Raw genomic sequence first — 57671 nt, 5'->3', positions numbered from 1 at the left:
CCGTTCATGGGTTCGGTGATTTCCCTGGGCGCGGCGAAGGCGCTGATGGACGCGCAAAACCATTTGCTGGGCAAAGGCGCCGTGCCGCTGTTGGCCATGACCCAGCCGCAGCCCCAGGCGGCCTTGCTGACGCCGGGTATCCTGGATGTGACGGCCGTAGCCGAGCGTCCTGATGAAGAGCTGTTCGGGCCGTTGCTGCAAGTGATCCGCTACACGGACTTCGCCGCGGCCATCACCGAGGCCAACAATACGCAATATGGCCTGGCCGCCGGGTTGCTGTCCGATTCCCAGGCGCGTTACCAGCAATTCTGGCTGCAGAGCCGCGCCGGTATCGTCAACTGGAACAAACAGCTGACCGGTGCCGCCAGCAGCGCCCCGTTCGGCGGTGTCGGTGCCTCGGGCAACCATCGCGCCAGTGCTTATTACGCGGCCGATTATTGCGCGTACCCGGTGGCGTCCCTGGAAACGCCAAGCCTTGTCATGCCGGCTGCCCTGACCCCCGGCGTGAGAATGGTGTGAACCCCGATCGCGAGCAAGCTCGCTCCCACAAGGACAGTGCAAGACCCTGTGGGAGCGAGCTTGCTCGCGATAGCCGCGCCGCAGTTGTTATTTGATGCCTATAAAAAACAGATTCTCGTGGAGCCTCGCTGATGAAATCCTATGAAGTCAACTTTGACGGTCTAGTGGGGCCGACCCATAACTACGGCGGGCTCTCGTACGGCAACGTCGCGTCCCAGAGCAACAGCCAGCAGTCCTCCAACCCCAAGGAAGCGGCGTTGCAGGGCCTGGCGAAAATGAAAGCGTTGATGGACATGGGATTCCAGCAAGGTGTGCTGGCGCCGCAGGAGCGTCCGGACGTGGCGGCCTTGCGCCGGTTGGGCTTTGCCGGCAGCGATGCCCAGGTGATCCAGCAGGCCGCGAAAGAGGCGATGCCGTTGCTGGTCGCCAGTTGCTCGGCCTCCAGCATGTGGGTGGCCAACGCCGCCACGGTCAGCCCAAGCGCCGACACCGCCGATGGACGCGTGCATTTCACCGCCGCCAACCTGAATTGCAAATACCACCGCAGCATCGAACACCCGACCACCAGTCGTGTGTTGGGGGCGATGTTTGCCGACCAGCAGCACTTCGCCCACCACGCCGCGTTGCCGGCGGTGGCGCAGTTCGGCGATGAAGGCGCGGCCAACCACACCCGTTTCTGCCGTGCCTACGGCGAGGCCGGCGTCGAATTCTTCGTCTTCGGTCGCAGCGCCTTCGACACCCGTTATCCCGCACCGCAGAAATACCCGGCGCGCCAGACCCTGGAAGCCTCCCAGGCCGTTGCCCGCCTGCATGGGCTGCGGGAGGAGGGCGTGGTGTACGCCCAACAGAATCCGTCGGTGATCGACCAGGGTGTGTTCCACAACGACGTGATCGCGGTGGGCAATGGTGAAGTACTGTTCTATCACGAGGACGCGTTTCTCGAGACCGACAGGATGCTGGCCGAACTGAGCGGCAAACTCGCCAAGGTTGGTGGGAAATTTCAGTCGGTGTGCGTGCCGCGTTCGGCGGTTACTGTCGATGACGCGGTACGTTCCTACCTGTTCAATAGCCAGTTGCTGTCGCGTCCCGACGGCTCCATGCTCTTGATCGTGCCGGAAGAGTGCCGCGGCAACGAACGCGTCTGGCAATACCTGCAAGGCCTGACGGGCGCTGGCGGGGTCATTCGCGAAGTGAAGGTCTTCGACCTCAAGCAAAGCATGCAGAACGGTGGCGGCCCGGCTTGCCTGAGATTGCGCGTGGCCCTCAATGAAACCGAGCTGGCGGCCGTCAACCCAGGGGTTATCATGACCGCGCCGCTGTACGATTCGCTGACCCAATGGGTCGAGCGGCACTACCGCGACCGCATGACCGAAAATGACCTGGCAGACCCGCAGTTGCTGCTCGAATGCCGTGGGGCACTGGATGAACTGACACAAATCCTTAAACTTGGCGCGGTTTATCCTTTCCAGATCAATTGAAAGCGCGCGCGACCTGACTACAGTCAAAGCAGGGCGCGTTGCCTTATCCCCAGACGAGAACCTGAAGACATGAGCGATACCCTGCAGCTGATCCTTGAAGACACCGACGGCACCCAACTGGAAACCTCCTGCACCCGTGTCGCGGTGATGTGGCAAGGCAAGGAGTTGTGGATCCAGCAGGATGGCCGCGGTCAGTTGCTGATCGGCGTCGATGTCGAGGAAGGGGACGAGGAATACGCCAACCTGTTGTTGCGTCCATTGGCGACCAACCTGGTCAGCCTGCAACTGGAAATGGAACCGGCGGACGTCGGCGACGATGACCATGTCCATGGCCCGGATTGCGGCCACGACCACTAAGGAAACCGCGCTATGCTCGCCCTCGGCAAACTGCTTGAACTGACCCTCGCCGGCCGTGAACCGGCGGAGAAGACTCAACTGACTGTCGAAGGCGTACGGATGCGCTGGTTGAGCGAGGGCGCGCTGGAGGTCAAGCCGCCCGAAGCCCGGGATAACGGCCTGGACCTGCTGCTGTCGGCCGGTATCCACGGCAATGAAACCGCGCCGATCGAATTGCTCGACCGCCTGCTGCACGACATTGCCCGTGGCGACCTGAAACCGCGGGCACGCATTCTGTTCCTGTTCGGCAACCCCGAGGCCATCCGGCGCGGTGAGCGTTTCGTCGAACAGGACGTCAACCGGCTGTTCAATGGTCGCCATGAGCTCAGTGGCGGTGCTGAAGCGCTGCGGGCCTGCGAGCTGGAGCGGCTGGCCGCCAGTTTCTTCAGTCGGCCGGAGCGCAGTCGCTTGCATTACGACCTGCACACCGCTATCCGCGGCTCGAAAATCGAGCAGTTCGCCCTTTATCCATGGAAGGAAGGCCGCGCGCATTCACGCCGTGAGCTGGCGCGCCTGTGTGCCGCGGGCATGGAGGCGGTGTTGCTGCAGAACAAGCCGTCTATCGTCTTCAGTGCCTACACCTACGATCAGCTCGGCGCCGAGTCCTTCACCCTGGAACTGGGAAAGGCCCGGCCATTCGGGCAGAACGACGGGGTCAACGTCAGCCTGCTGGAAACCCGCCTGCAACAGATCATCGAAGGCAACGAGCCTGAGCTGGATGAAGGCCTCGACGGTCTCCAACTGTTCAGCGTGGCACGGGAAATCATCAAGCACAGCGACAGTTTCCGCCTGAACCTGCCGGCGGACATCGAGAACTTCTCCGAGCTTGAAAAAGGTTATGTGCTGGCCGAGGACATCGCCCAGACCCGCTGGGTGATCGAAGAGGAGGGCGCCCGGATCATTTTCCCGAACCCCAAGGTCAAGAATGGCTTGCGGGCCGGGATCCTGATCGTGCCGACGACTGACGAAAACCTGGCTTGAAGCCACATCTTTCAAATGTGGGAGCGGGCTTGCTCGCGAATGCGGTGTGTCAGTAAAAATATTGGTTAACTGACACACCGCATTCGCGAGCAAGCCCGCTCCCACAGTTTTTTGGGTGATGTTTAGCTCGCTACCGCCCGCTGTTCACTGCGACGCAACGCCCGGGTCTTGTGCAGGGTGTCGGCACAGGTCTTCGCTGCTTCCTGACCCTTGTGCACGAAATGCTCGAAGAAGAATTTCTGATGTTCTTCCCCCGCATGGAAATGATGCGGCGTGAGCACCACCGAGAACACCGGCACTTCGGTTTCCAACTGCACCTGCATCAGGCCGCTGATGACCGATTGGGCGACGAACTCGTGACGGTAGATGCCCCCGTCCACCACCAGGCCGGCGGCGACGATGCCGGCGTAGCGGCCTGACTTGGCCAGCAGCTTGGCGTGCAGCGGAATCTCGAAGGCGCCGCCGACTTCGAAGAAGTCGATATCGCTTTCCTGGTAACCCTGGGTGATCATTTCGGCGACGAAGCCTTTACGGCTCTGGTCGACGATTTCCTTGTGCCAGCAAGCCTGGATGAACGCGATGCGCTCGCCCGGATGACTTTTGCTTTTGCTGTCGATTGCAGTGGGTTGCATGTTCTGGTTCCTGTTTGTGTGAAAAACAGGGCGTCATGAATCGAAGGGGATTCGAGGGTACGCCGCGCACGGACAGTCGCAGTCGGCCCTTGGGTGCCAATCCCGTTCTCTCTTCATCCGGACTATGACCGTCGGCCCCGGGATCACACCGGGTCTGCTGACCTTGCCGCTACACCCCAAAAAGCGGTGTAGCACCAAGCGCTCGCGGGCTATGCACGTTGCGTGCAATTACCGCCGGTGGGGAATTACACCCCGCCCTGAGAACGTTTTGCCGCCATGATTTTTGGCGACGCAGGATTTTTAACACATAACCTACTGTGGGAGCGAGCTTGCTCGCGATAGCGGTGGTTCAGCTTGTGTTGATGCTGGATACACTGCCGCCATCGCGGGCAAGCTCGCTCCCACAGGTGTTCTGGATAATCTTCAGGCTTTCCGTCGATCAGTCTTGATTATTCTTCACCATGCCCGCAGTAATTGCCCTTCGAAAGGGAATTCCCCCACCAGAACCCGAGGCCAGATTCATGAGTGTTATCGATCTTCGCAGCGACACGGTCACCCAACCTACCGCCGGCATGTTGGATGCCATGGCCAGCGCGCCGACCGGCGATGATGTGTATGGCGAAGACCCGACCGTCAATCGCCTCGAAGCCGAACTGGCGGCGCGCCTGGGCTTTGCCGCGGCGATGTTCGTGCCCACGGGCACGATGAGCAACCTGTTGGGGTTGATGGCCCACTGCGAGCGCGGCGATGAGTACATCGTCGGTCAGCAGGCCCACACCTACAAATACGAGGGCGGCGGTGCGGCGGTGCTCGGTTCGATCCAGCCCCAGCCCCTCGAGGTGCAGGCGGACGGTTCCCTGGACCTGGCGCACGTCGCCGCGGCGATCAAGCCCGATGATTTTCACTTTGCCCGCACCCGCCTGCTGGCCCTGGAAAACACCATGCAGGGCAAGGTGCTGCCCTTGGAATACCTGGCCCGTGCCCGGCGTTTCACCCAGGAGCATGGCCTGGCCCTGCACCTGGACGGGGCGCGGCTGTACAACGCCGCGGTCAAGCTGAATGTCGACGCCCGGCAGATCACGCAACATTTCGATTCGGTGTCGGTGTGCCTGTCCAAGGGCCTTGGCGCTCCGGTGGGCTCGGTCCTGTGCGGCAGCGTCGAGTTGATCGGCAAGGCCCGCCGCCTGCGCAAGATGGTCGGTGGCGGCATGCGCCAGGCCGGGATCCTCGCGGCGGCCGGGTTGTATGCCCTGGAACATCAGGTCCAGCGCCTGGCCGATGACCACGCCAATGCCCAGCGGCTTGCCGAGGGCTTGCGTGGGGCGGGTTACGAGGTCGAGCCGGTGCAGACCAACATGGTCTACGTACAAATGGGCGAGCGGGCCGAGGCGATCAAGGCGTTTGCCGATGAACGGGGCGTCAAGCTCAGCGCGGCGCCACGCCTGCGACTGGTGACGCACATGGACGTGAGCGCGGCGCAAATCGATCAGGTGATCGCCACTTTCGTCGAATTTTCTCGCCAATGACCCGCTAACCGGGGCAATTGACAGTTTCTATCGTATAAACACGCTGTACCCCACGCGCAGGGCCGATATAATGCGGCCCTTTGCCGTTGCTTCGTCTGTTGACGTTTTGCACAGGCCTTTGGCCGCAGCCTCCGTGGAAGAACCTAATGAAAAGCGCAGAAATCCGTGAAGCCTTCCTTCGCTTCTTCGAAGAGCAAGGCCACACCCGAGTAGCCTCCAGCTCTTTGATTCCGGGCAACGACCCGACCCTGCTGTTCACCAACGCGGGGATGAACCAGTTCAAGGACTGCTTCCTGGGCCAGGAAAAACGTGCCTACACCCGTGCGGTAAGCAGCCAGAAGTGCGTGCGTGCCGGCGGCAAGCACAACGACCTGGAAAACGTCGGCTATACCGCACGTCACCATACGTTCTTCGAAATGCTGGGTAACTTCAGCTTCGGTGACTATTTCAAGCGTGACGCCATCACCTTCGCCTGGACCTTCCTGACGTCCGACAAGTGGCTGAACCTGCCCAAGGAAAAGCTTTGGGTAACGGTCTACGCCACTGACGACGAAGCCTATGACATCTGGACCAAAGAGGTCGGTGTCCCGGCAGAGCGCATGGTGCGCATTGGCGACAACAAAGGCGCGCCTTACGCCTCCGATAACTTCTGGACCATGGGCGACACCGGTCCATGCGGCCCTTGCACCGAGATCTTCTACGATCACGGCGCCGACATCTGGGGCGGCCCACCCGGCTCGCCGGAAGAAGACGGCGACCGCTACATCGAGATCTGGAACAACGTGTTCATGCAGTTCAACCGCACCGCCGATGGCGTGTTGCATCCGCTGCCGGCGCCGTCGGTGGACACCGGCATGGGCCTGGAGCGGATCAGTGCGGTGCTGCAGCACGTTCACTCCAACTACGAAATCGACCTGTTCCAGAGTCTGCTGAGCGCGTCGGCCAAGGCCATCGGTTGCACCAACGACAACCAGGCCTCGCTGAAAGTGGTCGCCGACCACATCCGTTCCTGCGGCTTCCTGATTGCCGACGGCGTGCTGCCTTCCAACGAAGGTCGTGGTTATGTACTGCGCCGGATCATCCGTCGCGCCTGCCGTCACGGCAACAAGCTGGGCGCCAAGGGCAGCTTCTTCTATCAGATCGTCGCGGCATTGGCGGCCGAGATGGGCGACGCCTTCCCGGAGCTCAGGTCCCAGCAGGCGCATATCGAACGCGTGCTCAAGGCTGAAGAAGAGCAATTCGCCAAGACCCTGGAGCAAGGCCTGAAGATCCTCGAGCAGGACCTGGCCGAACTCAAGGGCAACGTGGTCCCGGGCGATGTGGTGTTCAAGCTGTACGACACCTATGGCTTCCCGATGGACCTGACCGGCGACATCGCCCGCGAACGCGACCTGACCCTCGACGAGGAAGGGTTCGAGCGCGAGATGGAAGCCCAGCGGGTGCGTGCGCGTTCCGCCAGCTCCTTCGGCATGGACTACAACAGCCTGGTCAAGGTAGACGTGGCCACCGAGTTCACCGGTTATGCCGGCACCACCGGCTCGGCCAAGATCGTTGCCATCTATAAGGACGGGCAATCGGTCGACATCCTGAGCGAAGGCCAGGAAGGCGTGATCGTGCTGGACAAGACCCCGTTCTACGCCGAGTCCGGCGGCCAGATCGGCGACAGCGGTTACTTGCAGGCGGGCAGCTCGCGTTTCGATGTGCGTGACACCACCAAGACCGGCGGCGCGTTCCTGCACCACGGCGTGCTGGCGTCGGGCAGCCTGATGATCGCCGCCCCGGTGGCCGCCCATGTCGACGCCGAGGTGCGCCATGCCACGTCGCTGAACCACTCCGCCACCCACTTGCTGCACGCGGCGTTGCGCCAGGTGCTGGGCGAGCACGTCCAGCAGAAGGGCTCGTTGGTGGACAGTCAGCGCCTGCGCTTTGACTTCAGCCATTTCGAAGCCATCAAGCCTGAGCAACTCAAGGCGCTGGAAGAGATCGTCAACGCCGAGATTCGCAAGAACTCCCCGGTGGAAACCGAAGAGACCGACATCGAGACCGCCAAGCGCAAGGGCGCGATGGCGTTGTTCGGCGAGAAGTACGGCGACAGCGTGCGCGTGCTGAGCATGGGCGACTTCTCCGTTGAACTGTGCGGTGGCATCCACGCCAACCGGACCGGCGACATCGGCCTGATGAAGATCATCAGCGAAGGTGGCGTGGCATCCGGTGTGCGCCGGATCGAAGCGGTCACCGGCGCCGCGGCCCTGGCGTACCTCAACGCGGCCGAAGAACAACTCAAGGAAGCGGCAACCCTGATCAAGGGCAGTCGCGACAACCTGATCGACAAGCTGTCGGCTGTGCTGGAGCGCAACCGTCTGCTGGAGAAGCAACTCGAGCAGTTGCAGGCCAAGGCCGCCAGCGCCGCGGGCGACGATCTGTCGGCCCAGGCGGTGGACGTCAAGGGCGTGAAGGTGCTGGCCGTGCGTCTGGACGGCCAGGATGGCAAGGCGCTGCTGGCGCTGGTCGATCAACTGAAAAACAAACTCGGCCGCGCAGTGATCCTGCTCGGCAGTGTCCATGAGGAAAAGGTCGTTCTCGTCGCAGGCGTGACCAAAGACCTGACTGGCCAACTCAAGGCCGGTGATTTGATGAAGCAGGCCGCTGCGGCAGTGGGCGGCAAGGGCGGTGGTCGTCCGGACATGGCGCAAGGCGGTGGTACCGACGTCGGCGCCCTGGACGCGGCACTGGCCCAGACCGTTGCATTCGTAGAGCAGGGTATTTAAGGCAGCGTCGCCGGGCTCGTGGTCTAGTGACGAGCCCGGCCGCTGTTTGAGTGATTTATTGGGCGCCCTTCATGGGCAGAGGCGGCTTTGAAATGGCTTTGATCGTACAGAAATTTGGAGGCACCTCGGTCGGCACTGTCGAGAGAATCGAACAAGTCGCCGACAAGGTTAAGAAATTCCGTGAAGCGGGCGATGACCTGGTGGTTGTGCTGTCGGCAATGAGCGGCGAGACCAACCGTCTGATCGATCTGGCCAAGCAAATCAGCGGCGACCAGCAACCGGTTCCCCGTGAACTGGACGTGATCGTTTCCACTGGCGAGCAGGTGACCATTGCCTTGCTGGCCATGGCGCTGATCAAGCGTGGCGTGCCGGCGGTGTCCTACACCGGCAACCAGGTGCGTATCCTGACCGACAGCGCGCACAACAAAGCGCGTATCCTGCAGATCGACGACCAGAAGATTCGCGGCGACCTGAAGGCTGGCCGTGTCGTGGTTGTCGCCGGTTTCCAGGGCGTGGACGAGCAGGGCAATATCACCACCCTCGGCCGTGGCGGTTCCGACACCACGGGCGTAGCACTGGCGGCGGCTCTCAAGGCTGACGAATGCCAGATCTACACCGATGTGGACGGTGTCTACACCACCGACCCACGGGTGGTGCCTGTGGCCCAGCGCCTGGACAAGATCACGTTCGAAGAAATGCTGGAAATGGCCAGTCTCGGCTCGAAGGTGTTGCAGATCCGGGCGGTCGAATTCGCCGGCAAGTACAACGTTCCGCTGCGCGTCCTGCACAGCTTCAAAGAGGGTCCGGGCACCCTCATTACTATTGATGAAGAGGAATCCATGGAACAGCCGATCATTTCCGGCATCGCTTTCAACCGCGATGAGGCCAAGCTGACCATCCGTGGCGTGCCAGACACCCCCGGCGTGGCGTTCAAGATTCTCGGCCCGATCAGTGCCGCGAACATCGAAGTCGACATGATCGTGCAGAACGTCTCGCACGATAACACCACTGACTTCACCTTCACCGTGCACCGCAACGACTACCAGTCTGCCGAAGCGATCCTGAAAAAGACCGCTGGCGAGATCGGTGCCCGGGAAGTGGTGGGCGATACCAAGATCGCCAAGGTCTCGATCGTTGGTGTCGGCATGCGTTCCCACGCAGGCGTGGCCAGCCGCATGTTCGAATCCCTGGCCAAGGAAAGCATCAACATCCAGATGATCTCTACTTCGGAAATCAAGGTTTCCGTGGTGATCGAAGAGAAGTACCTGGAGCTGGCCGTGCGCGCCCTGCACACGGCTTTCGAACTCGACGCTGCTGCCCAGCAGGGCGAGTAAAGCGTTATCCAGAGGGCGCGGCTGGACCGCGTCCTTTGTTTTTCTGAATGGCGCGTCCCAAAACTGTTCTTTTGCCCGCGCTGGTCAATACTAGGCCTGTAGGCTTCGACCGTTTCGGTTGTAGGTCCAATGCCTTTTTTTTGCAGACTGTTGTCCCTTAAGTGAATTGCGTGAGGAGAAAGGTATGCTGATTCTGACCCGTCGGTGTGCAGAAAGCCTGATTATTGGCGATGGCGAAATCACCGTGACCGTGCTCGGCGTCAAAGGAAACCAAGTGCGTATCGGCGTCAACGCCCCGAAAGAGGTTGCTGTACACCGGGAGGAAATCTACCTGCGTATCAAGAAAGAGAAGGACGACGAACCAAGCCATTAATTTTTATCGATTTTTATGTTTGCAAACGGGGATGAAGGTGGTTAATATACGCCCCGTGTTGCGGAGAGCTGGCCGAGTGGCCGAAGGCGCTCCCCTGCTAAGGGAGTACACCTCAAAAGGGTGTCGGGGGTTCGAATCCCCCGTTCTCCGCCATTATTCGTTTAGTGCGTCAGAACCTGGCTTGATCAGTAAGTGTTTGAAATTACTGAAAAAAGCGCTTTACAAAAGGATTTGACGACCTATAATGCGCGGCAACAAATGCACTCGTAGCTCAGCTGGATAGAGTACTCGGCTACGAACCGAGCGGTCACAGGTTCGAATCCTGTCGAGTGCACCATTTAAGAGTTGTTTGCAGCAATGCAAATAACTTGGCTTCAACCAGTTGTGATCTGGTATAAAACCACAACTTGCACTCGTAGCTCAGCTGGATAGAGTACTCGGCTACGAACCGAGCGGTCACAGGTTCGAATCCTGTCGAGTGCACCAAACACCAAAAAGCCCGCGTTAAACGCGGGCTTTTTGCTGTCTACGATTTGCCTTTCACGCACCCCCTTTCATCGAACACGACCTCTGCGCTGCGACCTTTCTTCGCCTTGTAGGTATACCGTGTGCTCGAGTTTCGAATCTTGATTGAGTCTGGCTTGCCCAGGGCGCTCTCGACGTCCTGTTGGCTCATGCCGGCGACGATTCGTCGTTCCAGAATGGCATCGCGGCGTTGCCTGGCATCGATGAGGTTCCCGCAGCGGTCCTGGAACTGGCCGACCACGGTCGGCTCCTTGCGCGTGGTTGTGTTGCCGGATGTTTGCCAACGCTCCGCTTCGGGCAGCATCGCCTCGGTCGTCGGCTCGATCGAACCTGGGCTGTAGGGATGGATCTGCTGGAGTGACAGGGCTTCACCCGGGCCGCAACTCAAGGTGGTGAATGTCACGTGCCCCGCGATGCTTTCGCAGCGATGCACGGTTTGCCCGGCGGCCCACAAAGGCAGGCAGGGCAGGCTGGCGAGCAGGATCAGGTAGTGGTTGATGGGCATCCGGTCGTCCTCCTTGACGGTGCAGGAGAACAGGGTAGTCGCCGCATTTCTGTCGAGGCGTGTGTTTTCTTTTCCGGATAAGTCGTCGTAAAGGCAAAGGTTCAGCCTGCGTTCAGGTTTGTCTCGCAAGCGCTTGTTCTTGCCATGATTTTTTAGCGTTTTAAAGCGTCAAGCGGTGTATGATTGCGCCCGTCAGCCCCGCCGGGGCTTTGGAATATCTCCATGGACTTACCCAGTAGTTACTCAATATTTAGTTTTGCCAATCATGAATTAACTGATTGATCCTTCCGGCGTGCTCCACTGCTGGGAGTGGAGTTCGCCTATGACCCAAGTAGAAGTAAAAAAAACGCAGGAAAGCCTTCAGGATCGTCTCGCTCAGGTCGTTGAGCTGCTGCAGCGCCAGCGGGTCGTCGAAGACCTGACGCATCGCCAGGAAGGCCCGAATCATGACCGGGTCGAGAACCTGGTCCATCGGCAGAATCTCGTCGAGCTGCAACGCAAGCTCGATGACCTGCACTCCGCCGACGTCGCCTACATTCTTGAAGCCTTGCCCCTGGAAGAGCGTCTGACGGTCTGGCAGTTGGTCAAGGCTGATCGGGACGGTGACATCCTGCTCGAAGTGTCGGACTCGGTTCGCGAAACCCTGATCGCCGACATGGATGATCATGAGTTGCTGGCGGCGGCCAAGGAAATGGACGCCGACGAACTTGCCGACCTTGCGCCCGAACTGCCACGGGACGTTGTCCACGAACTGATGGAGGCCCTCGACGGCCAGCAACGTGAGCGTGTGCGCTCGGCGTTGTCCTATGACGAGGAGCAGGTCGGTGCGTTAATGGACTTCGAGATGGTGACGATCCGCGAGGATGTCAGCCTTGAAGTGGTCTTGCGCTACCTGCGTCGTCTCAAGGAACTGCCCGGTCATACCGACAAGCTTTTCGTGGTCGATTACGACGGCGTGCTCAAGGGCGTGCTGCCCATCAAGCGTTTGCTCGTCAACGACCCGGAAAAGCAGGTGGCCGAGGTCATGGCCAGCGATCCGGTGAGTTTCCACCCGGACGAAGATGCCTACGATGCGGCCCAGGCATTCGAACGTTATGACTTGATTTCCGCACCGGTGGTCGACAAGAACGGCAAGTTGATCGGCCGTCTGACCATCGATGAAATGGTCGACTTGATTCGTGAGGAAAGCGAAAGCGAAGTCCTCAACATGGCCGGTCTGCGCGAAGAAGAAGACATCTTCGCTTCGGTCTGGAAGTCCCTGCGTAACCGCTGGGCCTGGCTGGCGATCAATCTGATCACGGCGTTTGTCGCTTCCCGGGTCATCGGCCTGTTCGAAGGCTCCATCGAGAAGCTGGTGGCGCTTGCGGCGCTGATGCCTATCGTCGCCGGTATCGGTGGCAACTCCGGTAACCAGACCATCACCATGATCGTCCGTGCCATGGCACTGGACCAGGTCAGCACCGGCAATACATCGCGCTTGATGCGCAAGGAGCTGGCGGTCTCCTTGATCAACGGCGTGATTTGGGGAGGGGTGATTGGTGTGGTGGCTTATCTGCTTTATGGCAGCTGGTCGCTGGGGGTGGTCATGACGGCGGCAATGACGCTCAACCTGCTGCTGGCGGCCTTGATGGGGGTCTTGATCCCCATGACCCTGGCCCGCATGGGGCGCGATCCTGCCATGGGTGCCAGTGTCATGATTACCGCGGTGACCGACAGTGGCGGGTTCTTCATTTTCCTGGGGTTGGCGACGATTTTCCTGCTCTGAATCGCTCATCAAGAAACCCGCCTGCTTGGCATAAACTGTCCACTTGGAAAAAACGGCGCTTCTTTCAGAAATGGGAAGCGCCGTTTTTTTTGCGCTTCTTTCGATTGATGGGGCGTCGAGATCAAGCGTCCAAAGCAAGAGCAGCCGGCAGGTCCAGCCGCTATGCAACGGCACCACCGCTATCGCGAGCAAGCTCGCTCCCACATGGGGTCGTGGGTGTTCACGATATGTGTGCTGTCATGCATTTCAGCTGGGCCAAACGCCAGGCACAAAAAAGCCAGCACGAGGCTGGCTTGAGTGTTTTGGCTGTGATCAGGTCGCGTCTGCGGCCATCTCTACGTCATGTGCAATCAGCGAAACGAGGGCGTTCTGCTGGCGGTGGGAGAGTTGTCGGAAGCGTTGAAGCAGCTCGCGCTCATGCAAAGACAGCTCTGGGCTGTCCAGACGCATGCTCAGCTCTTCACCCAGTGCGCCTTCCTGAATCAGGCTTTGCTCCAGGCGCGCAATGATTTCAGAGTTCATGCTGCGGTGATGATTACGAGCCACCTCGGCAATGCGTTCCCGCATTCCGTCTGGCAGACGCACGACGAACTTGTCAGCCGTACGGCTGGAATAAATTGCCTTTGTCATTGGGCGCATATTTATTTAACCGGTTAGTTCAGGGGAGCGGTTCTCGGGATTGGCCGCAGGATGTCGATAGGACAAGCTCCACTGCCAAATGTTCAACCTGAATTGTTAAGAGGCCCGCATCATGCCTCAAAATTGCCAGATCATTGGCGCCAATTCTGTGACAAATTCTGATCCGGGTAAAGGCGTTATGCCAGCACCTTTCATCAAAAAATGCGGACTGGTTGGAAAAAAACAACAGGTTCGCATTTTGTGACCGTCGAATTGTGTCGTTGTGCCATACCGTCTGGCGGATAACGGAAATGGACAAAAGCACCTGCCGTCCCTGTCTTGTACAGGATAGTGGCAAATGGCCGATTTACTAGGATAAACGAGCCTGGGACAGATGAATGGTGGCCATCATCGGCCGCTAGGGCCTTGTCTGTCTTCCAGGCGGTACCATTTGCCTACACTTAAAAAACAGCGACGACATGACAAACGCAGGGCAGGTCGTTACCATGCACGCCGTCCCGCGCACCACGTTTCTCGTGGTCGGCTTGTGTCTCAGTAGCTCAATTGGATAGAGCATCCCCCTCCTAAGGGGAAGGTTGGCAGTTCGAACCTGCCCTGGGACACCATTATCAACAGTGGGTTAGCGCAATTGCCGCTCACTTTTCCTGCTTGAGTCCCATCCCCCCGTACGATTCAAACCAGGCTTGGGCGTGCCGTTCATGCCTCGCACAGCGCTTCACTCCCCCAAGCTGTGACCAACTGCCCATTTTTACCCATTTGTATCGAACATATTTCGGTCACGGGAAACTTTCTCCCCACTCTGCTATCAGACCGTCTCGGTACGTTGTAGGACTTTTCCTTCGTTTCCGATGGATTACGTACCTCGTTATTTATCTGTGTCAGTGTCAATGCCGCTTCCGGCGGGCCTGACTCACCGTGTCTTCGATTCAGGCCACAAGGATGTGACATGCAGCCAGCCGCACCCTGCCGAACGCTTAACCCGAACAGCCCTCGCCGTTGTGCTGGTGGAACCCGTTCATCCGCACAGAACGCCAAGCGTCTCGCCCTGCTGCTGATAGCGGCGTGGATGACGGGCGCGTGGAGCGCTGCGCAAGCGGCTGGACCTGAAGACGAACTATTGCGCCAGCAAGAGCGCGAGCGGGGGTTGAGGGAGCAACTGGAATCCCGGCCGGACGTGCGCCTGCAGGCGGCACCCGTGGATGAGGGTATCGAGCGCTTGCCTGCCAAGGAGACGCCTTGCTTCGCCATCAATGACATCCGCCTGATCGGCGAGGCGTCGGAAAAATTCCAGTGGGCGTTGCGCGCCGCCAATCCCGAGGATGATCCCGCCATCGGTCGTTGCCTGGGCGGCGGCGGGATCAACCTGACGATGAAGCGCATGCAGAATGCGATCATCGAGGCCGGCTACGTCACCACTCGCGTACTCGCCGAAGCCCAGGACTTGAACAGTGGGGTGCTGGTGTTGACCCTGGTGCCAGGGCGCATTCGCGAGATTCGTTTCGAGGAGGGTACCAGCGCCCGCGCCAATGCCTGGAACGCGATGCCGGCCAATCCAGGCGATCTGCTCAACTTGCGCGACATCGAACAGGCGCTGGAGAACTTCAAGCGCGTGCCGACCGCAGAGGCCGACATCAAGATCGCACCAGCCCGTGCCGCCGACGCCAGGCCCGGTGAGAGCGACGTGGTGATCGCCTGGAGCCAGCGGTTCCCCGCCCGGGTGAGTCTGTCGGTGGACAATTCCGGCAGCAAGAGCACGGGCAAATACCAGGGCAACGTATCGCTGTCCTTGGACAACCTGCTGTCGCTCAACGATTTGTTCTACGCCAGCGTCAACCATGACTTGGGCGGCGGCGAGTCCGGGCACCGCGGTTCCGATGGCAGCACGCTGCATTATTCGCTGCCGTTCGGCTACTGGCAGTTGGGGTTCACCAGCAGCGAATACAACTACGAACAGTCTGTTGCCGGTGCTAACCAAACCTATCAGTACCGAGGCGAGAGTCGTAACAACGAGTTGCGCCTGTCACGCCTGCTGTACCGCGACGCCGTTCGCAAGACCACCGCCTGGGGTAGCCTGTGGACGCGCTCGTCGGAGAATTTCATCGACGACACCGAGGTCGGCAACCAGAAACGCCGCATGGCCGGCTGGCAGTTGGGGTTGGACCATCGGGAGTTCATTGGCGCTTCGATTCTTGACTTGGGTGTCGCCTATCGTCGCGGCACCGGTGCCCACGACGCGCTCAGGGCTCCTGAGGAAGATTTCGACGCCGGTACGTCGCGCTCGCAGATCATCACCGCCGATGCCCAATTGCAGGTGCCGTTCCAGGTCGGCGATCAGCGCCTGCGCTACATCGGTGGCTGGCGCGCGCAATGGAACCGCACGCCGTTGGTGCCCCAGGATCGCTTCTCCATCGGCGGGCGCTACAGCGTGCGCGGCTTCGATGGTGAAAACATTCTTTCCGCCGACCGTGGCTGGACCCTGCGCAACGAAATCGGCCTGTCCCTGGGCCAGACCGGCCAGGAGCTCTACACCGGCATCGACTATGGCGAAGTCAGCGGCCAATCCAGTGAGTTCCTGATCGGCCAGCGCCTGGCGGGGGCCGTGGTGGGCATACGCGGCGGTTACAAGGGCCTGTCCTATGACTGGTCGGTGGGTACGCCGTTGAAGAAACCCGATGGTTTCGAGACGGCCAACGTGACCAGCGCGTTCACCGTCATCTGGTCATTCTGAGGTGATCCCATGCAGTTCGAGACGCTAGACATTATCGCTCCCGGCCTGATCGACGAACCCTGGAGCGAAGCCGCAGTGTTCGGCTCCGCCACCTGGTTGTGGATGCATTCCAAGGCCCATCGCGATGCGCCGTTGCACACCTTGCCGACGTTGCTGTTGCCGGCGCTCAAGCATCGCCAGTTCGTGCTCGGCTCCGAACACGGCAAGCCGGTGTTCTACCTGTCCTGGCTCAACCTCGACGAGGCAGCAGAGCAACGTTACCTGCGCCAGTCGCCGCTGGCGCTGAGCCAAGAGGACTGGAACAGCGGCGAGCGCCTCTGGCTCAACGACTGGGTCGCCCCCTTTGGCCACACGGCGGTATTGCGCCGCCTGTTGCAACGTCACCTTTTCATCGATCGCTGCGCCCGAGCCCTCTATCACCGAGGCGACGAGCGTGGCCTGCGGGTCAAGACATTCCAAGGGATCGGGGTCATCCCCGAACAGGCCCAGGCCTGGTTTGCCGCCCACCCGCTGGCAGTCGAAGCGTAACTCCAACCACTGGTCGTGCGGGCAGGCTCCGCAAATGGAATTGCTATGAACAAGCATCTTTACCGAATCGTTTTCAACAAGGCCCGCGGGCTGTTGATGGTCGTGGCCGAGAACGTCACCAGCCAGGTCAAGGCGCCGGGGACCCGCTCCGGACCGACGACGGGCGCAGCGGCTTGCACGGCGACACTGGGGGCGTTGCGCTTTGCCGTCATGACAGCGATCGGCCTGGTGTCCTTGAGCGTGGCACCGACCTGGGCCGGCACCATCGTCGCCGACCCAGGCGCTCCGGCGGGCCAACGACCGACGGTGATACAGAGCGCCAACGGCACGCCGCAGGTGAATATCCGCGCGCCCAGCGCCGGCGGTGTCTCGCGCAACACCTACAACCAGTTCGATGTCGATAGCCGGGGGGTGATCCTCAACAACGGCACGGGCAACAGCCAGACGAAACTGGGCGGTTGGATCGAAGGCAACCCGATGCTGGGCAATGGCAGCGCGCGGGTCATCCTCAACGAAGTCAACTCCAGCAACCCCAGCCAATTGCGCGGTTACGTCGAAGTCGCCGGCCAGCGTGCCGAAGTGGTCATCGCCAACCCATCCGGTATCACTTGCAACGGTTGCGGCTTCATCAATGCCGACCGGGCCACCCTCAGCACCGGCCGGGCGCAGTTGGAGAACGGTCGCATCACGGGCTACACCGTGCAGGGCGGCGCGATCAACATCGAAGGCAAAGGCCTGGATGCCCGCGAGGCCGATTACACGGACCTGATTGCCCGCTCGGTGCAGGTCAACGCCGGGGTATGGGCCAACGACTTGAAGGTCACCGCCGGACGTAATCAGGTCAATGCCGACAACACCCAGGCCACGCCGCTGCCAGGCGCCGAGGGAGAAAAACCCACTGTTGCCATCGACGTTGCCAAGCTCGGCGGCATGTATGCCGGGAAGATCATGCTGGTGGGCACGGAGTCCGGCGTGGGTGTGCGCAACGCCGGGCAGATCGGCGCCATGGCTGGCGAGGTGGTGATCAGCGCCGACGGCAAATTGCAAAACCAGGGTGCGATCAGCAGCGCAACGGCGACGCAAATCACTGCCGCCAGCGTTGAAAACAGCGGCACGCTCTACGCCAAGGGCGACCTGAGGCTCGACAGCGTCGGTGATATCGACAACAGCGGCACCGTTGCCAGCCAGAACCACACCACACTCACCGCCAAGACCATTCGCAGCACCAAGGCCTCGAGCCTGGCGGCGGGCGTTGGTGCGGACGGCAAGCTGGGCAAAAGTGGCAACCTCGCGCTGCGGGCCACCACGATCAAGGCGCAAGGCCAGAACCTTGCCGGCGGTGATCTCGGCGTCGGGGCCGCTGACCTGGACCTGAGCGGCAGCCAGACCCTGGGCCGCAACGTCACTCTGACGGCCAGTTCCGGCGATGCCAACCTCAGTGGCAGCCAAGTCGATGCGACCCAGGTGCTGACCGCCAAAGCGGCCAAGACCCTACGCACCGATGGGGCGAAAGTCAGCGCTGGCAACCTGCAATTGAGTGCGCGGGATGTGTCCAATACCGGTGGTGAACTGGTGCAGACGGGTATCGCCGATACTTCGATCACCGCCGCCGCCACGCTCGACAACAGCGGTGGCCGTATAGCCTCCAACGCCGGCAACCTGAAGCTTGGCGCCAATCGCCTCGACAACGGCAACGGCAAGGTCGAGCACGCCGGTAAAGGCACCCTGGACATCCAGGCCAACCAGTTGGCCGGCAGCAAAGGCACCCTGGCGAGCAATGGCAAGTTGAGCGTCAAGGCCAGTGAGGTGGTGGTCGATGACGGCCTGACCCAAGGCCAACAGATCACGCTCGACACCACGACCCTGTCCAACCAGCGTGGGCGCATTCTCCAGACCGGCGCGCAACCGTTGCAGGTCACCGCCCGTGAACGCTTCGACAACCAGGCCGGGCAAGTCAGCGGTCCCGCAGCGGTGGTCTTGACGGTCGGCACGTTGAACAACCAGGGCGGCAAAGTCCTCGCCACCGATAACGGTGCGTTGACCGTCACGGCCGACAAAGAGATCAATAACGGCAGCGGGACGCTGGCTGCCAGCGGTACGACAAAGATCAGCGGCGAGGCGCTGGATAACACCCAAGGCACGGTGAGTGCCGGCGGTGAGCTGGACGCAACGTTCGATCGCTTGAACAACATCGGTGGCACCCTGGCCGCGACCCAGCGCATGGAGATCATCGCCGGGCAGTTGAACAACACCAACGGCGTGCTGGGCTCGGTGAAGTCCGGGTTGCTGGTCAGTGTTTCGGCGGATGCGCTGAACAACAGCGGCGGGCGCCTTGAAGCGCTGGGCGATATCACGCTGTCGGCCCAAGGTTTGAATAACCAGGGCGGGGTGATCAGTGGCCAGGCCTTGGACCTGAACAGCCACGGCCTGCTGATGGACAACAGCCAGGGCACGTTGAATGCCGGCGCGACCCTCGACCTGCGCAGCGGTGAGTTGCGCAACGCGGCGGGCCTGATCCAGGCCAAGGGCAAGCTGTTCATCGACACCGGCAGCCAGGCGCTGAACAACCTTCAGTCCGGCACCACCCAAGGCATCAGCGGCCAGGACGCGGTGGAAATCCATAGTGCCCATTTCAACAACAGCGCCGGTTTCCTCGGGGCCAAGGGCGCGCTGGTGCTCAAGGCCACCGACCTGACCAACGGCAGCGGCGGCCAGATCATTGGCCAGAAGAGCGTTCAGGTCGAAGGCGCCCGGGTGGATAACCGTGGCGGTCAGTTGCAGGGCCTCGGCGATGTCCAGTTGGTGCTGGGTGAGACGCTCAACAACCAGGGCGGACTGGTGCGCAGCGCGGGCACCCTGGGCGTGACTGCCGACGTGCTCGACAACAGCGCCACCCAAGGTGCCAACCAGGGGCTCGAAGGTCGTGCCATGAGCCTGGCGCTCAACACCTTCGGTAACCAGGCCGGTGCCGTGCGCGCCGACCAAGGGTTGTCCATCGGCGTCAGCCAAGCGTTGGATAACCAGGGCGGCCTGATTTCCTCGGGGGCCGGCCTGACCATCACCGATCGCGATCCGGCGCAACGTCGCCAGTCGGTGCACAACCTCGACGGGACGTTGCTCGCCGGCAGCCTGTTGTCCCTCAACGCCGCCTATTACGCGGGCACCGGTCGGGCCCTGAGCCTGGGCGACCTGACGTTCAGCCTGCAAAGTGGTCTGGACCTGAGTGGACAGATCCAGGCCAATAACAAGGTTGACCTGAGCACCGACGGAGCTTTCAACAACAGCGGAAAACTGCTGGCGGGCAATCTCCTGCTGGTGCACTCGCAGACGCTGGACAACGCCGCCAGCGGTGAGATCAGCGCCGGCCAGGTTCGCCTGAACGTCAACGACAGCCTGACCAACCGTGGCCTGATCGACGGCCAGCAAGTGCGTGTGCAGGCGCTGTCGCTGAATAACCTGGGCACCGGGCGCCTGTACGGTGATCGATTGGCGATCGCCACCTCGGCACTGAGCAACCGCGATGAAAACGGTGTCGCCGCGACCATCGCCGCCCGCGAATCGCTGGACATTGGCACCAGTACCCTGGACAACCGCGAACAGGCGCTGATCTTCAGTGCCGGGGACCTCGCCATCGGCGGAGCGCTGAGCGCCACTGACAAGGCCCAGGAGCGGGCCCAACTGCTGACCAATGCCAGTGCGACCATCGAGGCCCTCGGCAACCTGTCGCTCGATGTGCAAAGCGTGCGCAACACCAATGAACACTTCAGCACTCAACAGGTGGAAATCAGCCGCACGGCCTTGCAGGAGTTCCAGCTCAGCGGTTCGCCGAACCGCTACCAGGGTGACCAGATTACCCTGAGTCACGATGAGGTCTATTACCTCAACACGCCTGAGGGGCGCAAAGACAACTGGAACCGCTACGACTACACCCGCGTGGTCCAGGAAACTCAGATCGCCACCTCGGCACCGGCGCAGATCCTCTCCGGCGGGACGATGCAGATCAACGCAGGCGATGTGCTCAACGACAAGAGCCGCATCATTGCCGGTGGGTTGTTGCAGGCCAACATTGCCAGCTTGACCAACACCGAATTGACCGGCCAGCGCACCACCTCCGACAGTGGCACCGCTACGAATTTCTATCGTATCCAGCGCAAGGGCCGGGACCGCCAAGGAACAGCCGTCACGGCCTACACGCCTGCCCCCTTGATCCAGGACATCACCCTGCAACCGACCGTGTTCGCCCAGAACGCCGCTGGCAACGGGACCGGCACCCAGATCGGCGCCCGCGCCACACAGGCCGTCAGCGAGCAGATAGCCGCCACAGGCACGGTCAGCGCCCCGGTCGACAGGACCTATCAAGTGGCGCCCATCGTTCAGGTTGCGGCCCAGACCACCCTGAACGGCAAGGGCGTGGCCGAGCAGATCCGCAGCGGCGGGCCATCCCTGGCATTACCGAACAACAGCCTGTTCAGTACCAACCCCCAGAGCACCAGCCGCTACCTGGTCGAAACCGACCCGCGTTTTGCCAGCTATCGCACCTGGCTGTCGTCGGACTACATGTTGCAGCGCCTGCAAGTCGACCCGGCACTGACGCAACAACGTCTGGGCGACGGTTTCTATGAGCAGAAGCTGATTCGCGAGCAAGTGGCGCAACTCACCGGCCGGCGTTTCCTCGACGGCTACGCCAATGACGAAGCGCAATACCGTGCCCTGATCGACAACGCCGTGACCGTCGCCAGCCAATGGCAACTGGTGCCTGGCGTGGCCCTGACCTCCGCGCAGATGGCCCAGTTGACCAGCGACATTGTCTGGCTGGTGCAGAAGCAGGTGACCCTGGCCAACGGTGACATCCGCAACGTGCTGGTGCCGCAAGTGTACGTACGGGTCCAGGAGGGCGACCTCAACGGTTCCGGCGCCCTGATTGCCGGGCAGCAGTTGAACCTGAACATCGCCGGCGACCTGGTCAACAGTGGCAGCCTCGCCGGGCGCAGCGTCATGGCGATCACCGCGCAGAACATCGAGAACCTCGGTGGGCGTATCCAGGCCGACAAGGCGTCGCTCACCGCGCGGGAAAACCTCAACAACCTCGGCGGCCTGATCGGTGCCGTGGACAGCCTGTCGGTCAAGGCCGGGCAGGACATCAATGTCATTTCCAGCAGCCGGGACAGCAGCAGTGCCCAAGGCACCCGCACCAACCTGTCGCGGGTCGCCGGGCTGTTCGTCAGCGGCGACCAGGGCACGATGGGTGTGAGTGCCGGCAACGACCTCAACCTCACCGGGGCCCAGGTGGTCAATGCCGGCAAGGGCGGCAGCACGTTGCTGGAGGCGGGCAAGAACATCAACCTGGCCACCGTGGGCGAAGCGCACGAGCAAGGGCTGACCTGGAACAGCAGCAATTGGCGCAAGGACGCCAGCCGGACCGAAGTCGGCTCCCTGGTCCAAGGGCAGGGCGACGTGCGCTTGAGCGCGGGCCAGGACCTCAACGCCCGCGCCGCCCGTGTCACCAGCGAGCAAGGCGCGGTATTCGCCGAGGCCAAGCGCGACGTCAACCTGACCGCCGGCCAGAACTACCAGTTCGCCGATGAAGCGCACAAGGTCAAAGGCAGCAACGGGATGTTCTCCAGCAAGACCACCACAACCCGTGACACGATCAGCCAGACCTCGGTCGAAGGCTCCACCCTGAGTGGCGAACAGACCTATGTGCAGGCCGGTCGCGACATCAACCTCAAGGGCAGTAACGTGGTGTCCACGACCCAGACGGTTCTGGTGGCGGACAACAACGTCAACATCGAAGCCGACACCGCCAGCAGCAGCGAGCGCCACGACAAGTCCGTGAAGAAAAGCGGCCTGTTCAGCGGCGGTGGCATCGCCGTCACCCTGGGGACCCAGCAACAGAGCGTCAAGGACCTCACCACCGAGCACACGGCTGCGGCCAGCACCGTCGGCTCGACCGCCGGCGATGTGTTGATCGAAGCGGGCAAGGGCTATCGCCAGGTGGGCAGCCAGGTGTCGGCGCCACAAGGCAACATCGACGTCACGGCGCAGACCATCGACGTCGTCGAGGCGCGCAACACCCGCGAACGTGAGCGTGAAACCCTGTTCAAGCAGACCGGGTTCACCCTCACCGTGACCAACCCGGTGATCAGCGCGATCCAGACCTCCCAGCAAATGAAACAGGCCTCGGAGAAAACCGACGACGGGCGCATGAAGGCCCTGGCCGCCGCCACCGCCGTGCTGGCCGCCAACAACGCGGCGACCGCCGTGGCGATGGACCCGGGTTCGGCCGGCGGGATCAACATCAGCCTGTCGCTGGGCACCAAGAAGAACGAAAGCACGACCACCTACACCAGCGACAGCGCGGCCGGTTCGACCATGACCGCCGGCAATGACATCCGCCTGCGCGCCACGGGCGCCGGGGCCGCCAGCAACATCACCGTGCAAGGCAGCGATATCAAGGCCGGACGCAACGCCAGCCTGCTGGCGGACGGTGACATCAACCTGCTCGCCGCCCGCAATACCGACAAGCAGGAAACCGACAGCAAAGGCAGCAGCGCGAGCATCGGCATCGGCTTTTCCCTGGGCGGTACCCGCAACGGTTTCACCCTGGACCTGGGGGTATCCGGCAGTCGCGGCCAAGCGGATGGCGATGGACTCACCCACACCAATACCCATGTCCAGGCCGGCAACCAGTTGCTGCTGGCCTCCGGCGGCGACACCAACCTCAAAGGCGCGGTGGCCAGCGGCAAACAGGTCCTGGCCGACATCGGCGGCGACCTGAACATCGAAAGCCTGCAAGACACCAACACCTATGTGGTCGATGAGAAGAGCCTGGGCGTTGGCATCAGCCTGTGCATTCCGCCGTTCTGCTACGGCATGAGTTCGGTCAGCGGTGCCAGTGGCAGCTTCGGCGCCACGGATATCGATTCCAACTACGCCAGCGTGACCGAGCAATCGGGCATCAAGGCCGGGGACGACGGCTTCGACATTCGCGTGGGCGGCAACACCGACCTGGTTGGCGGCGTCATCGCCAGCAGCGACAAGGCGGTGCAGGACGGCAAGAACCGCTTGGTCACCGCCAGCCTCACCAGCCGCGACATCAAGAACAAGGCCGAGTACGACGCCAGCACCGTCAGCGTCGGTGGCGGCTATCGCGAAGTCGGCAAGGACCAGCAGGGCAACGCCACCAGCGGCGGCACGCAAACCCCTGGCACCGACTTGCCGAAGAACGATAACGACCTCAGCGCCACCATGCCGATTGCCATCAGTGCCAGCGACGACGCCAGCAGCGTCACCCGCAGCGGCATCAGCGGCGGCACCATCGTCATCAGCAACGACGCCGAGCAACAGAAGCGCACCGGCAAGAATGGCGAGCAAACCGTCGCCAGCCTCAACCGCGATGTCTCCAGCGACCGCGACACCACCAACACGCTCAAGCCGATCTTCGACGAAGACGAAATCCGTGCCGGTTTCGAAATCGTCGGAGCGTTCGCCAACGAGGCCAGCACCTTGCTCGCCAACAAGGCCAAGGAAGTCGACCTCAAGCGCAAACAGGCCGAGGCGGCTCAGGCAGCGGCCCTGGACCCCAACGCCCAACTCACCGACACCGAACGCCTGGCGCTGCTCGGCAACGCTCAGCGCCTCAATGCCGAAGCCAGCGGCATCGCCGACAAGTGGGGCGCGGGCGGTACCTACCGGCAGATCACCACCGCCCTGGTGGGCGCGGCCAGCGGCAATATCAGTGGCGGCAACAGTGCGTTCGTCCAAGGGCTGGTGGTCAATTACGTGCAACAGCAGGGCGCCGGCTACATCGGCGACCTGGTGGCGGACGGCAAGCTCACCGAAGGCTCGCCGTTGCACGCCGCCCTGCACGGCATCGTCGCCTGCGCAGGTGCCGCCGCCAGCAGCCAGAGCTGTGGCAGCGGCGCCGCGGGCGCGGCGGCATCGAGCCTGCTCACCGGCCTGTTCTCCGAAGCCAGCCCCGATGAAAGCGAAGCCCAGCGCGAAGCCAAGCGCAACCTGATTGTCAGCATCGTCACTGGGCTGGCCGCTACCAGCTCCTCGCTGGACCCGGCCACCGCCACCAGCGCGGCCGGTGCCGCGGTGGACAACAACTGGCTGGCGACCCAGCAATTGGTCCAGGCCGAGAAGGAATATGCTGAGGCTGACCTGGTGGGTAAAGCTAAAGTGGTTGCCAAGTGGGGGTACATCTACCAAAAACAAGAAGTTCTGACCCGGTTCGGCATCGGCAAGGGCTTGGCGCAGGCGGGTTGGAGCGACGTCGAAGGGCTGGCGCAATTCCTCCTTAACCCGGTTGAAGGGATCAAAGGGATCAAAGCCTTGATCGACAATCCCGAGGCTCGCCAGAAACTCGGCGACTCCCTGGTCAATGACGCTAACGCCAAAATCGAGCGCATCCAAGACGCTCTGGAACACGGCGGCGACGAACGTGCCGTGCAATTGGGCCAGGATATTGGCGAACTGGTTTGGCAAGTCGGCACCATCGTCACGGGCGTGGGGACGGCGGCCAAGGGCGGCTTGACCTTGGCGAAAGCCGGGATCAAGGTGGGGGCGGAAGGGCTTGAAAAGATGGCCGATATGGCCAAAATTGCCAAAGCTGAAGCGTCGGCTGGTAAGCCGATGAACTGGACCAGTGTGGAGGGGGCGTATAGCGGGAAGCTTGATGGGGGATATGGCCCTGGCACGACGACCGTTAATGGGAAGGTTGTCGAGAATCCTGGGGATTACAGTGCTGGGATAAAAAAACCTAGTAAAGTGCTTCGCGAAGTAGAAATTAACTCTGGTGGTAAGGGCGCATGGTCCAAAGAGCTCAATAAGCCTGAACCTAATACAATTTATAAGGTTGATGGAAATAAAGTTTATCAAACAGATAGTTTGGGGCGCGTTGAAAAGGTTGAGTCTGAACTTTCGCTTATGAAAAATGATAGGAACACATACCAGCAGTGTGTCGCTGGTAAGTGCGGAGTTGCTGGTGATGAGGGAGGGCATCTGATTGCAAGTATTTTTAACGGTCCTGGTGAGAAGTTAAATTTACTTCCCATGAATGGGAATTTAAACAAAGGTGAGTGGAAGGTGATGGAGAATGCATGGGCTTCCGCACTCAAGGAGGGTAAGAGCGTTAGCGTAAAAATCGAGCCTGTGTATACAGATGCTGGCCTCAGGCCGGATAGATTCAATGTTAGGTACTCGATTGATGGTGGACGTCCTGTGATTGTTGATTTTAAAAATGCACCTAAAGGTGGAAACTGATGAGTGAACAGAGGCTGTATCAAAAAATTGGCCAGCTTTTATTGGACGCTGGTCCCTCGGAGGCTCAGAAAATAGTTGTTAGAGCTAGACTTTTTGCCGAGGGCGACGGAGGAAGTTATGAGTTTGATTATTTCGATAAGACAAACCGCTCAAGTTGGTTTGATCCAGACAGCAGGGCCGTGGGAGATTTGACGGAGTTGTTGGTTGAGCTTCGGCGCTATTATGTTGAAAATGGATTGTGCCAAAATGGAAAGGCTTGGTCTTCGTGTGCAGTTACGTTGGATGTAGAGCGGATGAAAATTAGTATTGACTATAATTATGATGATTAGGTTTTTTGTGAAGGTAGGGGGCCGAGGATATTGCATTGATAGGAAAGGGGGTAGGTATTATCTAATTGCTCTTAGATAGATCTGTCCCTTTCTTTTCAGAGCTACTCAGAGGAGCGCCGGCAAGTTGAGGGATGAAGATTTCCAGTATTTCATCAGCGTGATGGGAGAGGCCACATCTCATCGACAGGTGTCTGATTCCCAAATTGCGAAGTACCGTAAAGTTCTCCCTGACGCGCTGCTTGACTATTGGCAGGAGGAGGGTTGGTGTGGATATGCCAATGGTCTTTTTTGGACAGTGAACCCGGATGATTATAAAGATCTGCTCGATATGTGGCTCTCGGGTACTGAGTTTCCACAGATAGATAATTACCACGTTATTGCAAGGAGCGCGTTTGGGACTCTTTATGCTTGGGGGGAGAAATACAATCAGAAAATTTTAGTTTCATGTCCGACGGGCTCTATCGTCGCGTTGATGAGTAAACTGAAAATGCCTAATAAAGATCCGGATCTAGCCCTTCAGACATTTTTCGCTATGTCTGATAAGGAGCGTTATGATCTGGAGGATAATCAAGGTGAGTTTCTATTTGAACGGGCGCTGGAGAAGTTGGGTGCACTTGGCGAGCGTGAGGTCTATGGCTTTGAGCCTGCATTGTTTTTTGGAGGGACGGCTTCGCTGGATCAGTTGGTTAAGTGCAATTTAGAGGTTCACTTAACGATCCTTCGACAGATGCGGTCCTGAGTGAGCACGGTGAGCGGAAGGACGTCGTACTGGTGTAAAAGGAGTGTATCGAAATGGATGAAATCAACGTCCGGCTTGATCGGCACCGTCGTTGGCTTTCCCAGTCGGTAGGCCTGACGGCTCAAGAGCTTGGCTATATCGATGAGGATCTTGCCAGCGACTCATTAAGCGGATTGAACAATGTGGCTGACTCGTTGGGGATGCTGGCGACATATTACGGCATTCGGGGCGAAGTCGCGGTCAGTGATGGAGAGGCTTCTGGTTGGGAAGACGTCTCAAGCTCGATAATGTACCGTTATTGGGCGCTGATGCTCAAAGCCAAGACTTTCTCAAAAACGAGTTTTCTTCAAGGCATCAAAACCGTCCCCAATTTGACTAACCAATTGAGCATTGCTGGATGCTTGCTGGCCGGGTTGATAGTGGCTGATCGTCGAGATCTGGCCACGTCCGTAGCCGATGTGCTGGCCGGAATGCTGACTATCAATGGCGCCGTGGATTCCAGCTATCTTGAACAGCGTCGATTCGAGCCTTTCATGCTCTGGCTTTATTCAGTCTATTCGCAAGGAGAGACGCTTTCAGAAATCAAGTCGATGGATCTGGGGATTTATCAAAACGTGATAGACAAATGGACAGATGAACAAGGGCTGGCTCATGCTCTGGAAGAGCTATGTCAATATCACCTCACCCATGCGGAAGACCGCGGTGGGGCGTGGGACCCTGAATTCAAATATGCGCCTTTCGATTTGTTGCCTGTGGAGATCCACGCGATTTTCCAGGTCCGACAGCAGCTAGGTTTAACTGTTCCAGCGGTGTCGAGCCCTTTATTGTCCGCAGAGACGGCTGCGCTAGAACACCTGGTCATCATTTCTGATCAGCTTGCTGTCCGGGTGGAAACGGCCTACGAGCGTTTCTTCGGGCTTTAAACGTAGGCGCGACCCTTTTCAGTTAAGCAACGACATGCGGTGAGCTGAAATGAAGTATTACTTGTTGCGGGAAGATGTGCAGTTTCCTGAACGCTGGTATTTGGGCGATATAAAGCACTGCAACAATTGGCTCTTCATCGACCCCCCTTCTGAGTACATGGAGCCATGTACTTACGCCCTTGAGGTTTGTGAGGAAGGTGTGAGTCTGGATTTTTCCTTGGCTGGATATGCCTCTGTGCCGGTCTTGAGTGAAAAAGCCAGGGATGCATTGTTGGGCGTTCCCGACGTTGATGAACCGTATATGAATGTCGTGCTCGAGCCTGTGTCGGTTGCAGGCGAGCAAGCTCATGATCGTTACTATGTGATGATTGTCGAGACCCAATTGGATTGCGTAGACGAATCACGCTCCGCTTTCAAAAAATATGAGGTCCATGATCCCGTACGACCTGATCGAGCTGGCGAATACAGCGTTTTTCTGAATCTCGTCATTGATCCTGCCAAGGTCCAGGGAAAACATATTTTTCGTATCAAGAAACACTTGGGGGCATTGATCGTTAGCGAGGACGTGAAGCTTCGGCTGGAGCGTGCGGGTCTCAGAGGGATGCTACTGGAGGGTGTGAATGGTGAGGGTGAAGTTATTTGCTGATTGTTTGAGGGATGAAGCCTGACATCATCCTTTGTGGCGAGGGAGCTTGCTCCCGCTCGGTTGCGCAGCAGCCGCCAAAAAACAGGTCCGCTGCGCGGCCCAGCGGGAGCAAGCTCCCTCGCCACGGTCTGATTCTCTGCACTCGGTTTCTCCCACACCTTCCCCTTAACGGAACGCCATCTGCTGCCGATAACCCGATGAGCCCGGTTGTCTCCTTCGTTTTGGCTCGCAATGTGCGTCACGACACAGCCAGACCAAGCGATTACTGAAATCCCTTGAACGTTGCAGGCTGGTGGCTATCATCTGCGCGCCTCGGGGTTGTGACACGGCGTTTCGTTGTTATGCCATTGGGTTATTTTCTTACTTGCCTGGACATCCTCGATGCTGGCGTACCACCAAAAAAGTTTTCTGATCGTCGATGATTTCTCGGATTTCCGCAGTTCGATCCGGTCCATGCTGCGTGAGCTGGGCGTCAAGGACGTGGACACCGCCGACACCGGTGAAGTGGCGCTGCGCATGTGCTCGCAGAAGCGTTATGACTTCATCTTGCAGGACTATCACCTGGGCGATGGGCGCAAGAATGGCCAGCAGGTGCTGGAAGACCTGATGGTCGAGAAGCTGATCAGCCATGAAAGTGTGTTCCTCATGGTGACCGCCGAGACCAGCCAGGCGATGGTGCTCAGTGCCCTGGAGCATGAGCCGGATGCGTACCTGACCAAACCGTTCAACCGCTCCGGCCTGGCCCAGCGGCTGGAGCGGCTCGAGCAGCGCAAGACCCTGCTCAAGCCGATCCTGCAGGCCCTCGATCGTGGCAAGCCGATGGAAGTGCTCAATGCCTGCATCGCCTTGTGCAAGCAGGACCCGCGCTACGGGCCGTTGTGCCTGCGTTATCGGGCCGATGCGTTGCGCGACCTGAATCAGAACGAGGCCCTTGAGCGGCTGTACAACTCCATCCTCGCGGATCGCCCGTTGCCGTGGGCCTACGCGGGGCTGGGCAAGTTGATGTTCAAGCGCGGCCAGGTGGGGCAGGCCAAGGCCGTTTATGAAAAAGCCCTGAAAGTCTTTCCGATGATGCCGGCGTTGTACGACGGCATGGCCGAAGTGTTGATGGCCGAAGGTGACACCAAGCAGGCGCAGCACGTTCTGGAAGAGGCGGTGCGCCTGTCGCCGCTGGCCGTGCGTCGCCAGTCGTTGCTGGGCAAGTTGGCGATGACCAACGAAGACTACGACACGGCTTCCCGGGCTTATCGCCAGGCGGTCGGGCAGGGCGCGCAGTCGCGCTTCAAGGACCCGGAAAGCAACCTCGGCCTGGCCCACGCGCTGATCAGCAAGGGCAGCGAAAAAGGCCTCGATACCCGCACCCGGCTGGAGATCAACACGACCCTCAGCGCCGTGGCGAAGGAGAACCTCAATGACCCGGGGTTGCAGGTCCGGGCGCGGCTGATGAAGGCCACCAGCCTGTTGCTCAACGATGCCGAAACCGCCGAGAAGCTCACCGAACAGGCCTTGCAGCGCCTCGATGGCATGGAGCAGTTCATGAGCGCCGAGGCCGCGTTGCTGGTGGCCAAGCAGTTGCAAATGCTTGGCCAGACCAGCGCCGGGGAGTCGATGCTCAAGAACTGCGCGGAAATCTACGGTGATGACCCGGCGGTGATGCAAGGCATTGCCAAGCTCACCGACGACCCGAACATCCTCAATCAGGGCAATGCCGCCGCCGAGTTGAACCGCGAAGGTGTGCGGGTCTACAAGACCGGCGCATTGCCGGAGGCGCGGGAGCTGTTCCGCCGTGCGCTGAAGATGCAACCGAAGAACATCAGTATTGCCCTGAACATGGCGCAATCGCTGCTGCATGGTACCGACACCAGCGTGGAGTCGGAGCTGCTGCAGGAGTGCCGCGACTGCCTGAAACTGGTGGGCATGATGCCCGACTCCGATGCGCGTTTTGCGCGTTATCAAAAACTGCGAAGCAAGGCATTTGGCGATGAATGACAGCGAACAGGCCCTCGATTTTTCCACGGTGATCGCGTCGACCGTGCACGATATGAAAAACTCCCTGACCTTGCTCATGCAGGCACATGGGCAATGGCTCGAACGCCTGCCCGAATCCGAGCGGCAGACGTCGGAGCAGGGTGTCATCGAGTTCGAGTTCGCCCACCTCAATGGCCTCATGGTGCAGTTGCTGGGGCTGTACAAGCTCGGCGTCAACCAGTTGCCGTTGCACCCGGCCTACCACGAGCTGGACGATTTCATCGAGGCGCAACTGGCCGGCCATCAGGATGTGTTCCGCAGCCGCGGAATCATGGCCACCTACGATGTCGATCCCCTCAGCCCCTTGGGTTTTTTCGACCGCGAGCTGGTGGCTTCGGTGCTCGACAACTGCATCAACAACGCCATTCGCCATGCGCGCCAGGCGCTGCTGATCAGTGTGAGTGACGAAGCCGGGCAACTGGTGCTGACCATCAATGACGACGGCGACGGTTACCCGCCAGAGATGATCGAGCGTCAGGCCGAGTATGTGCAGGGCATCAACCACAGCAGCGGCAGCACCGGGCTGGGCCTGTACTTCGCCGCGCGAATCGCCGGGCTGCACCAGCGCGGCGGCGTGAGCGGACGGACCGAGATTGCCAATGGCGGTGTGTTGGGCGGCGGGGTGTTCCGGCTTTACTTGCCCTGAACAGGCCTTCCATGAGTATCCCTGGCAACACAAATCCCTTGTGGGAGCGAGCTTGCTCGCGATAGCGGTGTATCAGTCAACTCAATATTGGCTGGACCGGCGCTATCGCGAGCAAGCTCGCTCCCACAGTCGTATTGCATAAGATTTTAATTGCCTCCGGGCGCTTGATATTCCGAACAGCCGGAGCCTATTTTGTACGGGTTGCCGTTCGCGGCTCGCACATAACAAGGATTGCGTCATGACGACCGATGGCCAGCGTTCACTCGCGCAGCGACTGACGGGCATTGATGAGATTGAATGTGTCACGCCGGATTTGAATGGCGTGCCGCGGGGCAAGGTGATGACCGCCGAAGGTTTCCTCGAAGGGCGGCGGTTGCAGTTGGCGCGAGGCGTGCTGCTGCAATGCATCATGGGCGGCTATCCGCCGTCGCGTTTCTATGGCAGCGATGATGGCGACCTGGCGCTGGTGGCCGACCCGAAACAGATCCACCGCCTGCCCTGGAGCCAACAGCCCCGGGCCCTGGCGATCTGCGACGCCGACGAACTGACCGGTGAAAGCTCCCGGCTCTCGACGCGCGGGCAGCTCAAGGCCGTTGTCGCACGCTATGCCGCCCTTGGCCTGGCGCCGGTGGTGGCGACCGAGCTGGAATTCTTCGTGTTCGCCCCCAACCCGGACCCGACCCAGCCGTTCCAGCCGCCAATGGGCCTGGATGGACGTCGCGAAGACGGCCACTCGGCGTTCAGCGTCAGCTCCAATAACGGCCTGCGTCCGTTCTTCAGCGAAGTCTATGCCTGCATGGCGGCGCTGGGCTTGCCGCGCGACACCTTCATGCATGAAATGGGCGTGAGCCAGTTCGAGATCAATCTGCTGCACGGCGACCCGCTGCTGCTGGCCGACCAGACTTTCCTGTTCAAGCACCTGCTCAAGGAAGTGGCCCTCAAGCACGGCCTGACCGTGGTCTGCATGGCCAAGCCCCTGGCTCACACGCCGGGCAGTTCGATGCATATCCACCAGAGCGTCGTCGAGGCGGACAGCGGCCGCAACGTCTTCAGCGACGAAGCGGGCGAACCGACGGCCGCGTTCCGGCATTTCATCGGTGGGCAACAGGCTTGCCTGGCGGACTTCACCGCATTGTTCGCGCCGAACGTGAACTCCTACCAGCGCCTGTGTCATCCGTTCGCTTCACCGAACAATGCCTGTTGGTCCCATGACAACCGTTCGGCCGGGCTGCGGATTCCCGCCAGTTCGCCAGTGGCCCGCCGGGTCGAGAACCGCTTGCCCGGGGCCGATGCCAACCCCTACCTGGCGATTGCCGCCAGCCTGGCCGCCGGGTTGTACGGGATCGAACAGCGTCTGGAGCCGAGCGCGGCGATCCAGGGCGAATTCGAAGTGCCGGATAATCTGTCGCTACCTTGTACCTTACATGCCGCCCTGGAGCGTCTGAAGCGTAGTCATCTGGCGAAGGAACTGTTCGGCACGGAGTTCATCGAAGGCTACATCGCTTCCAAGACCCTGGAGCTGACCAGCTTCTTCGATGAAATCACCCCCTGGGAGCGACGTGTCCTGGCGGCCCAGGCATAAAGAACCGCTGCATTCGGGCTATCTTCAATAGATAGCCCTTACTCACCTCAAGGAGCCGCTCGGAACGCCGATGCGCCAAATCTGGAAACCTTTTCGAGCGCTTTATTTCGCCTCGCTGATGATGTTGATCGGCTCTGGCCTCTTGAGTACTTACCTGGCCTTGCGCCTGGCCGCCGACCATGTGGACAGCCTCTGGGTCGGTGCGCTGATGGCCGCCAACTATTTCGGCCTGGTGCTGGGTGGCAAGATCGGCCACCGGCTGATCGCCCGCGTCGGGCACATCCGTGCCTATTCGGCCTGCGCCGGGATCGTCGGGGCGGCGGTGCTGGGCCATGGCCTGGTGGACTGGCTGCCGGCGTGGGTCGTGCTGCGGATGATTGTGGGCCTGGGCATGATGTGCCAGTACATGGTCATCGAGAGCTGGCTCAATGAGCAGGCCGATGCCAAGCAGCGTGGGGTGGTGTTCAGTGGCTACATGATCGCCTCGTACCTGGGGCTGGTGCTGGGCCAGTTGATCCTGGTCATGCACCCGGCCCTGGGCTTGGAGCTGCTGATGCTGGTGGCGCTGTGCTTCGCCCTGTGCCTGGTGCCGGTAACGCTGACCCGGCGAATTCACCCGGCGGCGCTGCATCCGGCGCCCATGGAGCCGCGTTTCTTCATCAAGCGTGTGCCGCAGTCGTTGAGCACGGTGTTGGGTTCGGGGCTGATCGTCGGCTCGTTCTATGGTTTGGCACCGCTGTACGCTTCCCAGCAGGGCCTGTCGACCGAGCAGGTCGGTCTGTTCATGGGGAGCTGCATCTTTGCCGGATTGTTGGTGCAGTGGCCGCTGGGCTGGCTCTCTGACCGCTACGACCGGGCGCTGCTGATCCGCTGCTTTGCGTTGGTCCTGACGATTTGTGCGCTGCCGTTGGCGATCCTTCCGGCGGTGCCGCTGGAGGTGCTGTTCGTCGCCGGGTTCTTCTGTTCGCTGGTGCAGTTCTGCCTGTATCCGCTGGCGGTGGCGTTTTCCAACGACCATGTCGAAGCGGATCGAAGGGTGTCCTTGACCGCGATGCTATTGGTGACCTATGGCGTTGGCGCCAGTATCGGGCCGCTGGTGGCGGGGGTGCTGATGAAGATGTTCGGTAGCCAGATGCTCTACGGCTTTTTCGCCTTCTTCGCCTTGGTACTGGTGTGGCGGATCCGGCCGAAAGCGGTGACCAACCTGCATCAGGTCGATGACGCGCCGCTGCATCACGTGGCAATGCCGGACAGCATGTCGAGTTCGCCTTTGGTGGCGTGCCTCGATCCGCGGGTGGATGAACAAGTGGTGCAGGAGCAGATGCAGGCACCGGCCAGCCCGGAGGTGGAGCCTGAGCCCGCCCCTGAGACCGTGGTTGAAGCTGACGCCGAAGCGCCTGAGCCCCCCAGCTTTACCCAGGCCAGGCCTTGAAACGGGCATGAAAAAACGGGCAGTCACCGCAAGGGACTGCCCGTTTTTCATGGCTGGACGATCAAAGGTCGTCTTTATCGAAGCGTCGGGCTTCACGCTGGAGCTGGTAGACGAACCGCTCGACCTGCCGTTGCACCAGGCCGCTGATGTTGTGGAAGCGTACGCCAGCGAACGTGGTGTTGAATCTTTCTTCGAAATGCAGGTAACGCAGCTCGACCGGGGCGATCATGTTGCCAAACGGCAGGGCCGCGATGAAGCGCTCGTACACCTGACCCAATTGCAGGCGTTGGGTGATGTCGCCGTCGAAACGCAGCTTGCAACCGGTGGCGGAGATGTCCAGCAGCTTGCCGTCCACGGGGGACTTGAGCTTTTCGCCGCCCAGTTCAACGCTTACCAGTTGGGCCAGTTTCAGGGCGGCGCGGAAGGCGTTGCGACGCTGGTGGTAGACCACTTCGTCGGGCAGGGCGCCGCGATAGCAGCGACCGTCGCTGGATTCATCGATGGTCAGTGGGCCCTTGCCATCCCAGGCGATGCGTACGCCGTCATGGAAACCTTCGACGCGAAACGGCTCGCCGGCCAGCAGGAAACGCTCGCCGTCCCGGGGAATCATTTCATCCAGGGCGATGGAATTGGTCTCGCGATCGACATTGACCAGATAGCTCTGGAAGCGCTGGGTACGTTCATGGAAGGTAATGATCAGCGGGTCGTGGCTATCTTGCAGCATCCGCAGGTTGCCAGAAATTTCCAGGGGCGTGGTGAGGACCTTGGGGGGCTGCGGAGCGTCATCCGCGTTTGAGGCATTGAACACGGTGGGTCAATCTCCAGGCAAAATACGACTACGAATGGCCGGCATTTTGCCAGCATGTATCGCGCGTTGATAGAGCGAAGGCATTGTTCGTTTCATGCCTGGCTGAGCGGACGATGCTTGACCATTCTGGCCGTCGAGCCGCTAGCGTCATACAGCGTCGGGATCTCGCCACCGTTGAGAATGCGCAACTGGTTGGCGGTGGCGGCCTGCTGCATCAGGATCGACTGGCCGTTGCGGGCGTTGGTCGCCTGGCATTGGGCGAGCAGGTCGTTGAGCACTTTGCTCTGGGACCGTAGCTGATCGCCGATGGTCGACTGGGCGGCCAACTGCTCAAGGCCGTCATGACTGGCGGGCAGGTTGAGGCTGGCGAGGATCTCGCTGCGCTTGCGGCCATGCTGGTCGAGCAAGATGATCAGTGCCTGTTTCTGCGCCAGGATAGTTTCCAGCAAAGGCATGTCACGACCGTGCAGGGCCACGGATTCGGCCTGCAATAGCTCCAGCAGTTGTTGCGCTGGAACGAAGTCGTCGATGATCAGTTGCAATAAATGAGTGTCGTGCATGGCTGGCCTTGGGTCTTGGCGTCCAAAAGCCTGGCGCAGGCGGCGGCCTAGCGCTGGGCTTCGAAGTTGAGCAGTTTGCTGGCTACGCGGTTGCTGTCGACTTTGTAGCTGCCATCGGCGATGGCTGCTTTCAACTCGGCCACGCGGGCGTTGTCGACGACAGGTTGATCGCGCAGCTTGTCAGTGAGCTTCTGCAACTGCTGAGCCTCATTGCTGAGGTGTACCGACTCCCCGTTGCTGACCTGTTCGGCTGGCGTGGACACCGGTGCGGATTTGTCGGATTCGACGGTTTCCTTGGCGGCGCTGGTACGCGTAGTGCCTGTCAGCGGTGAAGAGCTGTTTAAACGATTGAAATCGATGACCATGGTAAAAAACCTCTGGGTATTTGGACGCTTGCCATGTTTTCGGCCATCCCCAAAAAAACTTTAGGCTCATTTATTCAATGAACGTGCGCACGTCTGCGCTTGCCTTGGCGTAAGGCACAGTCTAGGGAACACCGGGATCAAGCGCCAGCTTTCTACCTCCTCTACCGGGTCATTACATCGCCACTTCCACTTGGCCTGGAGCCATCACTTGCGCCTTGATGACGCGCTGGGAATTGAGGTTTTTTACCCGTATCTGTTCACGCATGCCGCCGTTGGACAGGGCCTCGCCGGGCATCCGCACGGCCAGTGAGCCGCTGCGGGCGGTGATGACCACCTGGTCGCCCTTGCGGACCACCTCGGCCTGTTCCAGGTGCACCAGCGTCACGACCTGGTCGGCGACCATTGGTCGGACAAGTTTCTGCCCGATGGCCTGATCGACAGAGGTCAGGAAGCCCTGGGTGATCTGGCTGATGTCCCGTTCGCGCAACATCACGTCTTGGGGCTCGACGATCCCGGCCCGCTTGAGCGGACGCGTGGTGGTGACGATTTCCCGGAACAGGCGCACTTGAGCGGGCACGAACACCGTCCAGGGCGCGGCGCTGTCGCAACGAACCTTCACCGTGACGCGGCCCAGTGGGCGGGCCGGGCTCTCCAGCGAAGCAGTCAATTCCTTGTCACACATGGGCATGCGCAGGCGCGGGTCGAGCTGGTTGACTTCGATTTCGTAACGACCTTCGGTTTGACTGGTTGCCAGGTAGTCTTCTACGGTGAATTCAAGAAAGCCCTGAGTGACGCCGATAAGGAGATCAGGCAAGGTAACCGGAGCCGCCGCAAGGGCAGGACCGCCCGAAGTGAACAGGCAGGCAGCCAGCAGTGCACCGAGCCAGTGGCGGCAGTGAGTGGTCAGGCGTCGAGAAAATGTCGTTTGTGCGTTCATGCCGGTTCAATAGCAAGCCCCGTGCCGTTTAGTGATGAATGCGCGTCGGACACTTTAGCGTTAGGTAGGAGTCAGGGCATGGCGGGAGTAATGGATTCGGTGAACCAGCGCACTCAGCTGGTCGGTCAGAATCGCCTGGAGCTGTTGTTGTTCCGTCTCGACGGCCAACAAATGTACGGGATCAACGTATTCAAGGTCCGCGAGGTGCTGCAATGCCCCAAGCTGACCCTGATGCCCAAGTCCAGCCCCGTCGTGTGCGGTGTGGCCAATATCCGGGGTGCGACCATCCCGATTCTCGATCTGGCGATGGCGACCGGTTCCGGTCGGTTACTGGACCAGAGCAATCCGTTCGTGATCATCACCGAGTACAACACCAAGACCCAGGGTTTCCTGGTGCGCTCGGTGGAGCGCATCGTGAACATGAACTGGGAAGAGATCCATCCACCGCCCAAGGGCACCGGCCGCGATCACTACCTGACGGCTGTGACCCGGGTCGACAACCAGTTGGTGGAAATCATCGACGTGGAGAAGATCCTCGCCGAAGTGGCGCCCACGCCGGAAGCGATTTCTGCGGGTGTGGTGGACGCCGAGACCCAGCACAAGGCGATTTCGCTGCGGGTGCTGACTGTCGATGATTCGTCGGTGGCACGTAAGCAGGTGACCCGTTGCCTGCAAACGGTCGGTGTGGAAGTGGTGGCGTTGAACGATGGGCGGCAGGCGCTGGATTACCTGCGTGCACTGGTCGACGAGGGCAAGAAGCCCGAAGAGGAGTTCCTGATGATGATTTCCGACATCGAGATGCCGGAGATGGACGGGTACACCCTGACCTCGGAAATCCGCAGCGATCCGCGCATGCAAAAGCTGCACATCATCTTGCATACTTCGTTGTCCGGGGTTTTCAACCAGGCGATGGTCAAGAAGGTCGGTGCCGACGATTTCCTGGCGAAATTCCGTCCCGATGACCTGGCGTCCCGGGTCGTCGATCGGATCAAGACAGCAGAATAAAGTAAAGGTCTGGCGCGTTGTGCGCCCGGCAAGTCAACACGATGAAAGAGGCGGTATCTTGTCTACGGGTAATTTGGATTTCGAACAGTTCCGGGTCTTCCTGGAAAAAGCCTGTGGCATCTTGCTTGGTGAAAACAAGCAATACCTGGTGTCGAGCCGTCTCAATAAATTGATGGAGCAACAGGGCCTCAAGTCATTGGGCGAGCTTGTGCAGCGTATCCAGACCCAACCGCGCAGCGGCTTGCGCGAGCTGGTGGTGGACGCCATGACCACCAACGAAACCCTGTGGTTTCGGGACACCTATCCGTTCGAGGTGCTGAAGAACAAAGTGCTGCCGGCCGCCATCAAGGCCAGTCCGGGCCAGCGCTTGCGGATCTGGTCGGCGGCCTGTTCGTCGGGGCAGGAACCCTATTCGCTGTCGATGTCCATCGATGAGTTCGAACGCTCCAACCTGGGCCAGTTGAAAGGCGGCGTGCAGATTGTCGCCACCGACCTGTCCGGGACCATGCTCAATAACTGCAAGACCGGTGAGTACGACAGCCTGGCCATCGGCCGTGGTTTGTCGCCGGACCGGCTGCAACGCTACTTCGACCCGAAAGGGCCGGGCAAGTGGGTGGTCAAGGCACCGATCAAGAGCCGGGTGGAGTTTCGCTCGTTCAACCTGCTGGACAGCTACGCCAGCCTGGGCAAGTTCGACATCGTGTTTTGCCGCAACGTGCTGATCTACTTCTCCGCCGAAGTGAAGAAAGACATCCTGCTGCGTATCCACAGCACCCTCAAGCCGGGTGGCTACCTGTTCCTTGGCGCCTCCGAGGCGTTGAACGGTTTGCCGGATCATTACCAGATGGTCCAGTGCAGCCCGGGGATCATCTACCAGGCGAAGTGATTGGCTTGGGTTGACAAAAAACGGGAGTCCCCACGGGCTCCCGTTTTTTTATGCCCGCTAATTCCTCCCTATCACCATTATCCCTGTGGGAGCGGGCTTGCTCGCGAATGCGGCGGTCAGTCGAGATAAATGTCGCTGTCACACCGCTTTCGCGAGCAAGCCCGCTCCCACAGTTTGAATGCCATTGCCCTTGAGAAGCGGCAGAAAAGCGGCAGCTTGCGGAAGCCAGTTGCCGCTTTTCTGGCATTGCCGCCTTGCCGATGCCCGCAAAGCCCCGGTTTACGGGGCTTTGGAAAGTGGCACGCCGCTTGCTATAGCCAACGTACGTACATTCTGGTCACCCAAAGGTTTCCGACATGAGCATCAGCTTCGATAAAGCGCTCGGTATCCACGAACAGGCCCTGAGCTTCCGCGCCCAGCGTGCCGAAGTCCTGGCCAACAACATCGCCAACGCCGACACCCCGAACTACAAGGCGCGGGACCTGGATTTTTCCAAGGTGCTCGCCGAGCAGAACGATAAGGCCAAGAACGGCCACTTCGCCTTGAACATGACCAACAACCGTCATATCGAAGCCGAAGGCCTGGGTAATGGCGACGAGTCGCTGATGTATCGCACGCCGATGCAACCGTCGATCGACCAGAACACCGTGGACGCTCAACTGGAACAATCCAACTACGCGGAAAACTCCGTGAACTTCCAGGCCAGCTTCACCCTGCTCAACAGTAAGTTCAAAGGGCTGATATCGGCCCTGCGCGGAGAGTAAGCCATGTCGATTGCTAGCGTATTCAACATTGCCGGCAGTGCCATGAGTGCCCAGACCACTCGCCTGAACACCGTCGCCAGTAACATCGCCAACGCCGAGACCGTTTCGTCGAGCATCGACCAGACCTACCGCGCCCGCCACCCGGTATTCGCCACCATGTTCCAGGGCGGCCAGTCCGGTGGCAGCGACTCGCTGTTCCAGGACCAGGAAGCGGCCGGGCAAGGCGTACAGGTGCTTGGCGTGGTCGAAGACCAGAGCAACCTCGAAGCACGTTATGAGCCAAACCATCCGGCCGCGGACGCCAAGGGTTATGTCTACTACCCGAACGTCAACGTCGTCGAAGAAATGGCCGACATGATTTCCGCCAGTCGTTCGTTCCAGACCAACGCCGAAATGATGAACACCGCCAAAGCCATGATGCAGAAGGTCCTGACCCTCGGTCAGTGATAAGGGGCGAGTCACATGAGCGTTACCAACACTACAAGCGGTTTGAGCCTCAACGAGATTCTGGCCAACTCTTCGGTCAAGACCAACAACACCTCCGATGGTCTCGGGGGCGCGGCCAAGGCGGCGACCGGCAACCAGGAACTGGGCAAGGATGCGTTCCTGCAACTGCTCGTTACCCAGCTGAAAAACCAGAACCCGCTGGAGCCTCAGGACAACGGCGAGTTCGTTGCCCAATTGGCGCAGTTCAGCAGCCTGGAAGGCATCACCACCCTCAACGAGACGGTGAGCGGCATCGCCGGCAACTACAACTCGTCCCAGGCCCTGCAGGCCTCGTCGCTGGTGGGCCGCTCGGTCATTGCCCCGGGTGACAAGGCGGTGGTCGATACCTCCAAGAGCCTCAACGGTACAGTGGTGGTGCCAACCTCGGTGTCCTCCGTCGCCGTCAAGATCGTGGACAAGGACGGCAAGACGGTTCGCACCATCGACCTGGGCAGCCAGAATGCCGGCAACTCGGCCTTCATCTGGGACGGCAAGAACGACGCGGGTACGGTCGTTGAATCGGGTACTTACACCTTCGCCGCTTCGACCACCATCGACGGCAAGGCCACGTCGCTGATCACCAACCTGCCGGCCACGGTCAGCAGCGTGACCATCAGCCAGACGGGCGGCGAGCTGATGCTCAACCTGGCCGGGCTGGGCAGCATTGCCCTGTCCAAAGTACAAACTATTGGTATGTAGAGCCGACTAACCGGCAAAAGGAGTCAACATGTCTTTTAACATCGGCCTTAGCGGTCTCTATGCAGCCAACAAACAGCTGGACGTGACCGGCAACAACATCGCCAACGTGGCGACCACCGGTTTCAAATCGTCCCGTGCGGAATTCGAAGACGTCTACTCGGCCACCAAGCTGGGTTCGGGCAGCAAGACCGTCGGCAACGGCGTGCGCCTGGCCAACGTTTCCCAGCAGTTCGGCCAGGGTGACGTGAACAACACCGGCAACGTGCTGGACATGGGCATCCAGGGCCAGGGCTTTTTTGTCCTGAGCAACGACGGCTCCCTGAGCTATACCCGTGCCGGTACGTTCAAGACCGACAAGGAAGGTTTCATCACCAACAGCGATGGTACTGCGCGCCTGCAGGGCTATGGCGTGGATGCCAACGGCAAGATCCAGAACGGTATCCTGACCGACCTGCGCATCGACACCTCGAACCTGCCGCCGAATGCCACCAGTTTGGTTTCGTCGACGATCAACCTGAACTCGACAGCGACGGCGATCACTGCGGCGTTCAATCCGAACGACACCGCTACGTTTACCAAGCAGTTCACCACCCCGGTCTACGACACCCAGGGCAACCAGCATTCCATGGACCAGTACATGGTCAAGACTGCCGGCAACACCTGGAACGTCTATACCTTGATCGATGGTCGTAACCTGAACGGCAGCTTGCCGACCACGACCGGTGCGACTGCGCCGATCCCTTCGACCATGAACTTCGATTCGAACGGCAAGTTGACCACGGTCACCACTCCGCCAGCGACGGTCAATAGTGATCTGGTACTGACCGGCTGGGTTCCCGGCACCGTGACCAACGGCGTATGGGCCGCCAACGGCGCCGCGAGTGCGCCAACCATCACGATTTCCATGGGCAATACCAGCCAATTCAACGCCGACACCGCCCGCTCGATTCCAGCCCAGAACGGCTACGCCACCGGCCAGATAACCAACCTGACCATCGACGGCAGCGGTGTGTTGCTGGCCAACTTCAGCAACAACCAGACCAAGCCGATCGGCCAGCTCGCGCTAGCCAGCTTTACCAACGAGCAAGGTCTGCAGCCGGTAGGCGGCACCAGCTGGAAAGAAACCTTCGCGTCGGGCATCCCGGGTTACGATGCCCCGGAAACCGGCACCCTGGGTTCGATCGTCTCCAACTCCCTGGAAGAGTCCAACGTCAACCTGACCAACGAACTGGTCGAGCTGATCAAGGCCCAGAGCAACTACCAGGCGAACGCCAAGACCATCTCCACCCAGAGCACCATCATGCAGACCATCATTCAGATGGCCTGATGTCGACGGTTGCTTGAAGGCTGTACAAGGAGCCCCTCGCAAGAGGGGCTTTTTCATACCCGCTAGAGCCCGTCCTCATGCCAGGTTTCCTTTTGTGGCGAGGGGATTTATCCCCGCTGGGCTGCGCAGCAGCCCTCCACAAGCAGTCAATACGACCTGCCTGACCTACCGGGTCGCTGGCATTCAGGGCCGCTCCGCGCCCCAGCGGGGATAAATCCCCTCGCCACAATGAATGTCACCCTGAATATGGATGAGGGCAGCCCAGGCGACGTCGTTTCCAAGGCAAAAGAAAACCCCCGATAAACCAGCGGTCTATCGGGGGCTTATTTCAGCAGGCGCCTTTACGCGCCCACCCGCTCAGCTTATTGGCAAGCTTCGCAATCCGGCTCGTCGATCGCGCAGGCCTTTGGCACTGGCGCAGGTCCTGCTGGAGCAGCCAGGACCGAATCGTCACCGTGGTTGCCGCCGCTGGAGACCGCGTTCAGCTTGCCGGTGTTGATGGTCGACTTCTCGGTGCTGGTGGCGGCCAGGGCACGGAGGTAGTAAGTGGTTTTCAGGCCACGGTACCAAGCCATGCGGTAGGTCACGTCCAGCTTCTTGCCCGAAGCGCCGGCGATGTACAGGTTCAGCGACTGAGCCTGGTCGATCCACTTCTGGCGACGGCTGGCGGCGTCGACGATCCACTTGGTGTCCACTTCGAACGCGGTGGCGTAGAGCGCTTTGAGCTCTTGCGGGATGCGTTCGATCTGCTGCACCGAGCCGTCGTAGTACTTCAGGTCGTTGATCATGACCGAGTCCCACAGGCCGCGAGCCTTGAGGTCGCGAACCAGGTACGGGTTGATCACGGTGAATTCGCCCGACAGGTTCGATTTCACATACAGGTTCTGGTAGGTCGGTTCGATCGACTGCGACACGCCGGTGATGTTGGCGATGGTGGCGGTCGGTGCGATGGCCATGATGTTGGAGTTACGGATGCCTTTCTGCACACGGGCGCGAACCGGTGCCCAGTCCAGGGATTCGTTCAGGTCGACGTCGATGTACTTCTGGCCGCGCTGGGCGATCAGGATCTGTTGCGAGTCCAGCGGTAGGATGCCCTGGGACCACAGCGAACCCTGGAACGTCTCGTAGGCGCCACGCTCGTCGGCCAGGTCGCAGGAAGCCTGGATCGCGTAGTAGCTGACCGCTTCCATGGACTTGTCGGCGAACTCGACCGCGGCATCGGAACCGTACGGGATGTGCTGCAGGTACAGCGCGTCCTGGAAGCCCATGATGCCCAGGCCGACCGGACGGTGCTTGAAGTTGGAGTTCTTCGCTTGCGGCACCGAGTAGTAGTTGATGTCGATCACGTTGTCGAGCATGCGCACGGCGGTGTTCACGGTGCGTTGCAGCTTGGCGGTGTCCAGCTTGCCGTCGACGATGTGGTTCGGCAGGTTGATCGAGCCCAGGTTGCAGACCGCGATCTCGTCCTTGTTGGTGTTCAGGGTGATCTCGGTGCACAGGTTCGAGCTGTGGACCACGCCCACGTGCTGCTGCGGGCTGCGCAGGTTGCACGGGTCCTTGAAGGTCAGCCATGGGTGACCGGTTTCGAACAGCATCGAAAGCATCTTGCGCCACAGGTCTTTGGCCTGGACGACTTTGAACAGCTTGATCTTGTTGTACTCGGTCAGGGCTTCGTAGTACTCGTAGCGCTCTTCGAAGGCCTTGCCGGTCAGGTCGTGCAGGTCCGGCACTTCGGATGGCGAGAACAGGGTCCACTTGCCGTCATCGAAGACACGCTTCATGAACAGGTCGGGGATCCAGTTGGCGGTGTTCATGTCGTGGGTACGACGACGGTCATCACCGGTGTTCTTGCGCAGCTCGATGAACTCTTCGATGTCCATGTGCCAGGTTTCCAGGTAGGCACAGACCGCGCCCTTGCGCTTGCCGCCCTGGTTGACCGCAACGGCGGTGTCGTTGACCACTTTGAGGAACGGCACGACGCCCTGGGATTTGCCGTTGGTGCCCTTGATGTACGAGCCCAATGCGCGAACCGGGGTCCAGTCGTTGCCCAGGCCACCGGCGAATTTCGACAGCATGGCGTTGTCGTGGATGGCGCCGTAGATGCCCGACAGGTCGTCCGGAACGGTGGTCAGGTAGCAGCTCGACAGCTGTGGACGCAGGGTGCCGGCGTTGAACAGGGTCGGGGTCGACGCCATGTAGTCGAAGGACGACAACAGGTTGTAGAACTCGATCGCACGGTCTTCGCGCTGCTTCTCTTCGATTGCCAGGCCCATGGCCACGCGCATGAAGAAGATCTGCGGCAGTTCGAAACGGATACCGTCCTTGTGGATGAAGTAACGGTCGTACAGGGTTTGCAGGCCCAGGTAGGTGAACTGCTGGTCACGTTCGTGGTTGATCGCCTTGCCGAGTTTTTCCAGGTCGAATTCGGCCAGGACCGGGTTCAGCAATTCGAACTCGATACCCTTGGCGACATAAGCGGGCAACGCCTTGGCGTACAGGTCGACCATTTCGTGGTGGGTCGCGCTCTCGGCGACTTCCAGGAAGCTCAGGCCTTCGGCACGCAGGGTGTCCATCAGCAGGCGGGCGGTCACGAAGGAGTAGTTCGGCTCGCGCTCCACCAGGGTCCGGGCGGTCATCACCAATGCGGTGTTGACGTCCTTGAGGGCGACGCCGTCATAGAGGTTCTTCAGGGTTTCGCGCTGGATCAGGTCGCCATCGACTTCTTCCAGGCCTTCGCAGGCCTCGGTGACGATAGTGTTCAGGCGGCCCATGTCCAGCGGCGCCAGGCTGCCGTCGGCGCGTGCGATGCGGATCGAAGGGTGGGCCTGGACCGGTGCGTCGGCCGGGGAGCGGGTGGCACGCTCCTTGGCGCGGGAGTCACGGTAGATCACGTAGTCGCGGGCCACTTTCTGCTCGCCGGCACGCATCAGGGCCAGTTCGACCTGGTCCTGGATTTCTTCGATGTGGATGGTGCCGCCCGAGGGCATGCGACGCTTGAAGGTCGCGGTGACCTGTTCGGTCAGGCGGGCCACGGTGTCGTGGATTCGCGACGAAGCGGCAGCGGTGCCGCCTTCAACTGCGAGAAACGCTTTGGTGATGGCGACGGTGATCTTGTCATCGGTGTAAGGAACGACAGTGCCGTTACGCTTGATCACACGCAGTTGGCCCGGCGCGGTGGCGGACAGATCCGGGCTCGAATCGGCGGCCAGCGGCGCGGTGCCCTGCGGGTTCTCGCGAGTTGTGTCGGTGTGCATGGGTGTCTCCACGTTCTTTATGTTTGTTTGGGCACCATCACGGTGCCCACCGTTCCGTCCTGAAGCACTACAACCGACTGGCGCCGGGCATAACAACTTCGGGACAGTAGGAAGCAGGCGTTTAATGCCGCTTCCATCCGAAGTTCTCAGGTTGCGAGCGAGGCTCGAAACCGGATTGCCGGGGTGGCAGCAATTGACTGCAACACCCGTACCGTTTCGGTCGTTTTCGACCTTGAAACAGCTGCCATCCGCAGGGGCGGTCTGGGCTTGGGGAAATGCGATGTTTCAGTTGAACAGAAGCAAGAAAAAGCGCTTGAACTCGCTGCCCGACTTGTGTTTGGTTTTTGGCCTGAAACCCTACATGTAGGGTTTTTTACGCGGCGGGCTACAAGATAATGCGTTTTTGGGGGGTATGCAACGTACTACCTGTGGATAAGCCTGTGCGTAATTTGTGTGCGAAACGTGGAACTGCTCTGTAGGCCGCGACCTAGCTGGAGTGGACCTTTTTTCATCGGTTTCAACGGTCTGAAAACTGCCCGATGGTTTTTTGCGGGCGCGGACGTTACCACATAAAACCTGCTTCGACCGAACGCATTTGTCCGCTTGTTTTCTAGGGGGGCGACGTTTATACAATCGGCCGGTGTGCTGGCATGTTTATCCTCCTTTGATATGACAAAAAGAGGGGGCTGTATTCGAATGCCCGGGGTGAGCGGCTACTTGTGGCGAGGGGATTTATCCCCGTTGGGTCGCGAAGCGGCCCCTGCATTCTGTCTGACTACAACAGTGAGCATTTTTGGGGGCTGCTACGCAGCCCAGCGGGGATAAATCCCCTCGCCACAGGATTGTGGCCATCCTTCCTTTTATATTCACAGCAAGACGAGGCCCCCATGGAACAAGAAGCCTGGCAGGTATTGATCGTCGAGGATGACCAGCGTCTGGCCGAGCTGACCCGGGAATACCTCGAAAGCAACGGGTTGCGTGTCGCCATCGAAGGTGACGGTGCGGTGGCGGCGGCGCGGATCATTGCCGAGCAGCCGGACCTGGTGGTCCTCGACCTGATGCTGCCCGGCGAAGACGGCTTTAGTATCTGCCGCAAGGTGCGCGAGCACTATGATGGGCCGATCCTGATGCTCACCGCCCGCACCGACGACACCGATCAGATCCAGGGCCTGGACCTGGGCGCCGATGATTACGTCTGCAAGCCGGTTCGCCCGCGCTTGCTATTGGCGCGGATCCAGGCCCTGCTGCGACGCAGCGAGCCGGAGCCGAGCGTGGCGCAGAAGCAGCGGCGCCTGCAATTCGGCCCGCTGGTGGTCGACGACGCCCTGCGTGAAGCCTGGTTGCAGGGCAACGGTATCGAGCTGACCAGCGCCGAATTCGACCTGCTGTGGCTGCTGGTGTCCAATGCCGGGCGCATCCTGTCCCGGGAAGAAATCTTCACCGCCCTGCGCGGCATCGGCTATGACGGCCAGGACCGCTCCATCGACGTGCGTATTTCGCGCATCCGGCCCAAGATCGGCGACGACCCGGACCATCCCCGGCTGATCAAGACCATCCGCAGCAAAGGCTACCTGTTCGTCCCTGAAGCTTGCGCAGACTTGGCGCCGTGAATTCGATCTTCCTGCGTATTTATGGCGGCATGTGCGCGGCGCTGGTGCTGGTGGCGGTCCTCGGTGTGCTGGCCCTGCACCTGCTCAATCAGACCCGCAGCGAGCAATACCGCGAGCGCCTGGCCCACGGCACGTTTTCGTTGATGGCCGACAACCTGCGGCCCATGAACGACACCGAGCGCCACCGGGCACTGCTGGTGTGGGAGCGCCTGCTGGGCATTCCTCTGGCGTTGCAGACCTTCTCCCAGACCGACCTCGATCTCGGTCAGCGTACCCGTGTACTGCGCGGCCAGGCGTTGGTCGAGCAGACCGGGCCCCATGCGGCAAAAGTCTATCGACTGGTCAATGAAACCGAGCAATTGATGTTGGTCGGGGAAGTCCAGCAGATCAGCGAGCAATTGGCCCGCGCGACCATTTACCTGTTGGCCGACGAACTGGTGCGTTACCCCGTGGCCGAGCAACCCAAGCGGCTGGCGCAACTGGAGCAGGAAAAAGGGTTTGGTTTCGACCTGCGACTCATGACCGCCGAGCAGGCCGACATGGACGAAGACCAGCGCCGTCGCGTGTCCGAGGGCGATACGGTGATGGCGCTGGGCAAGGGCGGCGATTCGATCCGGGTCTTCGCCGGCATGGTCGGCACCCCGTGGGTCCTGGAGATCGGCCCGCTGTACCAGATGAACCCTTATCCGCCGCAATGGCTGGTGCTGATCGCGGCGCTGGGGTTGAGCCTGATCGGGTTGATCGTCTACCTGTTGGTGCGTCAGTTGGAGCGGCGCTTGCGTGGCCTGGAGTCGGCCGCCACCCAGATCGCCCAGGGCAGCCTGGAAACCCGGGTGCCGGCCCGAGGCGCCGATTCGGTCGGGCGATTGGCGGCGGCGTTCAATGGCATGGCCGAGCACTTGCAGCAACTGTTGGCGATCCAGCGCGAGCTGGTGCGAGCGGTGTCCCACGAATTGCGCACCCCGGTGGCGCGCCTGCGGTTTGGCCTGGAAATGCTCGGCAGCGCCACCACGCCCCAGGCCCGGGACAAATACCTGGCGGGCATGGACCACGACATCGAAGACCTGGATCGGCTGGTGGACGAAATGCTCACCTACGCGCGGCTGGAACAGGGTTCACCGGCCTTGAATTTTCAGCGGGTGGATCTGGATGCGCTGGTTAACCAGGTGATCGATGAGCTGGGGCCGTTGCGGGCCGGGATCACGGTCGAGCGCGGTCTATGCCTGTCGGCCGCCGATTGCGATGGCGCCTGGGTCGAGGCTGAGCCACGCTTTCTGCATCGGGCCTTGCAGAATCTGGTGGGCAATGCCATGCGCCACGCCCATTCCAAGGTCACGGTCAGCTACCAGGTGGGCCAGTTGCGCTGTCGGGTGGACGTGGAAGATGACGGGCCCGGCGTGCCGGAAGCGGCGTGGGAGCGGATTTTCAAACCCTTCCTGCGCCTGGACGACAGCCGCGCCCGCGCTTCGGGCGGTCATGGGCTGGGGCTGTCGATCGTGCGGCGGATCATCCATTGGCACGATGGCCGGGCGTTGATCGGCAAGAGCAAGAGCCTGGGTGGCGCCTGTTTCAGCCTGAGTTGGCCAAGGCATCAGGATAGGTCTTGAGAGGTGCGGTGCCTCTGCCGGCCTCATCGCGAGCAAGCTCGCTCCCACATGGCCATGCGTCCAACCTGTGGGAGCGAGCTTGCTCGCGATGAGGCCCTCCCAGACACCAGAAACCTCAGGTCCTGATCCCCACCAGGCTCAACAATTGCCCATCCTTCACCCCAAACTGCGCCTGCAGCTCACTGCCATGGCGCCATTGGGTCGACAGGTCCGTCAGCAAGCGCAGCCGCACCTGTCCGTCGTGTGTCCAGTCCAGCACCTCGGCATGCTCGAAATAAAAACGCTGCCTGACGATGGGGTACAGCGCCTTGAACAAGCTTTCCTTCACTGAAAAGGTCAGGGTCACCAGCAAGGCCTGGTCATTGCGTGTGAGCCGGGTCATGCGCTGCAATTCTGGCGGGGTGAGGATTTCACCGGCCAGGCGCTCGGCGCGCTCGGGGTCGAGCAGGTTCTCCACGTCCATGCCCAAGCCTTGCCAGTGGTCTTTTTTCGCGACGATGGCCGCTGCCCGGCCCGTGCTGTGGGTGATCGAGCCGCTGATATGAGCCGGCCACACCGGGGCGCGGTCTTCGCCGATGGCCGGTACGCAGGCCAGGCCGTCGAGCCGCTGCAACGCCGCCCGGGCGCAGATCCGCCCGGCCAGGAATTCTGCCTGACGCTTGGCGACCGAGCGCTGGATGCTCGCCGGGGGTTCGATGGCGCTGTTGGGGAAGTCATTGCCGGTCAGCAGCAGTGGATCAAAGCAGGTGCTCAACAGCACTGTATCGGACAGGGCTTCGGGCAACAGCCATTGATCATCCAGAGGCGTACAGCAGGCGGGCAGGTCGGGGAGTGCGTTCATGCCCGGCATTTTGCCGGGTTGGTGGGAGGCTGGGTAGTGGGGCGCGCTTCATGGATGGAAGGGAGAGGGCTTTGGTGGCGAGGGAGCTTGCTCCCCTTGGTCTGATGCGGGTTAACGTTGCGAACACTGTTGTGGCGAGGGGATTTATCCCCGCTGGGCTGCGAAGCAGCCCCAACAGCAGCGATGCATCTGATACATGGAGTGTCAGATTCAGGGCCGCTTCGCGCCCCAACGGGGATAAATCCCCTCGCCACAGGGTTATGTGTCAGTCAAAGATTTTCTTGAAGAACTTCTGCATGTCCGCCCACGACTTCTCGTCGGCTTCCTTGTTATAGCCAATGTCCGGCCCGCCATGTTCGCCGTGGCTCAAGCGGTCGGCGTCAGGGTTGCTGAAGCCGTGTTTGGCGCCTTCGAGGCTGACGAATTTATAGTCGGCACCGGCCTTGTCCATCTCGCTCTTGAACGCGGTGACGTTGTCCTGGGTGACCATGCTGTCCAAGGCGCCATGCTCGACCAGTATCTTGGCCTTGACGCTGCCCGGGGTGGCCGGGGTGTTGGTCACCAGCGCACCGTGGAAGCTCACCACGCCGGCCAGCGGTACACCCTGGCGCGCCGCATCGAGCACCACCTTGCCGCCGAAGCAGTAGCCGATGGCGGCGAGTTTGTCCGGATCGGTCTGGGGCTGTTTCTTCAGCAGGTCGAGACCGGCCTGGAAGCGGGCGCTGGCGGCCTTGCCGTCCTTGAGCGCCGCCTGCATGAAGGCCAGGGCGTCCTTGGGGTGCTCGGTGTTCTTGCCGTCGCCGTACATGTCGATGGCCAGGGCGCTGTAGCCCAGGCCCGCGAGATCCCGGGCACGACGCTTGGCGTAATCGTTCAGCCCCCACCATTCGTGAACCACCACCACGCCCGGGCGCGGGCCTTTGACGGCGTCGTCATAAGCGTAGTAACCGATCAGCTTGGTGCCATCGGCACTGGTGTAGGGGATCTCCTGAGTCTGGATGGCGGCGTGGCTCACGCCGCTCATGACCAGAAGTACAACAGCAAGCAGCCTGCGCATGACGGATCTCCTTATGAAAATGGTCCGCACAGATTAGCCGATTCATTCAGCGCAGGTTCAGAGAACGTTCAAGGGGTGTTCAGGGAGCGCTGGTTAACGTGACAGCGACTTCACCCACCACCCATGCTTCAAAGGAGCTCGACCATGACTCAGATGAAAAAACTGTTGCTGGCTTTCACCGTGCTGGGCGCCAGCGCGTTGGCCCACGCCGATGACAACTTCGCCAGCCTGACCCTCGGCCAGACCAGCGACAAGGTCAAGAAATCCGACGCCCTGGATGCCAACCTGAACCACCCGAACGCCGACGGCATCATCGGCAAGGACACCACGTATGGCCTGCGCCTGGGCAAGCAGAATGACCAGGGCCGCTACTACGCCACCTACGACAACGTCTCGGGCACCCACAACGGCATCAAGCTGCGCCAGGAAAACCTGCTGGGCAGCTACGATGTGTTCCTTCCGGTCACCAGCACGACCAAACTGTTTGGTGGCGGCACGGCGGGCCTGACCAAGCTGACCCAGGATTCGCCCGGTTTCAGCCGCGACAGCGACATCGGCTACGCGGTAGGCCTGCAGGGCGGCGTGCTGCAACAAATTTCGCAGAACACCTCGGTTGAACTGGGTTACCGTTACCTGCGCAGCAACGCCAGTACCGAGATGAGCCCGCACGGTGGTGACAAGGTCGGTTCGCTGGACCTGACCAGCAGCGCCCAGACCTACCTGTCCGCCAACTACACGTTCTAAGCGGGCCAGGGTGGGTGTATCCAGCCGGATCGGTCGAAGACGATCCGGCGCCTTTCGTTGAGGTGCGCCGCGCGCGATTGTTTGATTTGCCTGGGGAGAGGCTCCATGAAATTACTGGTCGTCGAAGACGAAGCGCTGTTGCGTCATCACCTGCAAACCCGTCTCACTGACAGCGGTCATGTGGTGCAGGCCGTGGCCAATGCCGAAGAGGCCTTGTACCAGGTCCGGGAATTCAACCACGACCTGGCGGTGATCGACCTCGGCCTGCCGGGTATCAGCGGGCTGGAGCTGATCCGCCGGCTGCGCTCACAGGACAAGACGTTTCCGATCCTGATCCTGACCGCCCGCGGCAACTGGCAGGACAAGGTCGAAGGCCTGGCCGCCGGCGCGGACGACTACGTGGTCAAGCCGTTTCAGTTCGAAGAACTGGAGGCCCGGTTGAACGCCTTGTTGCGTCGCTCCAGCGGCTTCACCCAGTCGACCATCGTCGCCGGGCCGTTGTTGCTGGACCTCAACCGCAAGCAGGCGTCCCTCGACGAGGAGCCGCTGGCGTTGACGGCCTACGAATACCGTATCCTCGAATACCTCATGCGCCATCACCAGCAGGTGGTGGCCAAGGACCGCTTGATGGAGCAGCTCTACCCCGATGATGACGAGCGCGATCCCAATGTCATCGAAGTGCTGGTCGGACGCCTGCGCCGCAAACTGGAAGCCCCCGCCGGCTTCAAGCCCATCGACACCGTGCGCGGCCTGGGTTATCTGTTCAACGAGCGCTGCCAGTGATTCGTTCGCTTCGGCTGCGGCTGATGCTGGCCGCGATGACCCTGGCGGTGCTGTTCATGCTGGCCTTGTTGCCGGCCATGCAAGGCGCGTTCAGCCTGGCGTTGCAGGAGTCCATCGAGCAACGCCTGGCCTCGGACGTGACCACGCTGATTTCCGCCGCACGGGTGGAAAACAACCGCTTGAAGATGCCGGCGCAGTTGCCCGATGAGCGCTTCAACCTCGCCGATGCCCGCCTGCTGGGCTACATCTATGATCGTGAGGGGCGGTTGGTCTGGCGGTCGAAGGCCACCCAGGAAGAAAACATCAATTACACGCCGCGCTATGACGGCCAGGGCAACCAGTTCGCCCGCATTCGCGAGAACGACGGCCAGGAATTTTTCGTCTATGACGTCGAGATCAAGCTGCTTGGCGGCCAGAACGCGGCGTTCAGTATCGTTACCCTGCAACCGGTGCGCGACTACGAAGTGACCTTGCAGGGGCTGCGGGACAATCTCTACCTGGGCTTTGGCGCGGCCCTGGCGGTGTTGCTGGCGCTGTTGTGGATCGGCCTGACCTGGGGCCTGCGGGCGCTGCGGCGCCTGAGCCAGGAGCTGGACGAAATCGAAAGCGGTGCCCGGGAAAGCCTCAGTACCGAGCATCCCCGGGAACTGTTGCGCCTGACCGGTTCCCTCAATCGCTTGCTCCACAGCGAGCGGGAGCAGCGCAGCCGTTACCGTGATTCCCTCGATGACCTCGCCCACAGCCTGAAGACCCCGCTGGCGGTGTTGCAGGGCGTCAGCGAAGACATGGCCCGGCGTCCCGAAGACCGTGGCCAGGCCTGGGTGCTGCAAACCCAGATCGAGCGTATGAGCCAGCAAATCGGCTACCAGTTGCAGCGCGCCAGCCTGCGCAAAAGCGGGTTGGTGCGCCATCAGGTGCGCTTGCACCCGGTGCTGCAAAGCCTGTGCGACACCTTGGACAAGGTCTATCGCGACAAGCGGGTCAATGTGCGTTTCGATCTGCCGGAGCACTGCCAGGTGCCGATCGAGCAGGGCGCCTTGCTGGAGATGCTCGGCAACCTCCTGGAGAACGCCTATCGACTGTGCCTGGGCGAGGTGCGCGTCAGCGTGCACCAGACCCTTGGCGGTACGGAGTTGAGCGTCGAGGACGATGGGCCGGGTGTGCCGCCGGATCAACGTGCGCGGATCCTCCAACGGGGCGAACGGCTGGACCGTCAGCATCCGGGGCAGGGCATTGGCCTGGCGGTGGTCAAGGACATCATCGAAAGCTACGGCGCCCGCTTGACCCTGGGGGATTCGGAGCTGGGCGGGGCGGCGTTCCGGATTCATTTTCCGGTGGTTTGACTGGGATGTTTTCGGTGTGTTTGCGGGCCTCATCGCGAGCAAGCTCGCGATGAGGCCCGTCAGCACACCACAAAAAACCAATCAGGAAATCAGTTCTCCAACTCCCTGTAGGCCCCCGGCGTCAGCCCCGTCCACTTCTTGAACGCCCGGTGAAACGCCGACGGTTCGGAGAAACCCAACTGCTCGGCAATCTGCTGCAACGACAAATCCGCACGCCCCAAGTGATAGATGGCGATATCCCGCCGCAACTGATCCTTGAGCTCCTGGAAGCTGGTGCCTTCCTCCCGCAGATGCCGGCGCAAGGTCTGCGGGCTGATGTGCAAGTGGGCGGCGACGGTGTCCAGGTCGGGCCAGTGTGCCGTGTCGCGACTGAGCAGGCGGCGCAGTTGGCTGCTCAGGCTGTGGCCATCGTCCGGGCGCGACAGCAGGTCGGCAGGGGAGTGTTCGAGGAAATGCTTGAGGGTGCGTTCGTCCTGCAACAGTGGCATGTCCAGGTAGCGACTGTGGAACAACAGGCTGCTGCCGGGCGCGTCGAACACCAGCGGGTAGGGGAACAACAAGTCGTATTCGGCCCCGTGGGCGGGCTTGGCATAGCCGAAAGTCACCTGTTCCAGGCCTATCCGCTGGCCGATCAGCCAACTGGCGAGGCGATGCCAGACCACCAGCAGGCTTTCAGTCAGGAAGTGATCGGGGTCCCACAACGTCGAGTCGTCCAGCACCAGCCGCACCCGCTCGCCTTCGGTTTCCAGCGTCAGTCGCGGGGCGTCGGGGAACAGACTGTAGAACAGCAAGCCGCGCTGAAGGGCCTTGCCCAGGGTCCGACAGTGGATCAACGCATGACACATCATGGCGAACGTCCCGGGCTTGCTCGGCGCCCGGCCGAATCCCAGGTATTCGTCCTCCATTGCCAGCCACAACGCTTGCAACAGGCGGGCGAACTGCTCCGGCGCGATGCGCGCGCGCGGTTCATCCAGCAGTTCAGGGCTGATGCTCAATTGTTGCAGCAAGGGAAAATAGTCGAAACCTTGCCGACGTGCGCCGCCCAGGGCAGCGCGGGCGAAGTGGCTGGCGATCGTGCGTTGGCGCATGGCAGAAATCCGTTCGTTAAGCGGGCGAATGGTAGCAGGGGCTTGAGGCTGGACAAGGCGGATATCCGCCAAATCCCGGAGCGCGGGATGGTCTGTAGGCGGAAATCCGCCACTTGCACACTGCGTTTAGTCGCGTGTGGAAACCGCAAGCCCGTCTGCTATACCGGGTGTAGGGCATTTCGCAAAAATGGCACGCGCTTTGCGATGCGTTGGGTAGGTCTGCCCCGTGCAGCCGAAAAAAACAAATCCCTCCAGTGCAGGAGGGTTCGCAATTGAGGTGCCGTGGACGACAGGTGGAAGTCGTCATGCGGGACTCTTGAGGAAGGTTTGCCATGACGACTCGTCAGCCACTGTACAAATCCCTGTATTTCCAGGTGATCGTAGCCATTGCCATCGGTATTTTGCTCGGCCACTTCTACCCGCAGACCGGTGTTGCCCTCAAGCCATTCGGCGACGGGTTCATCAAACTGATCAAAATGGTCATCGCCCCCATCATCTTCTGTACCGTCGTCAGTGGTATCGGCGGCATGCAGAACATGAAATCGGTGGGCAAGACCGGCGGCTACGCGCTGCTGTACTTCGAAATCGTCTCCACCATCGCCTTGCTGATCGGCCTGGTCGTGGTCAATGTCGTGCAACCGGGCGCCGGCATGCACATCGACGTATCGACCCTGGACACCAGCAAGATCGCCGGTTTCATCTCGGCTGGTAAAGACCAGAGCATCATTGCCTTCATCCTCAACGTGATCCCGAACACCATCGTCGGCGCCTTCGCCAACGGCGACATCCTGCAAGTGCTGATGTTCTCGGTGCTCTTCGGCTTCGCCCTGCATCGCCTGGGTGCCTACGGCAAGCCGGTGCTGGACTTCATCGATCGCTTCGCCCACGTCATGTTCATCATCATCAACATGATCATGAAGCTGGCTCCACTGGGCGCGTTCGGTGCCATGGCCTTCACCATCGGTGCCTACGGTGTCGGTTCGCTGGTGCAACTGGGCCAGTTGATGATCTGCTTCTACATCACCTGCGTGGTGTTCGTGCTGGTGGTGCTGGGCGCCATCTGCCGCGCCCACGGCTTCAGCGTCATCAAGCTGATCCGCTACATCCGTGAAGAACTGTTGATCGTGCTGGGTACTTCCTCCTCGGAATCGGCCCTGCCACGCATGCTGATCAAGATGGAGCGCCTGGGTGCCAAGAAATCTGTCGTAGGCCTGGTGATCCCGACGGGCTACTCGTTCAACCTCGACGGTACTTCGATCTACCTGACCATGGCGGCGGTGTTCATCGCCCAGGCCACCGATACCCCGATGGACCTGACTCACCAGATCACCCTGCTGCTGGTGCTGTTGCTGTCGTCCAAAGGTGCGGCTGGCGTGACCGGCAGCGGCTTCATCGTACTGGCGGCGACCCTGTCGGCCGTAGGTCATCTGCCGGTGGCCGGCCTGGCGCTGATCCTGGGCATCGACCGCTTCATGTCCGAAGCCCGCGCCCTGACCAACCTGGTGGGCAACGCCGTCGCCACCATCGTGGTTGCCAAGTGGGTCAAGGAGCTGGACGAAGACCAACTGCAGACCGAGCTGGCTTCCGGTGGTCGCGGTATCTCCGACGTTCGCGAAGATGACGAGCAGATCGCGGCGGCGCAGATTGCAGCGGCTGAGACCTCTGCTCCAGGCACTGTGAAGTAATCTTCAGGTTGCAATAAAAAACCCGCCTCGGCGGGTTTTTTATTGAGCTGAATTATTCAGGTAGGAATTTGTTTTTGTGGCAAGGGATCCCTGTCGGCCGTGAGCACAATCGTCATTCAAAGTGACAAATCCAGTAATTGCCCCATCGCCAACCCCTGCCTAGTCTTCCAGTCATCAGTCACTGGAGACCACCCATGCAAGGCCCACTGGCATCGCTCAAGGTTCTGGACTTCTCGACACTGCTGCCTGGCCCGTTCGCCTCGCTGTTGCTGGCGGACATGGGGGCCGAGGTGTTGCGCATCGAGTCGCCGACCCGTCAGGACTTGCTGCGGGTACTGCCGCCCCATGACCAGGGCATATCGGCCAGCCACGCCTACCTCAACCGCAACAAGCGCAGCCTGGCCCTGGACCTCAAGCAGCCGGAAGCGTTGGAGGTGGTCACGCAGTTGCTGGGGGACTACGACATCCTGCTGGAACAGTTCCGCCCCGGCGTGATGGAGCGGCTGGGCCTGGGATACGAAGCCTTGAAAGCCATCAATCCGCGGCTGATCTACGTGTCGATCACCGGCTACGGCCAGACCGGCCCTTATAAGGACCGCGCCGGTCACGACATCAATTACCTGGCCCTGGCAGGGCTGGCCAGCCACACCGGCCGTGCCGACAGCGGGCCGTTGCCGCTGGGCCTTCAGGCGGCGGATATCGCCGGTGGTTCATTGCACGGGGTGATCGGACTGTTGGCGGCGGTCATCGCCCGCCAGCAGACCGGTCAGGGCCAGCACCTGGACGTGAGCATGACTGACTGCGCATTCAGCCTCAACGCCATGGCCGGTGCCGGTTACCTGGCTTGCGGTGTTGAGCCGGGTTGGGAGAACCAGATGCTCAACGGCGGCAGCTTCTACGACTATTACCGTACCCGCGATGGTCGCTGGATGTCGGTAGGCAGCCTGGAACCGGCCTTCATGCAGGCGCTGTGCGAGGCTTTGGGGCGCCCGGAACTGGCAACCCAGGGACTGTCGCCCAAGCCTGAACAACAACACGTCCTGAAGCAGGCGCTGCAAACCGAGTTTGAAAAGCATGATTTTGCCGAGCTTTGCCAACTGTTTGCCGGGATCGATGCCTGCGTCGAGCCAGTGCTGAGCCTGGAGGAAGCTGTCCGGCATCCGCAGTTACAGGCTCGGGAGCTGGTGAAACAGGTGCCCCGAGGGGATGGTTCGAGCCAGGCGCAGATGGCCTGTCCGTTGCGGTTCTCAGAGGGGCTGCCCGAACCTCGCCATATTGGCGTGGGCCTGGGGGCGCATACGGATCAGGTGTTGGAGGCGTTGGGGTTCAGTGCGCAGCGGATTGCCGAATTGCGCAGGAGCGGGGTGATTTTGTAGGGCGACAAGGCCGCCATCGCGAGCAAGCTCGCTTCCACACTGGATCTTTGGCGTTCACGGATCCTGTGGGAGATTCTATGGTGCAGGGCTACCCCCTAAATGCCTTTCGGTAAGTATTCGCTCTGGTTCTTCAGCAGGGCGAATACCACTCGGGCAA

Annotated in this window: 44 protein-coding genes, 4 tRNA genes and 1 riboswitch (1 of these 49 running past the window's edge); of the genes, 37 read left to right on the top strand and 11 right to left on the bottom strand. The window is 60.7% G+C overall.

What is annotated here, in order from left to right; genetic code table 11:
• The 4 genes from astD to astE form a co-directional block, all read left to right on the top strand.
• Positions 1-519, top strand: the final stretch of a protein-coding gene (astD, locus tag BM317_RS02415) for a succinylglutamate-semialdehyde dehydrogenase (RefSeq protein ID WP_170866242.1). It extends 951 nt beyond the left edge of the window; 519 of the gene's 1470 nt are visible here — the last part of the coding sequence; its start codon lies off the left edge, out of view; it ends in the stop codon at positions 517-519.
• 131 nt (positions 520-650) lie between these two features.
• A complete protein-coding gene (gene astB / locus BM317_RS02410; protein WP_092169850.1) occupies positions 651-1997 on the top strand; it encodes an N-succinylarginine dihydrolase in 1347 nt (448 codons plus the stop codon).
• Between the two features lie 69 nt (positions 1998-2066).
• Entirely contained in the window at positions 2067-2354 is a 288-nt protein-coding gene (locus tag BM317_RS02405; protein WP_003178862.1) for a hypothetical protein, read from the top strand.
• Between the two features lie 12 nt (positions 2355-2366).
• A complete protein-coding gene (gene astE, locus BM317_RS02400) occupies positions 2367-3374 on the top strand; it encodes a succinylglutamate desuccinylase (protein WP_092472959.1) in 1008 nt (335 codons plus the stop codon).
• 122 nt (positions 3375-3496) lie between these two features.
• Here astE and BM317_RS02395 read toward each other — a convergent pair whose 3' ends face one another.
• Positions 3497-4006, bottom strand: coding sequence for a 6,7-dimethyl-8-ribityllumazine synthase (locus BM317_RS02395; protein WP_092472957.1), 510 nt, complete (start codon positions 4004-4006; stop codon positions 3497-3499).
• 100 nt (positions 4007-4106) lie between these two features.
• Positions 4107-4275, bottom strand: a riboswitch (FMN riboswitch).
• Between the two features lie 252 nt (positions 4276-4527).
• On the opposite strand from BM317_RS02395, the gene ltaE reads away from it, so the two are divergent.
• The 7 genes from ltaE to BM317_RS02360 all read left to right on the top strand — a co-directional run bounded on the left by ltaE (position 4528) and on the right by BM317_RS02360 (position 10493).
• Positions 4528-5532 carry a low-specificity L-threonine aldolase gene (ltaE, locus tag BM317_RS02390; protein WP_092169860.1) on the top strand — a complete coding sequence of 335 codons (1005 nt, stop codon included), beginning with the start codon at positions 4528-4530 and terminating at the stop codon, positions 5530-5532.
• A gap of 146 nt (positions 5533-5678) precedes the next feature.
• Positions 5679-8300: an alanine--tRNA ligase gene (gene alaS / locus BM317_RS02385; RefSeq protein WP_092169864.1), complete on the top strand. Its 2622-nt coding sequence runs from the start codon at positions 5679-5681 to the stop codon at positions 8298-8300.
• A gap of 92 nt (positions 8301-8392) precedes the next feature.
• Complete coding sequence (locus BM317_RS02380; RefSeq protein ID WP_060741016.1) at positions 8393-9634, top strand: aspartate kinase; 1242 nt, start codon at positions 8393-8395, stop codon at positions 9632-9634.
• Between the two features lie 184 nt (positions 9635-9818).
• The gene (gene csrA / locus BM317_RS02375) at positions 9819-10007 is read left to right on the top strand and encodes a carbon storage regulator CsrA (protein ID WP_003178872.1); all 189 of its coding nucleotides are present in this window, start codon (positions 9819-9821) and stop codon (positions 10005-10007) included.
• Between the two features lie 62 nt (positions 10008-10069).
• Positions 10070-10160, top strand: a tRNA-Ser gene (locus BM317_RS02370).
• Between the two features lie 107 nt (positions 10161-10267).
• A tRNA-Arg gene (locus BM317_RS02365) sits at positions 10268-10344 on the top strand.
• 72 nt (positions 10345-10416) lie between these two features.
• Positions 10417-10493, top strand: a tRNA-Arg gene (locus tag BM317_RS02360).
• A 40-nt stretch (positions 10494-10533) separates the two neighbouring features.
• Here the strand turns inward: BM317_RS02360 and BM317_RS02355 are convergent.
• Positions 10534-11037, bottom strand: coding sequence for a cell envelope protein SmpA (locus BM317_RS02355; protein WP_092472955.1), 504 nt, complete (start codon positions 11035-11037; stop codon positions 10534-10536).
• Between the two features lie 322 nt (positions 11038-11359).
• Between BM317_RS02355 and mgtE the strand changes: the two genes are divergently transcribed.
• Positions 11360-12802 carry a magnesium transporter gene (mgtE, locus tag BM317_RS02350; RefSeq protein ID WP_060741018.1) on the top strand — a complete coding sequence of 481 codons (1443 nt, stop codon included), beginning with the start codon at positions 11360-11362 and terminating at the stop codon, positions 12800-12802.
• Between the two features lie 312 nt (positions 12803-13114).
• On the opposite strand, the gene BM317_RS02345 is transcribed toward mgtE, so the two are convergent.
• The gene (locus tag BM317_RS02345) at positions 13115-13441 is read right to left on the bottom strand and encodes an Arc family DNA-binding protein (protein ID WP_092169876.1); all 327 of its coding nucleotides are present in this window, start codon (positions 13439-13441) and stop codon (positions 13115-13117) included.
• 528 nt (positions 13442-13969) lie between these two features.
• On the opposite strand from BM317_RS02345, the gene BM317_RS02340 reads away from it, so the two are divergent.
• The 12 genes from BM317_RS02340 to BM317_RS02285 all read left to right on the top strand — a co-directional run bounded on the left by BM317_RS02340 (position 13970) and on the right by BM317_RS02285 (position 34289).
• Positions 13970-14046: transfer RNA gene (locus BM317_RS02340), tRNA-Arg, on the top strand.
• Positions 14047-14507: 461 nt separating this feature from the next.
• Positions 14508-16169 carry a ShlB/FhaC/HecB family hemolysin secretion/activation protein gene (locus tag BM317_RS02335; protein ID WP_092472953.1) on the top strand — a complete coding sequence of 554 codons (1662 nt, stop codon included), beginning with the start codon at positions 14508-14510 and terminating at the stop codon, positions 16167-16169.
• A 9-nt stretch (positions 16170-16178) separates the two neighbouring features.
• Positions 16179-16697, top strand: a complete 519-nt coding sequence (locus BM317_RS02330; protein WP_092169883.1) for a toxin-activating lysine-acyltransferase — start codon at positions 16179-16181, stop codon at positions 16695-16697.
• Between the two features lie 45 nt (positions 16698-16742).
• Positions 16743-25964 (top strand): two-partner secretion domain-containing protein, encoded by a 9222-nt coding sequence (locus BM317_RS02325; RefSeq protein ID WP_092472951.1) that lies wholly within the window; start codon positions 16743-16745, stop codon positions 25962-25964.
• A complete protein-coding gene (locus BM317_RS02320) occupies positions 25964-26293 on the top strand; it encodes an immunity protein YezG family protein (protein ID WP_072412253.1) in 330 nt (109 codons plus the stop codon). The genes BM317_RS02325 and BM317_RS02320 overlap by 1 nt, the downstream gene beginning before the upstream one ends.
• A gap of 124 nt (positions 26294-26417) precedes the next feature.
• On the top strand, positions 26418-27032 hold the full coding sequence (locus BM317_RS02315) for a GAD-like domain-containing protein (RefSeq protein ID WP_092472949.1): 615 nt from the start codon (positions 26418-26420) through the stop codon (positions 27030-27032).
• A 53-nt stretch (positions 27033-27085) separates the two neighbouring features.
• On the top strand, positions 27086-27955 hold the full coding sequence (locus BM317_RS02310; RefSeq protein WP_092169900.1) for a hypothetical protein: 870 nt from the start codon (positions 27086-27088) through the stop codon (positions 27953-27955).
• Positions 27956-28004: 49 nt separating this feature from the next.
• Positions 28005-28601, top strand: a complete 597-nt coding sequence (locus BM317_RS02305; protein ID WP_092472947.1) for an imm11 family protein — start codon at positions 28005-28007, stop codon at positions 28599-28601.
• Positions 28602-28982: 381 nt separating this feature from the next.
• Positions 28983-30590, top strand: coding sequence for a tetratricopeptide repeat-containing response regulator (locus tag BM317_RS02300; protein ID WP_072412240.1), 1608 nt, complete (start codon positions 28983-28985; stop codon positions 30588-30590).
• Positions 30583-31275: a sensor histidine kinase gene (locus BM317_RS02295; protein WP_092205395.1), complete on the top strand. Its 693-nt coding sequence runs from the start codon at positions 30583-30585 to the stop codon at positions 31273-31275. The genes BM317_RS02300 and BM317_RS02295 overlap by 8 nt, the downstream gene beginning before the upstream one ends.
• Positions 31276-31615: 340 nt before the next feature.
• Positions 31616-32857, top strand: a complete 1242-nt coding sequence (locus tag BM317_RS02290; RefSeq protein WP_170842326.1) for a glutamine synthetase family protein — start codon at positions 31616-31618, stop codon at positions 32855-32857.
• A gap of 70 nt (positions 32858-32927) precedes the next feature.
• Positions 32928-34289, top strand: a complete 1362-nt coding sequence (locus BM317_RS02285) for an MFS transporter (RefSeq protein ID WP_092472945.1) — start codon at positions 32928-32930, stop codon at positions 34287-34289.
• A 61-nt stretch (positions 34290-34350) separates the two neighbouring features.
• Here the strand turns inward: BM317_RS02285 and BM317_RS02280 are convergent, their stop codons facing one another.
• From BM317_RS02280 to flgA, 4 genes are all read right to left on the bottom strand, one after another.
• A complete protein-coding gene (locus BM317_RS02280; protein ID WP_092169915.1) occupies positions 34351-35097 on the bottom strand; it encodes a flagellar brake protein in 747 nt (248 codons plus the stop codon).
• 92 nt (positions 35098-35189) lie between these two features.
• A complete protein-coding gene (locus BM317_RS02275; RefSeq protein WP_060741033.1) occupies positions 35190-35657 on the bottom strand; it encodes a flagella synthesis protein FlgN in 468 nt (155 codons plus the stop codon).
• Positions 35658-35704: 47 nt separating this feature from the next.
• Complete coding sequence (gene flgM / locus BM317_RS02270; protein ID WP_060741034.1) at positions 35705-36022, bottom strand: flagellar biosynthesis anti-sigma factor FlgM; 318 nt, start codon at positions 36020-36022, stop codon at positions 35705-35707.
• 172 nt (positions 36023-36194) lie between these two features.
• Positions 36195-36959, bottom strand: coding sequence for a flagellar basal body P-ring formation chaperone FlgA (flgA, locus tag BM317_RS02265; RefSeq protein ID WP_072412228.1), 765 nt, complete (start codon positions 36957-36959; stop codon positions 36195-36197).
• A gap of 78 nt (positions 36960-37037) precedes the next feature.
• Between flgA and BM317_RS02260 the strand changes: the two genes are divergently transcribed.
• The 6 genes from BM317_RS02260 to flgE all read left to right on the top strand — a co-directional run bounded on the left by BM317_RS02260 (position 37038) and on the right by flgE (position 42126).
• Positions 37038-37964, top strand: a complete 927-nt coding sequence (locus tag BM317_RS02260; RefSeq protein ID WP_092169922.1) for a chemotaxis protein CheV — start codon at positions 37038-37040, stop codon at positions 37962-37964.
• Between the two features lie 58 nt (positions 37965-38022).
• Entirely contained in the window at positions 38023-38850 is an 828-nt protein-coding gene (gene cheR, locus BM317_RS02255; protein ID WP_092472943.1) for a protein-glutamate O-methyltransferase CheR, read from the top strand.
• Positions 38851-39206: 356 nt separating this feature from the next.
• Positions 39207-39614, top strand: coding sequence for a flagellar basal body rod protein FlgB (gene flgB, locus BM317_RS02250; protein ID WP_060741037.1), 408 nt, complete (start codon positions 39207-39209; stop codon positions 39612-39614).
• A gap of 3 nt (positions 39615-39617) precedes the next feature.
• A complete protein-coding gene (gene flgC, locus BM317_RS02245; RefSeq protein ID WP_060741038.1) occupies positions 39618-40061 on the top strand; it encodes a flagellar basal body rod protein FlgC in 444 nt (147 codons plus the stop codon).
• A gap of 15 nt (positions 40062-40076) precedes the next feature.
• Positions 40077-40799 (top strand): flagellar hook assembly protein FlgD, encoded by a 723-nt coding sequence (flgD, locus tag BM317_RS02240; protein ID WP_092169926.1) that lies wholly within the window; start codon positions 40077-40079, stop codon positions 40797-40799.
• A gap of 28 nt (positions 40800-40827) precedes the next feature.
• A complete protein-coding gene (gene flgE / locus BM317_RS02235) occupies positions 40828-42126 on the top strand; it encodes a flagellar hook protein FlgE (RefSeq protein WP_092169930.1) in 1299 nt (432 codons plus the stop codon).
• A 362-nt stretch (positions 42127-42488) separates the two neighbouring features.
• On the opposite strand, the gene BM317_RS02230 is transcribed toward flgE, so the two are convergent.
• A complete protein-coding gene (locus BM317_RS02230) occupies positions 42489-45380 on the bottom strand; it encodes a ribonucleoside-diphosphate reductase subunit alpha (RefSeq protein WP_060741041.1) in 2892 nt (963 codons plus the stop codon).
• A gap of 887 nt (positions 45381-46267) precedes the next feature.
• Between BM317_RS02230 and BM317_RS02225 the strand changes: the two genes are divergently transcribed.
• Both BM317_RS02225 and BM317_RS02220 read left to right on the top strand, forming a co-directional pair.
• Positions 46268-46990, top strand: a complete 723-nt coding sequence (locus tag BM317_RS02225) for a response regulator (protein WP_092169934.1) — start codon at positions 46268-46270, stop codon at positions 46988-46990.
• Positions 46987-48597 carry an ATP-binding protein gene (locus BM317_RS02220; RefSeq protein WP_092169937.1) on the top strand — a complete coding sequence of 537 codons (1611 nt, stop codon included), beginning with the start codon at positions 46987-46989 and terminating at the stop codon, positions 48595-48597. Before BM317_RS02225 ends, BM317_RS02220 begins: the two co-directional genes overlap by 4 nt.
• Before the next feature lie 115 nt (positions 48598-48712).
• On the opposite strand, the gene BM317_RS02215 is transcribed toward BM317_RS02220, so the two are convergent.
• Entirely contained in the window at positions 48713-49438 is a 726-nt protein-coding gene (locus BM317_RS02215; protein ID WP_092169941.1) for a 4'-phosphopantetheinyl transferase family protein, read from the bottom strand.
• A gap of 265 nt (positions 49439-49703) precedes the next feature.
• Complete coding sequence (locus tag BM317_RS02210) at positions 49704-50495, bottom strand: dienelactone hydrolase family protein (protein ID WP_092169945.1); 792 nt, start codon at positions 50493-50495, stop codon at positions 49704-49706.
• Positions 50496-50639: 144 nt separating this feature from the next.
• Here BM317_RS02210 and BM317_RS02205 point away from each other — a divergent pair, with 144 nt between their 5' ends.
• From BM317_RS02205 to BM317_RS02195, 3 genes are all read left to right on the top strand, one after another.
• Complete coding sequence (locus tag BM317_RS02205) at positions 50640-51239, top strand: hypothetical protein (RefSeq protein WP_092169949.1); 600 nt, start codon at positions 50640-50642, stop codon at positions 51237-51239.
• A 105-nt stretch (positions 51240-51344) separates the two neighbouring features.
• Positions 51345-52022 carry a response regulator gene (locus tag BM317_RS02200; protein WP_014339772.1) on the top strand — a complete coding sequence of 226 codons (678 nt, stop codon included), beginning with the start codon at positions 51345-51347 and terminating at the stop codon, positions 52020-52022.
• Positions 52019-53365, top strand: coding sequence for an ATP-binding protein (locus BM317_RS02195; RefSeq protein WP_092169953.1), 1347 nt, complete (start codon positions 52019-52021; stop codon positions 53363-53365). The genes BM317_RS02200 and BM317_RS02195 overlap by 4 nt, the downstream gene beginning before the upstream one ends.
• Before the next feature lie 89 nt (positions 53366-53454).
• Here BM317_RS02195 and BM317_RS02190 read toward each other — a convergent pair whose 3' ends face one another.
• Positions 53455-54453 (bottom strand): AraC family transcriptional regulator, encoded by a 999-nt coding sequence (locus BM317_RS02190; RefSeq protein WP_092169958.1) that lies wholly within the window; start codon positions 54451-54453, stop codon positions 53455-53457.
• A 332-nt stretch (positions 54454-54785) separates the two neighbouring features.
• On the opposite strand from BM317_RS02190, the gene BM317_RS02185 reads away from it, so the two are divergent.
• On the top strand, positions 54786-56138 hold the full coding sequence (locus BM317_RS02185) for a dicarboxylate/amino acid:cation symporter (protein WP_060741049.1): 1353 nt from the start codon (positions 54786-54788) through the stop codon (positions 56136-56138).
• 194 nt (positions 56139-56332) lie between these two features.
• Complete coding sequence (locus tag BM317_RS02180; RefSeq protein WP_092472941.1) at positions 56333-57514, top strand: CaiB/BaiF CoA transferase family protein; 1182 nt, start codon at positions 56333-56335, stop codon at positions 57512-57514.
• Positions 57515-57671: the final 157 nt, after the last annotated feature.

The organism is Pseudomonas sp. NFACC24-1 (assembly GCF_900115235.1).
Lineage (GTDB): Bacteria > Pseudomonadota > Gammaproteobacteria > Pseudomonadales > Pseudomonadaceae > Aquipseudomonas > Aquipseudomonas fluorescens_AA.
Note: the sequence above shows the minus strand (reverse complement) of the source record. Positions and strands in the feature narration are given on the sequence as shown.

What these genes read in the sequence shown, in the direction of transcription:
- astB (WP_092169850.1), top strand. Translation starts at nt 651, where the DNA reads ATGAAATCCTATGAAGTCAACTTTGACGGTCTAGTGGGGCCGACCCAT.
- BM317_RS02405 (WP_003178862.1), top strand. Translation starts at nt 2,067, where the DNA reads ATGAGCGATACCCTGCAGCTGATCCTTGAAGACACCGACGGCACCCAA.
- astE (WP_092472959.1), top strand. Translation starts at nt 2,367, where the DNA reads ATGCTCGCCCTCGGCAAACTGCTTGAACTGACCCTCGCCGGCCGTGAA.
- BM317_RS02395 (WP_092472957.1), bottom strand. Translation starts at nt 4,006, where the DNA reads ATGCAACCCACTGCAATCGACAGCAAAAGCAAAAGTCATCCGGGCGAG.
- ltaE (WP_092169860.1), top strand. Translation starts at nt 4,528, where the DNA reads ATGAGTGTTATCGATCTTCGCAGCGACACGGTCACCCAACCTACCGCC.
- alaS (WP_092169864.1), top strand. Translation starts at nt 5,679, where the DNA reads ATGAAAAGCGCAGAAATCCGTGAAGCCTTCCTTCGCTTCTTCGAAGAG.
- BM317_RS02380 (WP_060741016.1), top strand. Translation starts at nt 8,393, where the DNA reads ATGGCTTTGATCGTACAGAAATTTGGAGGCACCTCGGTCGGCACTGTC.
- csrA (WP_003178872.1), top strand. Translation starts at nt 9,819, where the DNA reads ATGCTGATTCTGACCCGTCGGTGTGCAGAAAGCCTGATTATTGGCGAT.
- BM317_RS02355 (WP_092472955.1), bottom strand. Translation starts at nt 11,037, where the DNA reads ATGCCCATCAACCACTACCTGATCCTGCTCGCCAGCCTGCCCTGCCTG.
- mgtE (WP_060741018.1), top strand. Translation starts at nt 11,360, where the DNA reads ATGACCCAAGTAGAAGTAAAAAAAACGCAGGAAAGCCTTCAGGATCGT.
- BM317_RS02345 (WP_092169876.1), bottom strand. Translation starts at nt 13,441, where the DNA reads ATGCGCCCAATGACAAAGGCAATTTATTCCAGCCGTACGGCTGACAAG.
- BM317_RS02335 (WP_092472953.1), top strand. Translation starts at nt 14,508, where the DNA reads ATGACGGGCGCGTGGAGCGCTGCGCAAGCGGCTGGACCTGAAGACGAA.
- BM317_RS02330 (WP_092169883.1), top strand. Translation starts at nt 16,179, where the DNA reads ATGCAGTTCGAGACGCTAGACATTATCGCTCCCGGCCTGATCGACGAA.
- BM317_RS02325 (WP_092472951.1), top strand. Translation starts at nt 16,743, where the DNA reads ATGAACAAGCATCTTTACCGAATCGTTTTCAACAAGGCCCGCGGGCTG.
- BM317_RS02320 (WP_072412253.1), top strand. Translation starts at nt 25,964, where the DNA reads ATGAGTGAACAGAGGCTGTATCAAAAAATTGGCCAGCTTTTATTGGAC.
- BM317_RS02310 (WP_092169900.1), top strand. Translation starts at nt 27,086, where the DNA reads ATGGATGAAATCAACGTCCGGCTTGATCGGCACCGTCGTTGGCTTTCC.
- BM317_RS02305 (WP_092472947.1), top strand. Translation starts at nt 28,005, where the DNA reads ATGAAGTATTACTTGTTGCGGGAAGATGTGCAGTTTCCTGAACGCTGG.
- BM317_RS02300 (WP_072412240.1), top strand. Translation starts at nt 28,983, where the DNA reads ATGCTGGCGTACCACCAAAAAAGTTTTCTGATCGTCGATGATTTCTCG.
- BM317_RS02295 (WP_092205395.1), top strand. Translation starts at nt 30,583, where the DNA reads ATGAATGACAGCGAACAGGCCCTCGATTTTTCCACGGTGATCGCGTCG.
- BM317_RS02290 (WP_170842326.1), top strand. Translation starts at nt 31,616, where the DNA reads ATGACCGCCGAAGGTTTCCTCGAAGGGCGGCGGTTGCAGTTGGCGCGA.
- BM317_RS02285 (WP_092472945.1), top strand. Translation starts at nt 32,928, where the DNA reads ATGCGCCAAATCTGGAAACCTTTTCGAGCGCTTTATTTCGCCTCGCTG.
- BM317_RS02275 (WP_060741033.1), bottom strand. Translation starts at nt 35,657, where the DNA reads ATGCACGACACTCATTTATTGCAACTGATCATCGACGACTTCGTTCCA.
- flgM (WP_060741034.1), bottom strand. Translation starts at nt 36,022, where the DNA reads ATGGTCATCGATTTCAATCGTTTAAACAGCTCTTCACCGCTGACAGGC.
- flgA (WP_072412228.1), bottom strand. Translation starts at nt 36,959, where the DNA reads ATGAACGCACAAACGACATTTTCTCGACGCCTGACCACTCACTGCCGC.
- BM317_RS02260 (WP_092169922.1), top strand. Translation starts at nt 37,038, where the DNA reads ATGGCGGGAGTAATGGATTCGGTGAACCAGCGCACTCAGCTGGTCGGT.
- flgB (WP_060741037.1), top strand. Translation starts at nt 39,207, where the DNA reads ATGAGCATCAGCTTCGATAAAGCGCTCGGTATCCACGAACAGGCCCTG.
- flgC (WP_060741038.1), top strand. Translation starts at nt 39,618, where the DNA reads ATGTCGATTGCTAGCGTATTCAACATTGCCGGCAGTGCCATGAGTGCC.
- flgD (WP_092169926.1), top strand. Translation starts at nt 40,077, where the DNA reads ATGAGCGTTACCAACACTACAAGCGGTTTGAGCCTCAACGAGATTCTG.
- flgE (WP_092169930.1), top strand. Translation starts at nt 40,828, where the DNA reads ATGTCTTTTAACATCGGCCTTAGCGGTCTCTATGCAGCCAACAAACAG.
- BM317_RS02230 (WP_060741041.1), bottom strand. Translation starts at nt 45,380, where the DNA reads ATGCACACCGACACAACTCGCGAGAACCCGCAGGGCACCGCGCCGCTG.
- BM317_RS02225 (WP_092169934.1), top strand. Translation starts at nt 46,268, where the DNA reads ATGGAACAAGAAGCCTGGCAGGTATTGATCGTCGAGGATGACCAGCGT.
- BM317_RS02215 (WP_092169941.1), bottom strand. Translation starts at nt 49,438, where the DNA reads ATGAACGCACTCCCCGACCTGCCCGCCTGCTGTACGCCTCTGGATGAT.
- BM317_RS02210 (WP_092169945.1), bottom strand. Translation starts at nt 50,495, where the DNA reads ATGCGCAGGCTGCTTGCTGTTGTACTTCTGGTCATGAGCGGCGTGAGC.
- BM317_RS02205 (WP_092169949.1), top strand. Translation starts at nt 50,640, where the DNA reads ATGACTCAGATGAAAAAACTGTTGCTGGCTTTCACCGTGCTGGGCGCC.
- BM317_RS02200 (WP_014339772.1), top strand. Translation starts at nt 51,345, where the DNA reads ATGAAATTACTGGTCGTCGAAGACGAAGCGCTGTTGCGTCATCACCTG.
- BM317_RS02190 (WP_092169958.1), bottom strand. Translation starts at nt 54,453, where the DNA reads ATGCGCCAACGCACGATCGCCAGCCACTTCGCCCGCGCTGCCCTGGGC.
- BM317_RS02185 (WP_060741049.1), top strand. Translation starts at nt 54,786, where the DNA reads ATGACGACTCGTCAGCCACTGTACAAATCCCTGTATTTCCAGGTGATC.
- BM317_RS02180 (WP_092472941.1), top strand. Translation starts at nt 56,333, where the DNA reads ATGCAAGGCCCACTGGCATCGCTCAAGGTTCTGGACTTCTCGACACTG.